Below are 49,513 nucleotides of genomic sequence, written 5' to 3'. Positions count from 1 at the left end.
GTGGGGGCTCGGGGTTGGGGAGGGGAGGGGTGGGGTGTTTTTTCAGCCTGGTCGGGTGATCTTGCACAGGAATGTTCGGCGTGGGCGGATTGGGTGGGTTCGGCCGGGTCGGGTGGTTCGTGATGACGAGCGGGGTTTGTTGGTCTGGATGGCTCGGGACTCGCCGGTGGCCCATGAGGTGACCGAGGCTGGGCTGGGCATGCGGGCGATGCCGTTCGCCCAGTGGATCTCGTCGGCGTACCGGCTGGCGCACGGGCGCTGGAACGGGCCGCCGCTGCTGAAGTTCCTGCCCACCGGTGCTGCGCACTCGGTCTGGTGGTTCCGGGACGCGCAGGACCGGTTCGTCCACTGGTACGTCAACCTGGAGGAGCCCGGTGTCCGCTGGGACGACGGCCCGGTGGCCGGGGTCGACGTGGTGGACCAGGACCTCGACGTGGTGGTGCGCCCGGACCGTAGCTGGCAGTGGAAGGACGAGGACGAGTTCGTCGAGCGCCTCGCCTTTCCGGACGACTACTGGGTGACCGACGAGAAGGCGGTCCGGGCCGAGGGTGAGCGGGTCATCGCGCTCGCGGAGGCGGGGGAGTTCCCGTTCGACGGCACCTGGTGCGACTTCGCGCCGCCGCCGGAGTGGGGCGTACCCGACGAACTTCCGCCGGGATGGGACCGCCCGCCGGTGCGCTGAGTGTGTTCCCGGTCACCGCTCGGGGTGACGGGGGCGTGGCGTCCGGGTCCGGTGTGAGGGATCGGCGCCGGATCTGGCAGAATGGGTCGCTGGTATCCGGCGCGCGTTCGGCGCCCTCTAACCCGGGCGCGTTGCCAGTCCACCGAGTAGTCTCCGGCCCAACCCCACTGTGCCGGTCGGCGCTCACCCATGCACACCGCCCGTACGGGCCGGTGAGATCGCAACAGGAGCGAAACAACTGTGGCCGTAAAGATCCGGCTCCTGCGGATGGGCAAGATCCGCAACCCGCAGTACCGCATCGTCATCGCCGACTCGCGCACCAAGCGTGACGGCCGGGCGATCGAGTTCGTCGGGGTGTACCAGCCGAAGGAGGACCCTTCGGTCATCGAGGTCAAGTCGGAGCGGGTTCAGTACTGGCTGTCCGTCGGCGCTCAGCCGAGCGAGGCGGTTCAGCGGCTGCTGGAGCTGACCGGTGACTGGCAGAAGTACAAGGGCCTGCCGGCCCCGCCGCCGCTGAAGGTCGCCCCCGAGCGGGCCGACCGCAAGGCGGCGTACGAGGCTGAGGCGAAGGCCGCCGCCGGGCTGGCCCCGGAGACCCCGGCCAAGCCCGCCAAGAAGGCCGCCAAGGCCGCCGAGGCTCCGGCCGAGGCGCCGAAGACCGAGGCTCCGGCCGAGGCTGCCCCGGCTGCCGCTGCCGACGCCGGTGAGCAGGCCTGACATGCCTCTGCGTCCGGCGTTGGAGCACCTGGTCAAGGGCATCGTCGACCACCCGGATGACGTCCGGGTGCGGATGGTCGATTCCCGTCGGGGCAAGCGGCTGGAAGTCCGCGTGCACCCCGAGGACCTCGGCACTGTGATTGGGCGGTCCGGTCGGACCGCCAAGGCGCTGCGCCAGGTGATCGGCTCCATCGGCGGGCGCGGGGTACGCGTCGACATCGTCGACTCGTACTGATGCAGCTCGTCGTCGGAAGGATCGGCAAGCCGCACGGCATCCGCGGTGAGGTCACCGTGGAAGTGCGGACCGACGAGCCCGAAGCGCGGTTCGCCCCGGGTGCGGTGCTACGCACCGAGCCCGGGGCGACGCCCCCGCCTTCGGCGGACGGGCCCGGGGTGCCGTTCCGGGTCCCGGCGGAGCTGACCATCGAGGAAGCCCGCTTCCACCAGGGGCGGATGCTGGTCGCGTTCGACGGGATCCTGGACCGCGACGGTGCCGAGGCGCTGCGCGGCACCCTGCTCCTGGTGGACAGCGCCGACGTGGCGCCACCGGAGGACCCGGAGGAGTTCCACGACCACCAGTTGGTCGGCCTGGCCGTGGTCACGCCGGCCGGCGAGCAGTTGGGTGAGGTGGCCCGGATCGACCACGCACCCTCGTCCGACCTGCTGGTCCTGCGCCGCCCCGAGGGGCGTACCGCGCTGATCCCGTTCGTCCGGGCGATCGTTCCGGAGGTCGACCTGGCCGGTGGACGCGTCATCGTCGACCCGCCGGCCGGACTGCTCGATCTCTAGCCCGCTGGAGCACCCCCGCATGCGCGTCGACGTCGTGTCGATCTTCCCGGAGTACTTCGCCCCGCTGGAGCTGTCACTGATCGGCCGGGCCCGGGCCAACGGCGTGCTCCAGCTCGGCGTACACGATTTGCGGACCTGGACCCACGACGTGCACCGCACGGTGGACGACACCCCCTACGGCGGCGGGCCGGGGATGGTGATGCGCCCGGAGCCGTGGGGCGAAGCGCTGGACGCGCTCACGCCCGCCGAGGCTCCGCCGCCCCGGTTGCTGGTGCCCTCGCCGGCCGGTGCCCCGTTCACCCAGGCCATGGCGTACGAACTGGCCGCCGAGCCGCACCTGCTCTTCGCCTGCGGGCGGTACGAGGGGATCGACCAGCGGGTGCTGGAGCACGCCGCGACCCGGATGCCGGTCACCGAGGTCTCGCTCGGCGACTACGTGCTGTTCGGCGGTGAGGTGGCGGTGCTGGTGATCCTGGAGGCGGTCACCCGGCTGCTGCCCGGGGTGCTGGGCAACGCCGGCTCGCTGGACGAGGAGTCGCACGCGCACGGGCTGCTGGAAGCGCCGATCTACACCAAGCCGCCGAGCTGGCGCGGGCACGACGTGCCGGAGGTGCTCCGCTCCGGCGACCATGGCAAGATCGCCCGCTGGCGCCGCGAGGAAGGCCTGCTGCGTACGGCCGCCCGGCGCCCGGACCTGCTCGACGCGCTGCCGGCCGATCAGCTCGACAAACGGGACATCGCGGCACTGGATCGGGCCGGATTTCAGTCGCCGCCGGTAGATGTGGCAAAGTAGAGGGGTTGCCGCATCCGTCCGCGCCCGCGGGCGGCTGCGAGGATCCCCGACCGGGGTCGGCCCGCCGACCACCACCCGGGGATCAGAATCACCCACCCGCGCACCGAGTGACGGTGCGCCGTGAGCCTCACGAGGACGCAGCGATGAACATCCTGGACGCCCTTGACGCCCAGTCGAAGCGGACCGACCTTCCCGACTTCCGGGCCGGTGACACCGTCAAGGTGCACGCCCGCGTCGTCGAGGGCAACCGGTCCCGTGTCCAGATCTTCCAGGGCGTCGTCATCCGCCGCCAGGGTGACGGACTGCGCGAGACCTTCTCGGTCCGCAAGGTCAGCTTCGGTGTCGGCGTCGAGCGGACCTACCCGCTCAACGGCCCGGGCATCGACCGGATCGAGGTCGTGACCCGCGGTGACGTGCGTCGCGCCAAGCTCTACTACCTGCGTGAGCTGCGCGGCAAGAAGGCTAAGATCAAGGAGAAGCGGGAGAAGCAGCCCAGCTGACTTCCCGCTCGCCACGCCGCCCGAGCTGCCCGTATGTCGTACCGGCCAGACCGCACTACCCTGGTCGTACGGGCGCAGCGGGGCGACATCCCCGCCCAGGTGGCGGGCAGCTGTCCACAACCGCCCGTGGGGCCTCGACGAGGCTCCCGGGCGGTTGTGTTTCTGCGGACCGGGGAGTGGCGTGGTGCAGACGCTTGACGAGGACAACGCCGTCGATCCGTGGCGCCGGCGGGTCCGCCGTGGCCGCCGGCAGATGCCCCTCTGGCAGGAGCTTCCGCTGCTGCTGGTTGTCGCGTTCTGCCTCGCGGTGCTGATCCGCACCTTCCTGCTCCAGGCGTTCTTCATCCCGTCCGGATCGATGGAGGACACCCTCCTGATCGGCGACCGGGTGCTGGTCAACAAGGTCGTCTACGACGTCCGCGACCCCGTACGCGGCGAGATCGTGGTCTTCCGCGGCACCGACCGCTGGGCGCCGCAGGTCGACGAGCAGCCGGATCCGGGCTTCGCCGGCAAGGTCGGCCGGACGGTCGGCGACCTGGTCGGGGTGAGCCGTCCCGGCGAGAAGGACTTCATCAAGCGAGTGATCGGCGTCCCCGGCGACCGGATCAAGTGCTGCGACAGCCAGGGCCGGGTCACCGTCAACGGCACGCCGCTCAACGAGCCGTACGTCCTGCGGGACTCACCACTGGACCTGCCGCCCAATCCCGGAGAGTGCCGCTCCCGGCGCTTCGACGAGGTGGTCGTGCCGCCCGGCCAGATCTTCGTGATGGGCGACCACCGGGAGGTCTCGCAGGACGCACGCTGCCAGGGCCCGGTGCCGATCGACAACGTGGTCGGCCGGGCCTTCATGGTGGTCTGGCCGTCCTCCCGGTGGGGTTCACTGCCGGTGCCGTCGACGTTCGAGGACGTGCCCGGGCCGGTCGTGGCCGCGCCGGGGGCGCTCCCGGTCCGGCCCAGCCCGCAGGGCGGTGTGCTGCTGATTCTGCCCCTGGTGGCCGCGCTGAGGGGTTCCCGCGCGTTCCGGACGGTGGCGTCCGGTCCGGCAACGTAGGCTCCTTGGCGTGATTGACGAGCAGACCGACAAGCCGCGCAGCTCCTTCTGGAAGGAACTGCCGATCCTGCTGGGTGTGGCGATCCTGGTCGCGGTGTTGGTCCGCGCCTTTGTGCTGCAGACCTTCTTCATCCCCTCCCCCTCGATGGAAAACACACTCAAGATCGATGACCGGGTGCTGGTCAACAAACTGGTGTACGACTTCCGCTCACCGCACCGCGGCGAGGTGGTCGTGTTCAAGGCGCCAATCGAGTGGAGTGGCAACCCCGACGGCGAGGACTTCATCAAGCGGGTGATCGGCGTCGGCGGGGACCACGTGGTCTGCTGCGACCCGGAGGACCGGCTGACGATCAACGGCAAGTCGCTCGACGAGCCGTACATCTTCTCCGCCGACGGGGTCCGCGACAAGCCGGCCGACCAGGAGTTCGACATCACCGTCCCGAAGGGGCGGCTGTGGGTGATGGGCGACCACCGCTCGGCCTCGGGCGACTCGCTGGAGCACTGGCAGCAGTCCGGGCAGAACATCACCGAGGCCACGATCCCCGAGGACGAGGTCGTCGGTCGGGCGTTCACCGTCTTCTGGCCGGTCAACCGGGCCACCTGGCTGACCGTGCCGGACGAGTTCGACGGGATCCCGAAGCCGTAGGTCGACGGGGGCGTGGGCGATCCTCCGCCGGTCTGGCAGGCTGGGGCGGTGACCGTCTACACCCCTCGACGCGCGGCTCGCGTGCTGCTCGTCGACGCGGCCGGCCGGGTCCTGCTGTTCGACGGCTACGACCCGGCCCGTCCCGGGCACCGCTACTGGTTCACCCCGGGCGGCGGCCTGGACCCGGCGGAGTCGCCGGCGGCGGGCGCCGCGCGTGAGTTGGCCGAGGAGACCGGGTTGCGGCTCGACCCCGCCGAGCTGGGCGAGCCGGTCTGGTCCGAGACGACCGAGTTCCCCTTCGACGGTGTGTGGTACCGCCAACAGCAGGACTTCTTCCTGGTGCGGGTGCCGTCCTGGCAGGTCGACACCGCGGGCTTCAACGACGTCGAGCGGGGCAGCATCGCGGGTCACCGCTGGTGGGCGCCGGACGAGTTGGCGGCCAGCGGTGAGCGGTACTACCCGACCGGTCTGCCCGACCTGCTGGCCGACCTGCTGCGTCCGACGGCCGGAGCCGGGCGGGACGAGGCGTCGTGCTGACCCCGCCGCGGACCGTCGTGCGCCGGGAGGCCGGACTGTACGCGCTGGAACGGGCGCTGCAGCGGCGCGGCTTCCGGCAGGTGGCCGGGGCGGACGAGGCCGGCCGTGGCGCGTGCGCCGGCCCGCTGGTGGCCGCCGCGGCGGTGCTGCCGGAGGGACGACGCGGGGAGATCGACGGGCTGGCCGATTCCAAGCTGCTCACCCCGGCCAGCCGTGAGCGGGTGTACGCGGAGGTCGTGGACCGCGCGCTGGCGTACGCCGTGGTGGTCATCCCGGCCGAGGAGGTCGACGCCCGAGGGCTGCACGTGTGCAACCTGGCCGCGATGCGCCGGGCGCTCGCCTCGCTCACCACCCGCCCGGAGTACGTGCTCACCGACGGCTTCGGCGTGGACGGCCTGGGCGTGCCGGGGCTGGCGGTGTGGAAGGGCGACCGGGTGGCCGCCTGCGTGGCGGCGGCCAGCGTGCTCGCCAAGGTCACCCGGGACCGGCTCATGGTGGAGCTGGACGGGGTGTTCCCGGCGTACGGGTTCGCCGAGCACAAGGGCTACATCACCCCGGAGCACACCGCCGCGCTGCGCGAGCACGGGCCGTGTCGGGAGCACCGGTTCTCGTACGTCAACGTCGCCGCCATCTCTGGCCGCGACGGCCGGCCGCCGCGCGCGCGGCGACCGTCCCACCCGGGCCCGGACGAGCCGATGGAGCGCTCGTGGGCGTCAGGGGGTACCGTCGGCGTGGCGTTGGGCGAGCAGCCTCGGCCTCCGGCGCCGGTGGGGGAAGATGTGGCCATGGAAGGCGGAGTGCGATGAGCGCGGAAGATCTCGAGAAGTACGAGACCGAGATGGAGCTGCAGCTCTACCGGGAGTACCGCGACATTGTCCGCCAGTTCTCCTACGTGGTGGAGACGGAGCGCCGGTTCTACCTGGCCAACCAGGTCGACCTGCACGTGCGTAACTCCGACGGCGAGGTCTACTTCGAGGTCGAGATGCACGACGCCTGGGTGTGGGACATGTACCGTCCTGCCCGCTTCGTGAAGAACGTCCGGGTAATGACCTTCAAGGACGTCAACGTCGAGGAGCTGGAGAAGCCCGACATCTCGCTGCCCGCCGACTCCGGCTTCGGCGGCTGACCGCTCCTGCGCGTCTCCGGCCGCACCGCGGCCCCCCCCGTGGCGCGGCCCGGCCGATCACTCGGCCGGCACCACGACCTCGACCCGCTGCACCAGGTTGTTGGCGAAACCGCCACGGTTCCACGGCTGCTCGACCGGCTGGGTCCGCCCGGACGCGTCGGTCGCCCGCGCAGCGAGCACGTACCGGCCCGGTGTCGCGGTCCACTCGTGGCGCCACCGCCGCCAGGCGAAATCCCCGCCGATCGGCGGGTCCAGCTCGGCCTGGACCCAGCTCGCCCCGCCATCGGTGGTCACCTCGACGGAGACCACCGGTGCGTGCCCCGACCAGGCCCGACCGTCCACGGTGCACGGTCCGGGCCGGAGCACCCGCCGGCGGGACATGAAGTCGGGGAAGCCGGGCGGACGGACCAGCGCACGGGGCTCGATCCGGGTGACCGGCACACCCGGGTCGTCGGCGTCCCGGCGCAGCCGGTAGGCCACCGCGTTCTGGTAGCCCTCGAACGGCTCGGTGCGGACGTCGATCGAGCGGACCCACTTCACGTGTGCCATGCCGTACCAGCCCGGCACGATCAGCCGCAGCGGGGCGCCGTGCTGTGGCAGCAGGGGAGCGCCGTTCATCTCGTACGCCAGGAGCACCTCGTCGCGCAGCGCGTCGACGACCGGCAGCGCCCGCTGGTAGTCCTGCTCGATCCCGCGCTCGACGCCGTGATCGGCGCCGGTGAAGACCACGTCGACCGCGTCCGGCCCGAGACCCGCCTCGCGCAGCAGCGGGGCCAGCGGGGTGCCGGTCCACTCGGCGTTGCCGACCGCCTCGACGAGCCAGGGTTGGCTGACCGGCCGCGGGTGCAGCAGGGCCCGGCCGTTGCCGGCGCACTCGAGGGTGACCTGCCGGGTGACCCGGGGGCGCTCGCGCAGCTCGGCCAGGGTCACGGTGAGCGGCCGGTCCACCGCGCCGCCGATGGTCAGCGCGTGGGTGGTCGGGTCCAGCTCCGGGATGTCGTAGTGGATGAGCAGGTAGTGCAGCCCGGCCGGCGTGACGTCGTAGCGCAGCGCCTCCAGCGGGATGCCGTGGTTGCGGGCCGCGAGCTGCAACTCCTCGGTGCTGACCGCCTCGTCGGGCTCGGCGACCCGGGACGGACCGCTCACCTCGGCCACCGTCGGCGGGCCCACGGGCCCCGGGTGGGGCGCCCGGTCGGCCTGCGCCGACCCCGGCGACCGGTCATCGACAGTGGTCATGCGGGCCTCCCCGGTCCAGGCGGCGGCGTGCCGCACCCGCCAGCCTAGGCCCTGCCCGGACGTCCGAGCGGCCGGTGCACACGGCTCCCCGGCCCGGAGCCGGGTCGCGGCCTGCGCGGTCGCCCGGCGGGCAGGCACCGGCGACCGGTCTCGACATAACAGATCATCGACAGCTCCGGGTGGTTGTCCACAGCACCTCCGGTTGTCCACAGCTCGACCGTTCGGGGTGGCTGGTGGCCCGGGCTCGGTCGCAGGCTGCCGTCATGGAACCGCCAACCACTTCGCGTACCGGCTCGATCCGCCGCACGGTGCTGCTCTGCGCCGCGTTCCCGCTCGCGCTGACCATGCAGCTCTGCGGCCTGGCAGTGCTGGTCGCGGCGGCGCCCGGCAACCCACCCGGGCCGGCCGTGCCGGTCGCGGCGGTGGCGTCCACCCATGCCGACGCCGGGCCGGGGCGGTTCCGCTGGCCGGTCGACGGGCCACCCCGTCCGGTGCGCGGGTTCGACCCGCCACCCCAGCCGTGGTTGGCCGGCCACCGCGGGGTGGACCTGGCCGCCCCCGTCGGTGCGGTCATCCGCAGCGCCGGGCCGGGCACCGTGCTCTTCGCGGGCCTGGTCGCCGGCCGGCCGGTGGTCACCGTGGGGCACGCCGACGGGCTGCGGACCACCCACGAGCCGGTGCGACCCGCGGTACGTCCCGGCCAGCCGGTCGCCGCCGGTGCGCCGCTGGGCGAGCTGCTACCCGGGCATCCGGGTTGCCCGGCCGTGGCCTGCCTGCACTGGGGCCTGCGCCGGGGCGCGGACTACCTCGACCCGCTGGCCCTGCTCGGCCTCGGGCCGGTCCGCCTGCTGCCAGCCGGCCGCTCAGCGCTGGGCGAGCAGGGCCGGCAGCCGCACGGCCAGCCGTTCGTACTCCGCGGCGGTGTTGTAGACCTGACCGGTGAGCCGCAGCCAGCCCTGGCCGTTCCAACTCATCACCGCCACTTCGGCGGCGAGCCGCGCACCGATCTGCGTCTGCAGCGCCCGCGCCGCGTCGATGGTGGTGGCGATGCCGGCCGGCAGTGGAATGAGGCGCAGGGCCACCCCCGGCCCGCCGGGGTCGGGCAGCTGAGCGGGGGGCACCCCGAGACCGTCCCCCACCACCCGCTGGCCGTACGCGGCGAGCGCCGCGTTGTGCTCCCGGACCCGGTCGACGCCGAGACTGCGCAGCGTGAACAGGCCGGCCGGGGCGGCCAGCCAGGGGGTGTAGTCGAGGGTGGCCTGCCATTCGATCCGGGCCGGGTAACCGGTGTCCTGTTCCCACGACACCACCAGCGGCTCGATCCGGTCGCGCCACGGTGCGGCCACGGCCAGCAGGGCGGTGCCGCGTGGGGCGTACCCCCACTTGTGCAGGTTGCCCGCCCAGAAGTCGGCGCCGATGCTGTCCACCGGGGTCGGCAGCATGCCCGGGGCGTGCGCGGCGTCCACCAGGACCGGCACGTCGTGTTCGTGGGCCACCCCGACGATGGCGGCGACCGGGAGGAGCTTGGCGGTGGCCGAGGTGAGCTGATCGACGACGAGCAGTCGGGTCCGCCCAGGGCGCAGGCCGGCACTGACGATCTGCACCACCTGCTCGTCGGTGGCGGCCAGCGGCACCGGCAGGACCCGGCTGACCGCACCGGTGCGGCGGCACTCCCGCTGGATGGCCAGGCTCACCGCCCCGTACCCGTGGTCGGTGCTGAGCACCTCGTCGCCCGGGCGCAGGCCCAGCGACTGGAGCACCACGGCGACGCCGGTGGTGGTGTTACCGACCAGGGCGCTGCCGTCCGGGTCGGCACCCAGGAATCCGGCAAGGTGCCGGCGGCTGTGCGCGATCCGGTCGACCAGCCCCTGGGTGAAGAAGCGCAGCGGGTTGGCCTCCATCTCGTCGCGCAGCCGCTGCTGGGCTCGCTGCACGCCGATCGGCACCGCGCCGAACGAGCCGTGGTTGAGGTGGCTGACCGCCGGGTCGAGGGAGAAGAGCAGGCGGGCGCCCGGGATCGGCTCGGGGGGCTGCGGGACGCTCACGTGGTGATCGTAACCGCTGGTTGATCACCCGCCGGACGGTCTCCGCCCGGGCTGCGGCCCGCCCTGGCTGATCGCTCGGTGCGGGGGCCGCCTGCCGGTGTCCGCCGCTCCGATGGGCCCGGCCGTGTCAAGGCGCGCGGGTGGCCTGGCGGGGTCAGGCTCGTGGGTGGGCCTGACGGTAGGCGGCGCGTAGCCGCTCCACCGAGACGTGCGTGTAGATCTGTGTGCTCGCCAGCGACGAGTGGCCGAGCAACTCCTGCACCGCGCGCAGATCCGCACCGCCCTCCAGCAGGTGGGTGGCGGCCGAGTGGCGCAGCCCGTGCGGGCTGGTCCGGGGCAGGCCGACGGCTTTGGCGTACCCGCCGATGATCTGACGCGCGGTGGTCGGGTTGAGCCGTCCACCTCGGGCGCCGAGCAGCAGCGCGTGGCCCGAGCGGGCACCGGCCAACGCCGGCCGACCTCGGCGTAGCCACGCGTCCAGTGCCCGCTGGGCGGGCACCCCGTACGGCACCGAGCGCTCGCGCCCGCCCTTGCCGAACACCCGGATCACCCGGCGGCCATGGTCGACGTCGCCGACGTCCAGTCCGCACGCTTCGCTGATCCGTACGCCGGTGGCATAGAGCAACTCCAGCAGCACCCGGTCGCGCAGCGGCACCGCCTCGGCGCCCGGATCCGGCGTCCCGGTGCTCGTGGCGCTGCCTGCCCGGTCACCCCCGTTGGGCTCGTCCTGCACGGGCAGCGCGACCCGGTCGACGTCGGCGGTGCGGCCCGGGGCCTCGACGAGTGCGGCGGCCTGATCGGCGCGGAGCACGGTGGGTAGCTCGCGGTGCGCCCGCGGACTGGCCAGCGGGGCAGCCACGTCGGTCGCCAGGAGCCCCGACCGGTGCGCCCAACTGCTGAACGTACGCGCCGAAGCCGCCCGCCGGGCCAGTGACGTTCGTGCCGCCCCGGCAGTCCGTAGCCTCGCCAGCCAACTGCGCAGCACGGTCAGATCCAGGTCCGCCGGAGCCGTGCAACCCATTCGGCTCGCGTGGTCCAGCAGCGAGACCAGGTCGGCGACGTACGCCCGGATGGTGTGTGCGGAGCGGTTCCGGACGTCGGACAGATACGCGGCGAAGTCGTCCACCGATTCACGCATCGCGGCGGGCAGTGCAGCGTGGGTGCGTCGGGTGTCGCGGTCGGTCCCGCTCATGCACACCTCGCCGTCGTCGATCCACCGACCGGAGATCGTTGTCAGGCGCGTTTCCGTCCGGCCGGAGACGGATTCAGCCTACGGGCAGCCGTGACCTTCGGCAGTACCTGCGAGGCCGTCCTCGAAAGGTGGCGCGGGCGGGCTCGTCACAGCGCGGCCGGTGCGCTGAAGCCGTATCTCGACGACGCTGATCCCGACAGCCAGGGCATCGCGGCCGACCCGGTGGTTTGTTCGCCCACCTCAGGTCCGAGCGCCCCTTTTCCTGACGGCGTCGGGCGGTGGCCCCAGGACGTACCCGCCGTCCCGGCGTACCACCATGCGCAGCTCCTCCAACATGGACAGTTTCCGCAATGCCACCCGGATGTCCACGCCGGCCCGGGCGGCCAGGGCGTCCACCCCGATCGCGCCCCGGCGGGGAAGCGTCTCCAGGATCAGGCTCGCCTCGTCGTCGAGCACGTCCGCCGGGCGGTCCGGACCTCGCGCGGGTGGCGCGAGGTCCGTGCCGATCCGACCGACCGCATCGAGGACATGCGCGATGCCGGTGACCAGACGAGCCTTCGGCTGCTCGCGGAGCATCTCGTGGGTGCCGACCGACATCGCCGAGGTGACCGGCCCGGGCACCACCAGCGCGTGCCGACCGAGGGCGATCGCCCGATTCATCGTCTGGGTCGCACCACTGCGAGCGGACGCCTCCACCAGCACGGTGCCGAGGGTGCCCGCGGCGATCACCCGATTGCGGATGAGGAACCGCGGACGCAGCGGATCGGCCCCGGGCAGCCACTCGCTGATCAGCAACCCGGTCTCGGCGATCCGATCGAAGAGCGCGGTGTTTCCCATCGGATAAGGGCGGTCGACCCCGCACGCCAGGACGCTCACCGTCACGCCGCCCCCGGTCAGCGCACCCCGGTGCGCCGCCGCGTCGATGCCGAACGCTCCACCGGAGACCACCGTCCAATCCCGGTCGGCCAACCCGTAACCGAGTTCCGTTGCCACGTGTAGGCCGTAGGGCGTTGCGGCCCGGGCACCGACCACCGCCACCGAACGTTCCAATGCCTCGTTCAGGCGCCATTCCCCGCGTATCCAGAAGCACAGCGGAGGTGCGGTCTCCAGGTCGACCCGTCGGCTGGCGTCGGGCAGCCTGAGGCGGTGCAGGTCGGCCAACTGCGTCGGCCACTCGTCGTCCTCGGGGCAGATGATCCGTGCCCCGAGCCGGCCGGCGCGGGCCAGCGCATCGGCCGCGACGGCGCGGGCGTCGCCACCCGCAGAGCGCGCCGCCACCGCGGCACGGAGCCGCTCGTCCGGTGCCCCGCCGTCGAGCAGCAGTTCCAGCGTCGCGATCGGGCCCATCCGTTCCACCAACCGGTACACCGTCCGCGTGCCCGGCTCGGCGAGCCAGCTCAGCGCCACCCTCGCGAGCAGTCGCTCCTCCCTGGTGCTCATGTCCCGTCTCCCGTCCTGAGTTGAATGGCCTCCAGGACGTCCTCCCGGTGCGGGCGATCCCGTCCGTCCAGGTCGGCGATGGTCCAGGCCAGGCGGATGATGCGGTCGAAGCCGCGGGCCGAGATGGACCCGGAGTCGAGCCGGCCGCGCAGCTCACCGGTGTCTCGGCCGGGCAGACGCCACGGCGGGTGGCGCAGGTGCGGGCCCGGTATCTCGGCGTTGAGCCGGTGCCCCGTGCCCACCCAGCGGGAGGCGGCCGCCCGTCGCGCCGCTGCCACCCGGGCGGCGACCGCCGACGACGGCTCAGCCGACCTCGCCGTCTCCAGCAGATCAGCCGCCCGCACCGGCATCAGCCGTACCTGCACGTCGATCCGGTCGAGCAACGGCCCGGAGAGCCGGGCCAGGTAGCGGCGGCGGACCAACGGCGTGCACTCGCAGTACGCGTCGCCCGCCGGCTTCGCACAGGGGCAAGGGTTCGCGGCCAACACCAACTGGGTCCGGGCCGGGTATTCGGTGCCGCCGCCACTGCGGGCCAGTTGGATGCGGCCGTGCTCCAGCGGCTGGCGCAGGGCCTCCAACGCGCCCTTGCTGAACTCCGGCGCCTCGTCCAGGAAGAGCACCCCGCGGTGGGCCAGTGACACCGCGCCGGGCCGGGCCAGCCCCGAACCGCCGCCGACCAGCGACGGCACCGTCGCCGTGTGATGTGGTGCCTGGAACGGCGGGCGGCGCAGTAACCGGCCGCCCGGTGGGAGCAGCCCGGCGACGGAGTGCAGCGCGGTCACCTCCAGCGCCGCGTCGTCGTCCAGCTCGGGCAGGATCGACGGCAGTCGTTCGGCGAGCATCGTCTTGCCGGCGCCCGGTGGACCGAGCAGCGCCAGGTGGTGACCACCGGCGGCGGCGACCTCCAGCGCCCGTCGGCCCATCTGCTGCCCGGCGACCTCGGCCAGATCCGGACCGCCGGTGACCGGTTCCGGGGTCGCCGCCGGTGGTTCGATCAGCGGGCTGCCGTCCCGGACGAAGGTGACCAGCCGGTGCAGGGTGTCCACCGCCCGGACCCGGACCCCCGGGATGACCGCGGCCTCAGCGGCGTTACCCACCGGGACGATCACCCGCTCGATGCCCTCACGGGCGGCGGCGGCGACCATCGGCAGCACCCCGCGTACCGGCCGGACCGTCCCGTCCAGCCCCAACTCGCCGAGGATCACCACGCCTTCCAGGGGCAGCAGCGGCAGTTCACCCGAACCGCCCAGCAGAGCGGCTGCGATGGCCAGGTCGAAGGCCGAGCCGAACTTCGGCAGCGTCGCCGGCAGCAGATTCAGGGTGATGCGCCGGTTCGGCCAGCGTTGGCCGGAGTTGACCACAGCGGCCCGGACCCGGTCCCGGGCCTCGTGCAGGGCCGTGTCCGGCAGCCCGGAGATCACCACAGCGGGCAGACCGGCGGCCAGGTCGGCCTCCACCTCGACCAGGTGACCGGCCACCCCGACCAGACCCACGCAGAGCACCTTGGCGTAGCTCACGGCGCGTCACCGCCGGTCGTACCCGCACCGAACGGAGCGCGCATCTCAGAACGCGCCCTTGAGGTGGTCGACCAGCGCCGGACCGGCGTCGGGCAGCCGGACCGAGAGCACGTCGAACCGCACCTCCTCGGCCGTGGTGCCGGTCTCGGCCAGCCAGCGCGCGGCGAGCGCGCGCAGGCGGCGGGCCTTCGCCGGTACGACCGCCTCGGCCGGCGTACCGAAGGTGTCGTTCCGGCGGGTCTTCACCTCGCAGAAGGCGAGCACCGGCCCGTCCCAGGCGATGATGTCGATCTCACCGGCCGGGCAGCGCCAGTTTCGGACGATCGGGCGCAGCCCCGCCCCGATCAGGTGCTGGGCGGCACACCGCTCGCCGTACGCGCCGACCGCCTGGTTCCGCTTCGTCATGGTCGGCACGGTGCCGGTCGAGGCGCGACCGCCGCGACCCCGGAGGCGGCCAGTTGTGGACAACGGGCGTCCTGTGGACAACCGGACGATCACCCCTGTCCTGTGCTAGACGGCTTCCGACGGGCGCAGGGTGGAATGGCGCGGGCGCAGCCGGTCGAATACGGTGCCGGACGTGGACGGACGACGGAGCTTTCCCGAAGATCAGGAGTCGCGCTGGTATCCCGACGAGCGGGGTCGCGGCTACGGCGAGTCGGAGTGGCGTGGCGCGGGCGAGCCGCGGTACCGGGACAGCGAGGTTCCCGAGCAGCGTGGTGCCGAGGAGAGTCGCCTCGGCGAGGACACCGGTGTCGGTCGACGCAGGGAGTCCCTCCGCTTCGGCTCGACCGGGAGTGACCAGCCGCCCTTCGGGACGCCCGAGGGTGACTCCGGCCGCTTCGCGGCGGTCCCCGACCGGCCCGGGGAACTCGACTCCGGCCGCTTCGGCGCGGTGGACTCCGGCCGCTTCGGCTCGCCCGAACCGGACTCGGGTCGCTTCAACGCCGTGGACGCCCAGGCAGGCCGCGTCGGTGCGGCAGAGCCGGATTCCGGACGGTTCGGGGCGGTCGACCCACTGGGAGGCGGTCATTCGGAGACCGACAGTTACCGGGCCGCCCGCTCGCGGCGGGCGGACCGGGACCCCTCGGAGATCTCCGGTGAGCTGCCCGGTCGCCGGGCCGCCCGGGAGTCGGCTCCGGCGAGTGCGCCGCTGACCGCGGGCCGTGAGTCGATGCCGTTGATCGGAGCCCGCGAGACCACGCCCACCGGCGATCAGGCGGCAGGTGGGCTCGCCGAGCAGACGCGTCCCGCCCCGCTCGGTGGGTACCCGATCGTCGAACCGGGCGCCCGCAGCGGCGAGACGCCGCACCCACTGGAGATGCCGACCGGCCCGATGATGCCGATCGGCCCCCGGGGTGACCTGCCGGCGGGGGAGCCGTCGACGTACCCGCCGGTTGCCGACGGCGTCTACCGGACCCGCCGGCCGGTGCTGGCCGTGCTCTTCGCCCTGCTGGTGCTGGTGTTCGAGGTCCCGGCACTGCGGGTGCTGCTGGCCGGGGTGACGGGTGACCCGGTGTCCGCCGGGAACGTGGTGGTGGGTATTTCGCTGGTCGCCGGGCTGCCGATCTTCGCAACGGGGCTGTACGGGCTACGAACCGGAGGACTGGCGCTCTCCGACGGCGGCCGGGGCTGGCTGCGCCCTCCAACGGCCTACCTGACCGTCGGACTGGCGCTCTTCGTCGCCGCAGCGCTCGCCGCCAACTGACCCGCCGCACATGCCACCCCGACCGGGGCGGCCACGCCACCCCGGCCTGGGCGGCCACGCCGCTCCCGACCTGGGCGGGCCACGCCGCTCCGGGCGAAGATCCTCGCAACATCCGGGAAAGAGTGGCTTCCCGCGACGCTGAGGCAGCAATTTCCCGGATGTTGTGCGGATCATGAACGCGGCCCGGCCCGACGCGGCCCGGCCCGGCCCGGCGCGGCCGGGCGCGGCGCGGCGCGGCCCGGCGCGGCCCGGCCCGGCACGCGGCGCAGCGCGAGGCGGCGCGGCGTGGGCGGCGGGCGCACCCGGGGGCGGTTGGGCGGGGCAGGGGCGTACACTGGCCAACTGGCGACCGCCTTGCGCGGTCGACCTCGCGTGCCCTCTCCACGAAGTCGTCGTGGAGCGACGGCCTCCCTGGTCCCGATCTTGGTCGGGAACACCATGGCCGGCGACCAGGCGCCAGGACGCCCGGCCACCGGTCGGGCGTGACAACCAGGGATCTTGAGGAGTACCCAAACCATGGCCGTCGTGACCATGCGCCAACTGCTGGAGAGCGGTGTCCACTTCGGGCACCAGACCCGGCGCTGGAACCCGAAGATGAAGCGCTTCATCATGACCGAGCGCAACGGCATCTACATCATCGACCTGCGCCAGACCCTCGACTACATCGAGAAGGCGTACGAGTTCGTGCGTGGGACCGTCGCCGAGGGTGGCAGCATCCTCTTCGTCGGCACCAAGAAGCAGGCTCAGGAGGCGATCTCCGAGCAGGCGACCCGCGTCGGCCAGCCGTACGTCAACCACCGCTGGCTCGGTGGCATGCTGACCAACTTCCAGACGGTCTACAAGCGCCTTCAGCGGATGAAGGAGCTGGAGGCCCTCGGTGACCTGAGCGGCACCGCCGCCGGGTACACCAAGAAGGAGACGCTGCAGCTCTCCCGGGAGAAGATCAAGCTGACCCGCACCCTCGGTGGCCTGCGGGACATGCAGAAGCTCCCGGCCGCGGTGTGGATCGTCGACACCAAGAAGGAGCACATCGCCGTCGACGAGGCCCGCAAGCTGGGCATCCCGGTGATCGCCGTGCTGGACACCAACTGCGACCCGGACGAGGTCGACTTCCCGATCCCGGGTAACGACGACGCGATCCGCTCGGCCGAGCTGCTGACCAAGGTCGTCGCCGCCGCCGTCGCGGACGGTCTGATCGCGCGTTCCGGCCGTCGCCGGGGCACCGACGAGAAGCCCGAGCCGGGTGTCGCGAGCGACGAGCCGCTGGCCGAGTGGGAGCGCGAGCTGCTCGAGGACCCGAAGAAGGCCGACGAGTCGACCGCCGCCCCGGCCGAGCAGCCGGCGCAGGCCGCCACCGAGCAGCCGACCGCCGAGCAGCCGACCACCGAGCAGCCGGCGGCAGCCGCCGCGGAGTGACCGCACCGTCGCTGCCCCGCCGTCCGTTTTTGCGTACGGCGGGCAGCGACGGTACGCCGGGCACGATCCGCCCGGATCCGGGTAACCGGCACGTCTGACCATCCACACGCCGTCTCAACACCGAAGAGAGAGCCATGTCCCAAATCACCGCCGCGGACGTCAAGAAGCTCCGCGACCTCACCGGCGCCGGCATGATGGACAGCAAGAAGGCGCTGACCGAGGCCGAGGGCGACTTCGACAAGGCCATCGAGATCCTGCGCGTCAAGGGTGCCAAGGACGTCGGCAAGCGGGCCGGCCGTACGGCCGCCAACGGCCTGGTCGCCCACTCCGGCAAGGCGCTGCTCGAGCTCAACTGCGAGACCGACTTCGTGGCCAAGACCGAGTCGTTCATCGAGCTGGCTCAGCAGCTGGTTGAGCACGGCGAGCGTTCCGGCGTGAACACCGCCGAGGAGCTGCTCGCCACCGAGCTGAACGGCAAGGTCATCGCGGACCTGATCCAGGAGCAGTCGGCCAAGATCGGCGAGAAGCTGGTCCTCAACCGGTTCGCCAAGGTCGAGGGCACCACCGCGGTCTACCTGCACCGCAAGGCCCAGGACCTGCCGCCGGCCGTCGGTGTGCTGGTGTCGTACACCGGCAAGACCGACGAGGCGGGCGACGCCGACGCCCGTGGCGTCGCGATGCAGATCGCCGCGATGCGGCCGAAGTACCTCAGCCGCGACGAGGTCCCGGCCGAGGTCGTCGAGTCCGAGCGTCGGATCGCCGAGCAGACCGCCCGCGAGGAGAACAAGCCCGAGGCGGCCCTGCCGAAGATCATCGAGGGTCGGGTGAACGCCTTCTTCAAGGACTACGTTTTGGTCGAGCAGGCGTCGGTCGCCGACAACAAGAAGTCCGTGAAGCAGATGCTGGCCGAGGCCGGCATCGAGGTCACCCGCTTCGTGCGGTTCGAGGTCGGCCAGGCCTGAGCCGTCACCGGGCGCCGCGTGCGCCCGTGGGCAGGAGACGTCGACGAGGAGGCCGCCGGTGTACGTGACAGGCACCGCGGCCTCCTCGTCACATAATGTCGGCAGCGGCAGGTTCGCGGTACGCGGCGCACGGGGCGTACGCGTGGGGAAGGGCGGGGCGGATGACGCAGGTTGTGAGTGATCGGACGTTGGCGGTGGACGATCCGACGGCGCCTCCGCCCGGACGGGCCCGCCGAGTGGTGCTGAAGCTCTCCGGCGAGGTGTTCGGCGGCGGCGCGATCGGCGTCGACCCGGATGTCGTCCAGGCCATCGCCCGGCAGATCGCCACCGTGGTCCGCCGCGGCGTGCAGGTCTCCGTGGTGGTCGGCGGCGGCAACTTCTTCCGCGGTGCGGAGCTGCAGAAGCGCGGAATGGACCGGGCCCGCGCCGACTACATGGGCATGCTGGGCACCGTGATGAACTGCCTCGCCCTGCAGGACTTCCTGGAGAAGGAAGGCATCGAGACCCGGGTGCAGAGCGCCATCACCATGGCCCAGGTCGCCGAGCCGTACATTCCGCTGCGCGCGATCCGGCACCTGGAGAAGGGCCGTGTGGTCATCTTCGGCGCGGGCGCGGGCATGCCGTACTTCTCCACCGACACGGTGGCCGCCCAGCGTGCGCTGGAGATCCGGGCCGACGTGGTGCTGATGAGCAAGAACGGCGTGGACGGCGTCTACACCGCCGACCCCCGGATCGACCCCACCGCCAGCAAGCTCGACTCGATCACCTTCTCCGAGGTGCTGCGCCGCAACCTGCGGGTGGCCGACGCGGCGGCGTTCAGCCTCTGCATGGAGAACGGGCTGCCGATGTTGGTCTTCGGCGCGCAGGGTGACGACACCATCATCCGCGCGGTGGGTGGCGACAAGATCGGCACCCTGATCACCGCCTGAGTCATCGCCCCACCCGGGGTGACGACAGCAGCGAGCAGAGCCCACGACGAGCACAGAAGGAGGCGAGGAGACCGGTGATCGACGACACCCTCCTCGAGGCCGAGGAAAAGATGGAGCGTGCGGTCGAGCACGCCAAGGAGGAGTTCGGCGCCATCCGCACCGGTCGCGCCAACGCCGCCATGTTCTCCAAGGTCATCATCGACTACTACGGCACCCCCACGCCGCTGACCCAGATGGCGTCCATCGCGGTCCCCGAGCCACGCATGGCGATCATCAAGCCGTACGACAACTCGCAGATCAATGCGATGGAGAAGGCGATCCGCGACTCGGACCTCGGGGTGAACCCGAACAACGAGGGCAACCAGCTGCGCATCCTGCTCCCCCAGATGACCGAGGAACGCCGCCGCGACATGATCAAGGTGGCCCGGCACAAGGGCGAGGAGGCCAAGGTGGCGATCCGCAACGTCCGCCGCCGTGGCAAGGAGGAGCTGGACCGGATCGTCAAGGACGGCGAGGCTGGCGAGGACGACGGTCGCCGCGCCGAGAAGGAGCTGGACGACCTGACCCAGCGCTACGCGGCCAGCGTCGACGACCTGGTCAAGCACAAGGAGACCGAGTTGCTGGAGGTCTGACCCCAGCGCCCGTACCACTGACACGAGGCCCGACCCCGCTGCGGGGACGGGCCTCGCGCCGTGTGGTCAGCGGGGGATCCGGACCGTACGGGTGGTCTCGGTCAGGGTCGTTCCGACGTACGCGTCGTGCAGTTCGAAGCGCACGGTGGCCCGGCCGGGGTGCAGCACCGGGTCGGTCCGGTAGAAGCCCATCGTGAGGCTCACGGTGCCACCGTCGCAGGTGACCTCTCCGGCGCCGTGTCCGCTGGTGGCCCAGACGGTCGGCAGGCCGTCCTGGGTCAGCGACGCCGACAGGAAGTACGTCCCGGCCGGGCAGCGGCGGACCTCTCCCCGCACGATGGTGGCCGGGTAGGCGAGCCCCTCCTGCTCGTAGCTCGGGTCGTACGGGTACAACGCGCTGGTGCGGTGCTCGATCCTGATCTTCGCGCCACGTGCCGACGCGGTGGCCGGTGCAGCCACCGTCAGGACGATGGCGGCGATCGTCAACACCGCCAGGCTGATTCTGCGCACGAACCGCTCCCTTCCCCGTGGAACGCGCCGGCGGGCACCGGGCGCACCGTCAGCCGACCACCGGTGTGCCCGGTGCGGCATCACCCGTTCGCCCGGTCCGTCGGTCGGATAGCCGTCGATGGATGGATAGCTGGTGGAGGCGGCGGACCGGACGGGCCGTACCCGCAGCCCAGCGCCGCCATCGCGGTGCCCGCGCCCGGGGGCGGACGGCCGCGACGCCCTCGTCCGCCTCGGCCCGGCGGCGGGTGCAGTAGGCTCGGCAGGATTCCCGACCACCGGGCGGTGAACACCGGGAATCGACCGCCCATCGGGCCGGTCAACCGGAGGAACACGTCGCGCGCGTAGGGGTTGCTTGTGGTCTTGCGTTCTGTGGTGGTACTCGTGCCGCATCGCGGTGCGTGATGTCCCACCCCGACCCCTACGGCGGCCCGGACAACTGGGACCGGCCGGAGCGACCCGGCCTGCCCTGGCCGGAGCCCGATCTCGAACCAGGGCAGTGGAGCCGACGCTCGGGCACCGCCCCTGAGCTGTACGCCGATCCGCGCACCCGCCCGCCCGCCGACCCGCACCCAGCCGACCCGTACGCCGAGCGCGGCCGACCGGTCCGCCCGGACGACCGGGACCGCTTCGACGACCGGGACCGGTACGAGGACGACCGCAACCAGCCCGACCGGTACGACGACCGGGGCCGGGCCGGCCGGTACGCCGATCGGCCGCCCACCGTCGGCGACGGCCCGGACCGCTACGACGGCCCCGAGCGCCGCGACGAGCCCGGCCGGTACAGCGGCCCGGACCGCTACGACGGTCCTGAGCGCTACGACGAGCCCGGCCGCTACGACGCGCCCGCCCGTTACGACGACCGCGACGCGCCCGCCCGTTACGACGACCGCGACGCGCCCGCCCGTTACGACGACCGCGACGCGCCCGTCCGTTACGACGACCGCGAACCGCCCGTCCGATACGACGACCGCGACGCGGCCGTTCGATACGACGACCGCGAACCGCCCGTCCGTTACGACGACGAGGCCGGGTATCCGACGGCGCAGCTGCCCCCGGTCCGGACGGACCTCGGTCCGGCTCCGGAGCCGGCGACCGAGCCGGAGCAGCCGACCGGCCGCCGCCCGAAGGGCCGTCGCCGGGCGAGCGTCGACCGGCCGCCCACCCAGCAGGCGGGCACCGGTCGGGCTGGCCGCAACCTGCCGGCGGCCATCGGGGTCGGGCTCGCCCTCGGCGTGCTGATCGTGGTGCCGCTGGTCTTCTACCCGACGGCGTTCCTGGTCGTGGTCGCCGGCGCGGTCGCCGTGGGCATCTGGGAGATGGCCAGGGCGGTCCGGCGCAGCGGCGCCCACCCGCCGCTGGTGCCGCTGGTCGCCGGTGGCGTGCTGACCGTCGGGCTGGCCTGGTTCGCCGGCCCGGACGCGCTCAGCCTGGGGCTGCTGGTCACCGTCCTGGGCACGATGATCTGGCGGTTGGGCGACGGTCCGGCCGGCTTCCAACGGGACCTCACCGCGGCCACCCTGATCGCCGTCTACGTGCCGTTCCTCGGCGGGTTCGCGGCGCTGCTGGCCGCGGCTCCCGAGGACGGTCCGCTGCGCATCCTGGCCACGCTGGTCGCGGTGGTCCTCTCCGACACCGGTGGGTACGCGGCCGGCGTCGCGTTCGGCCGCCACCCGATGGCACCGTCGGTGAGCCCGAAGAAGTCCTGGGAGGGCTTCGGCGGCTCGGTCACCGCGGCGGCGCTCGGCAGCGCACTGCTGCTCTGGCTGATGTTCGACGTGGCCCTCTGGTGGGGTGCGCTGTTCGGGCTGGCCGTCTCGGTCGCCGCGGTCCTCGGCGACCTCGCCGAGTCGATGATCAAGCGGGACCTCGGGGTCAAGGACATGAGCAACCTGCTGCCCGGCCACGGCGGCCTGATGGACCGGCTCGACTCGATCCTGTTCGCGCTGCCGACCGCGTACCTGTTGCTGGTGGTCTTCGTGCCGGTGGTGAAGTGAGGCATGGATCACGTCAACCGGGCCATCCCGATCCATCGGTCCGGGCCGGATCGGCACCTCCGGACGGGGACCTGCCGCCCTCGGCGTGACACACTGGACCAGCCATGACGAGCCTGCCCTTGATCCCCGCCACCTCGGACGCCCCCGCCGCACGCCGAGCCTCCATGCCACCCCAGCACCTCGCCGACCTGGACCTGGCCGGCCGCCAGGCGCTGGTCGCCGAGTTGGGTGAGCCGGCTTTCCGTGCCAAGCAGGTCTCCACCCACTACTTCGGGCGACTCGTCCGCGATCCGCAGGCGATGACCGACCTGCCCGCGGCGACGCGGGAGCGGCTGGCCGACCGGCTGCTGCCCAGGCTGCTCACCCCGGTCCGCGAGCTGGCCTGCGACGACGGCGCGACCCGCAAGGCGCTCTGGCGGCTGCACGACGGTTCGCTGGTGGAGAGCGTGCTGATGGGCTACCCGGACCGGGTCACCGTCTGCATCTCCAGCCAGGCGGGCTGCGGCATGGCCTGCCCGTTCTGCGCCACCGGCCAGGCCGGCCTGACCCGCAACCTGTCCACCGCCGAGATCGTCGACCAGGCGGTCTACCTGGCCGGTGTGGCGGCCTCCGGCGCGGTCGCCGGCTCCCCGCCACGGCTGTCGCACGTCGTCTTCATGGGCATGGGCGAGCCACTGGCCAACTACTCTCGGGTGATCGCGGCCATCCGTCGCCTGGTCAGCCCCGCTCCCGAAGGGCTCGGCCTGTCGCAGCGGCACATCACCGTTTCCACGGTCGGCCTGGTTCCGGCCATCCGCCGACTGGCCAGCGAAGACCTCTCAGTGACCCTTGCGTTGTCCCTGCACGCGCCCGATGATGATCTGCGCGACGAACTCGTGCCGGTAAACCAGCGCTGGAAGGTAGCCGAGGTGCTGGACGCAGCGTGGGACTACGCCGCCCGAACGGGCCGTCGCGTGTCGATCGAGTACGCGATGATCAAGGACGTGAACGACCAGCCGTGGCGAGCTGACCTGCTCGGACGGCTGCTGGCCGGCAAGTTGGCCCACGTGAACCTCATTCCGCTCAATCCGACGCCGGGCAGTCGCTGGGATGCGAGCTCGAAGCCGGTGGAGCGGGAGTTCGTCCGGCGGTTGCGCGACGCCGGGGTGTCCACCACCGTGCGGGACACCCGAGGTCGCGAGATCGACGGCGCGTGTGGCCAGCTCGCCGCCGCCGAGGACACCGACAGCGATCGCGCCGGAGAGGCACCGGCGTGACCGGGCGTGGCGCACGAAACCAGGAGACATAGTGGCGAGTCAGGGTCAGCGTTTCCGGCGCAAGGCGCTCCGCCGGGGATACAAGGTCGACGAGGTGGATGCCTTCCTCGACCGGGTGGAGGCGACGCTCGACGGCCGGCAGGTCGGCGCGCCCGTGGCCTCCCAGGAGGTCCACGACGTGGTCTTCCGGGTTCGGTTCAACGGCTACGACGAGTGGCAGGTCGACCTGCACCTGGACCGGGTCGAGCGGCAGCTGGCCGAGTTGGAGGAGCGCGGTCCCGCCGGGCGGGGCGGCGACCCGCGGATGGGTGACCGGCTGGGCCCGCCGGACCGGCTCGGCCCGCCGATGCGCGACGACCGGGGCATGGTCCCGCAGCCGATGCCGCCCCGGCCGATGCCGGCGCAGGCCGGCCCACCCGCCGACCGCTACGGCCGGTACGACGAGCCGACCGGCGCCTTCGCCGGTGGGTACGACGGTGCTCCCCGCACCGGTTACGACGGGCCACGCGGCCCGGGCGGCCCCGGCCCGATGGGCCCCGGTGGCCCGATGGGTGGGCACGGTGTCCCGCCGCGCGGTCTGCCGGCCGGCCCCAGTGGTTACGGCCCCCCGGACGACCCGCGGATGCCCGGCGGCTACGGCCCCCCGGACGACCCGCGGATGCCGGGTGGCTACGGCCAGGAGGACCAGCGCGGTCCCGGTGGCTACCCGCCGCCGCAGGAGGAGCCGCGCTTCGACGGCTTCGAGGCCGGCCGGCATGGTCGTGCCGACATGACCGCTGAGATCCGGATGCCCGAGCGGGACCTGCGCGACATGCGCCGTGGCCCCGCCGGTCCACCCCCGATGCCGCAGCAGGGCGTCGGCGGCCCACCGATGGCCGGTCCGCCCGCCCTGGCCGGCCCGCCGATGGGTGGCCCCCCGATGGCCGGTCCGCCCGGCAGCGACCTGTACCGGGTCGACCAGATCCGGCGCAGTTTCCAGGTACGCCGCTTCGGCAGCGGGTACGACCCGGACCAGGTCGACCGGTTCTTCGAGACCCTGCTCGGCGGCATGCAGGGCCGCAACCCGATGCCGGTCAACCCGAAGGACCTGGACACGCTCCGGTTCGGCCTGGTGCAGGGCGGCTACTTCGAGGCCGAGGTGGACGCCGCGCTCAAGGACGTGCAGGACATTCTCTTCGGGCGCTGACCCCGACGCGTACGAACAAGGGCCCGTCCCCTGGTGGGGGCGGGCCCTCGGCGTTGTCGGCCGGTCGTGCGGTGGCCGATCGGGTCAGGAGCGCAGACCGTTGCGCCGCAGCACGGCGTCGCCGATCACGATGACCAGCAGCAGCGCGGCCAGGCTGACCAGCCAGATCTCCTCGACCTTGCCCTCGTGGTTGCCGCAGAACGCCATCACGACCAGCGCCAGCGCGGAGAGCACCGCACCGATCCGCCCGGACTTACGGTGCCCCGGCTTGTGCTGGTCCGGTGACGTTACCGGCTCGCTTCCTGCCACTGTCGGTCCTTCCTCGCGATCGGATCTTTCGTTAGTCTGGCACGCCTCCTGCCCGGGGCGGCGCGGTGGGGGTTTCCCGGCCGTCCGGCCCCGTTTCCCGGGGCCAGATGGCACTACCGGCGTCGCGGGGCGGCGGTCAGACTCCCTCCGGTAGCGTTTGGCGTACACCTGATTGTCTGTTTGAGGGGGACTGTGCGGTGCGAGTGACCGGAACCGGGCATGCCAGCATGCGGATCGACACGGCCGCGGGCAGCATCCTGTGCGACCCGTGGGTCAATCCGGCCTATTTCGCGTCCTGGTTTCCCTTCCCGGACAATTCCCTGCTCGACTGGGACCACCTGGGTCAGGTCGACTACCTGTACGTGTCCCACCTGCACCGGGACCACTTCGACGCGGCGCACCTCAAGCGGTACGTGTCGAAGCAGGCGACCGTGCTGCTGCCGGAGTTCCCCACCTCCGAGATGGAGGACGAGCTGCGGGCGTTGGGCTTCACGAAGTTCCTGAAGACCCGCAGCGAGGAGGTCGTCGAGCTGGACGGCGGCCTCAAGGTCATGATCCAGGCGCTGACCAGCCCGACCGACGGCCCGATCGGTGACTCGTCGCTCTGGGTCGAGTACGACGGGGTGCGGCTGCTCAACCAGAACGACGCCCGCCCCACCGACCTGAGCGTGTTCGCCGAGCTGGGGCACGTGCACGCCCACCTGCTCCAGTTCTCCGGCGCGATCTGGTACCCGATGGTCTACGAGCTGCCGCAGGCCGCGAAGACCGCGTTCGGCAAGCAGAAGCGTGACCGGCAGTTCGACCGGACCTGGCGCTACATCGACGACCTGAAGGCGTCCCACGTCTTCCCGATCGCCGGCCCGCCGTGCTTCCTCGACGACGCGCTGTGGCAGTTCAACGACATCCACGGCGACGAGGGCAACATCTTCCCCGACCAGTCCGTCTTCATGGCCGAGTACGCCAAGGTCGGCGGCACCAACGGGATCGTGCTGCTGCCGGGCAGCGTCGCCGAGGTAACCACCGAGGGCGCGACCACGACCCACCCGGTGCCGGTCGAGGAGTTCTTCGCGAACAAGGTGGCCCACCTGGAGGAGATGCGGGAGCGCAAGCGCCCGATCATCGAGGCGGAGAAGGCGTCCTGGCGGCACCCCGAGGTGGACGTGCTCGGCCAGATGAAGAGCCGGATCGAGCCGCTGCTCGACGAGTCGATCTACTTGGCCAAGGGGGTCGGTGGCCCGGTCCGCTTCGACCTGGTCGGCTACGACGGCGAGAGCGTCGAGTCGATCGTGGTGGACTTCCCCGGCAAGGAGGTCCGGCCGTACGCCGACGAGAAGGTCCGCTACCGGTTCCGTACCGAGCGGTCGCTGATCGAGCACCTGCTCTTCATCGACGAGGTGGACTGGGTCAACTCGCTCTTCCTCTCCTGCCGGTTCTCGGCGGCCCGGATCGGCCAGTACAACGAGTTCGTCTACGCGTTCTTCAAGTGCCTGTCCGAGGAGCGACTCCAGTACGCCGAGGGCTGGTACGACGAGCACGAGCGGAGCACCGACGCCGAGGACATCACCCTCGGCGACTGGGTCGTGCAGCGGCGCTGCCCGCACCTGAAGGCCGACCTGACCCGGTTCGGCATCGTCGATGGCGACCAGCTCACCTGTCAGTTGCACGGCTGGCGGTTCGACCTGCCCAGCGGCCGCTGCCTGACCAGCGTGGGGCACAAGGTCCGCGCCCACCGCGTGGACGCCGAAACACCCGCCCCGGCCGGCGAAGCCCTGAGCTGACGTTGCCGGCGTTGCCGGTGCTCCGGCGTTCCCGGCGTTCCCGGCGTTGCGGCGTTCCGGCGTTCCGGCGTTCCGGCGTTAGGAAGGGACCCTTCCTCTACACGAGGCGTTAATAAGGTGCCCTTCCTTAGCGCCCGAGGTCGGCGAGGACGCGACGGGCGGCGTTGTGGCCGGCGGCGCCGATGACGCTGCCGGCCGGGTGGCAGCCGGCGCTGCCGGCGTAGACGCCGTCGATTCCGGTGGCGTAGGGCATCCGGTCGGTGAACGAGACCGTGTTGTCGACGTGGTGGATGTGCCCGCCGGTGATGCCGAAGTGCGCCTCGATGCCCGGCGGGGGCAGCGGCACCGCGTCGGCGATCAGGTCGCCGGTGCCGGGGGCGTACCGCTCGACGATCTCGATGAGTCGGTCGACGTAGCTGGGCAGCGCCGCGTCCCAGGTGGTGTTGGCCAGCTCGTAGGGGACGGACTGGACGAAGAGCGCCGACGAGTGGTGCCCCTGCGCGTCGGAGAGCGACGGGTCGACGGTGGTGTGCAGGTACCACTCGATGGTCGGTTCCGCCGGCAGACGCCCGGCCTGCACGTCCGCCCACATCGCGCGCAGCGCGGTCATCGGTGAGGTGGTTTCGCCGCCGACCAGCGACGCGGAGCCGGGCAGCAGGTGGATGGTCGAGCCGAACGGGCTCGGCGTCCCGGCCGGCAGGCAGGAGAAGTGCGGCAGCCCGGTCAGCGCCAGGTTGAGCTTGAGGGTGGTGCCGGGGCGGCGGACCGCCGCCATCCGCTGGGTGAGTGGCGCCGGCAGCGCGCCGTCGGGCACCAGGTCCATCAGGCGGTACGGGTCACAGGCGCCGAGCACCACCCGGGCGGCCACCTCTCGGCCGTCGGCGAGGACCACACCGCTGGCCGCACCGCCGTCCAGGGTCACCGCGCTCACCGGCGTACCGGTCAGGATGGTCGCGCCGGCGGCCCGCGCGGCGTCGGCGAAGGTGCGCGACACCGTGCCCATCCCGCCCTCGGCGATCATCCAGGTGCCGCCCGAGCCGGGCAATCTGCACATGTTGTGCACCAGGAAGTTATGACCCGTCCCGGGGTCGTCCGGGCCGGCGTTGAGCCCGGAGAGGCCGTCGGTGACCGCGTACATGCTGACCAGCAGTTCGGAGCGGAACTCGAACCGGGCGAGGTAGTCCGCGACCGAGCCCTGGACGAGGTCGACGAAGGTCTGTCGCAGCGCCGGACGGACGTACCGGTCGGCGGTGTCCTGGGCGGTCAGCGGCTCGGTCAGCCAGGCCGGAGCGAGGTCCTCGCGGAGCGCGGCCAGTTCGGCCTGCATGGCGTCGTCGGCGGCCACGTCGGCAGGGGAGAAGAACTCGGCCAGCTGGGCCCGGGTGGCCGCGGTGTCACTGCCGAAGAGCAGGTAGGGCGAGCCGAGGCCGCCCGGCGTGGGCAGGAAGTAGTGCGGGTCGCGGCGCAGCACCGGGATCCGTACGTCGAGGGTGGCGAGCAGTTCCGGCGGCATCAGCCCGAGCAGGTACGACCCGGTGGAGTGGCGCAGCCCGGGGACCTTCGGGAACGGGTTCTCGGTACGGGTCGCGCCGCCGAGCACGTCGGCCGCCTCCAGCACCAGGACGTCCAGCCCGGCGCGGGCCAGCATGATCGCGGAGACCAGACCGTTGTGCCCCGCCCCGACGATGACGACGTCGGCGCGGGCGGGAAGTTCGCTGCTCATGCCGCCGCAGCCTAGCCCGCACCCCCAGCCCGGCCTAGCCCCCGACCTGTTGATCAAGAGGTTCGCGTCACCGGGCCGGCATTTCCTGACGCAAATCTCTTGATCACCGCGGTAAGGGTGGGGGTGGGGGGTTAGGGGAGGTGGATCGTGAAGGTGGAGCCTTGGTTGGGGGTGCTGGTGGCCGAGACCGAGCCGCCGTGGGCTTCGGTCAGCTTGCGGACGATGGCCAGGCCCAGGCCGCTGCCGCCGGTCTGCCGACTGCGGGACTTCTCCGCCCGCCAGAAGCGGTCGAACACCCGGGGCAGATCCTCTGCGCTGATTCCGCTGCCGGTGTCGGTCACGGTGACGGTCACCCCGTCGGCCGCCGACGCGGCGCTGATCGTCACGCTCCCGCCCGCCGGGGTGTGCCGCACCGCGTTGGCGACCAGGTTGCCGATGGCCTGGCGCAGCCGTACCGGATCGGCGTCCAACACCGGGTCGGCCTCGGTCCGCGCCGAGAGCGTGACACCGGCGTGGTCCGCCTGGACCCGGTGCGCCTCCACCACCTGGGCGAGCAGATCCGCGAGGTAGACCTGTTCGCGGTGCAGGCGCAGCTCCCCGGCGTCGGCCGCGGCCAGGTCCTGCAGGTCGGTGATCACGTGCTGGAGCAGCGTCGCCTCCTCCAGCAGCGAGGAGAAGAGCCGCCGGTCGGGGGCGGCGACGCCGTCCTCGACGGCCTCCAGCCAGCCGCGGATGTTGCTGACCGGGGTACGCATCTCGTGCGCGATGTCGCTGACCATCGCCTTGCGCAGCAGCTCCAGGCGTTCGCGCCGCTCGGACATGTCGTTGAAGACCTCGGCCAGCCGGGCGATCTCGTCCCGACCGGTGACCCGGACGCGGGCGGAGCCGTCGCCGTCGCGCATCCGTTGTGCCGCCCCGATCAGGGCGTGCAGCGGCCGGGTCAGTCGGATGCCGGCGAGAACGGTGAACCCGACCGTGATCAGCAGGACGAGACCGGCGACCGCGACGATGCGGGCCTGGTTGGCGCGGGACAGGTCGAACGCGGTCGGGGGGCGACCGCCCTGGTCGGCGACGAAGAGCGTGGCCGCCGGGGCGACGTACGGGAGGAGTTGTTCGCGCCGGCTGGTGCCGATGCAGGCGCCGACCGCGCGGTTGTGGTCCTGGTCGGGCTCGACGGTGCCCCGCGTCTCGGGGACCGGGCCGGGTTGCCTCGTCCAGGTCCAGTCCAGGTCGACCCGCACGTCGGGCAGGTGGCGACGGGCCAGGCAGGTGTTCACCTGCGCGTTGAGTTGGGCCAGCGCCCGGCGTTCGGTGGCACTGGGGGTGCGCAGGGCCGCGCGGGCATCGAGGCAGAGGATGCTGTCGGCGAGGTTGGTGCCGGGGGTCTCGATGCGTGGACGGCCGCTGGGGCCGTACGCGATGGTGGCCTCGATCCCCCCGCGTCCCTGCAGGCAGCGGATCGCCTCGGCCGCCTCGGCCTTCAGTGCCGTGCGCTCGTCCGCCGGCAGCAGGTACGGGCCGGTGCTGCGCGGATCGATGCGGGCGCTGGCCTGGTCACCGTCACCCACCGGGGTGAGTCCGGCGGTCAGGGCGGTGTCGACGGAGAGCGCGTCGACGGTGGCGGATGGCTTCGTCGGGAGTTGACCCGCCCCGGGCGACGAGTCGGCGATCGGCGTACCGGATTCGGTGGTCAGGGCGATCCGCCGGCCGACCTGGCGGGCGAGCGGTCGCAGGGTCCCGTCGACGTCGTTCCAGTTCGGGTGGGTCGCCGCGTAACCGAGCAATGTGTCGTAGACGCGGGCGTCGTCGGCGAGCGCCTGCCCCTGCTCCTGGCGGATCGCACCGGTGGTGGTGCGGACAGCCAGCCAGGTGGTAGCCGCGATCGAGCCGATGGCGACGAGTACGGCCAGCGTCAGCAGCCGGAGCAGCAGGCTACGGCGCAGCGGGACCTCACGGGACACGGTGGGTCTCCTCGACCAGCTTGTACCCGATCCCGTAGACGGTGACGAGTCGCGCCGGCTTACGCGGGTTGGGCTCGATCTTCCGGCGGAGGTTCATCACGTGGACGTCGACCGTCCGGTTGGTGATGTACCGGTCGAAGCCGTGCAGGTGCGTGAGGAGCTGGTCCCGGGTGAAGGTACGGCCGGGCTGCGCGGCCATCGCCTGGAGTAGTTGGAACTCGCCCGGAGTGCAGTCGACGACCCGTCCGTCGCTGCGTACCTCGTGGCGGACCGGGTCGACGTGCAGGGTGCCGACCCGCAGCACCGGGTCGGCCTGCGGCGCCGTCCGCTGCGCCCGACGCAGCAGGGTACGCACCCGGGCGACCAATTCGCGTGGGCTGTACGGCTTCGTCATGTAGTCGTCGGCACCCAGGTCGAGGCCGAGCAGCAGGTCGTCCTCGGTCGACCGGGCGGTCAGCATGAGTACCGGTAGGTCGGACTCCTGGCGCAGGATGCGACAGACGTCCAGGCCGTCGACCTTCGGCATCATCACGTCGAGGAGCAGCAGGTCCGGCGGTCGCTGACGGATCTGCTCCAGTGCGGCCCGCCCGTCGGAGACGACGACCACCTCGTGCCCCTCGCGTTCCAGGTAGCGGCGGGCCAGTTCGGCCTGCTTCTCGTCGTCCTCGGCAACCAGCACGTGCGCGCACACGGCAGCGACTGTACGTCGCTGCGACCTCGAACGATCGGCCCCGAGGGTGCCGCCGACCTGCGGACCACCGGATGACGACCGGTTCCTGACAGGTCTCTGACAAGTTCACGTGAGGCTCCCCGGCATGACGAACGCAACCACCCGGGTGGCGGCCGGACCGGCTCGACGGAGCCACCGGATCACCCTCGCCGCGGTCACCCTCCTCGCCACCGCCCTCACCGGCTGCGGCGGCGAAGCGCCCGCCGCCGGCGGGACGGCGCCCGGCGGTACGGGCGATGTCGCCTCGCTCGCCACCGCGTCCGCCGGACCGAGCGCGACCACCGCGGGCGGTACCGCCACCGGCCGGCCGCAACTGCGTCTGGACATGACGGACGAGGAGGAGCAGAACCTCTGGGAGACGTACAAGATCTGCCTGCACGACCACGGGGTGCAGGAGAACAAGGGCCGGTCCGCCGCAGCGGCGGGGTCCGGCAAGGGACTCTCCCTCGACGACAGCGGGGAGCCGAAGGCGGCGTACGTCGCGTGCGCCAACAAGCTGCCGCTCCAGCCGCCGGAGCTGGACCGGGACAAGAACCCGAACTACGTGAGCCAGTGGAACGACTACGTGCAGTGCCTGCGCGGGCGTGGTCTGAAGATCCACTCGCTCCCGGACGGTTCCGGCTGGACCTACGACGACGGGGTGGCCAACCCGACCGGTGGCCTCTCGGCCGAGGCCCAGGCCAAGGCCGACAAGGACTGCACGATGGAGATCTTCGGTGGCAAGAAGTAGCCGGGTGACTCGCCGTACCGCGATCGTCCTGGCGCTGGTGACCCTGGTGGTCGCCGTCGGCGCCGGTGTCGGCGTGCTGGTCCTGCGGGGTGACCCGGCGGGGGGCACGGCGAGCGCCCCGCCACCGGTCACCACGACGAAGGTGACCCGGACCGACCTGTCGGACAGCCGGTCGCTCGACGGAACGCTCGGCTTCGGCCCGGAACGCGTGGTGAAGGGCGCCGGGGCCGGCGTCGTCACCCGGCTGCCGAAGGTCGGTGACACGGTGGTCCGGGGAACGGCGCTCTACTGGGTCAACGACCGGCCCGTTCCGGCGCTGTTCGGCGGGACCCCGATGTTCCGTACGCTCGACAAGCCGGGCCTGGTGGGCAGCGACGTGCGGATCCTGTGGGACAACCTGCGGGCGCTGGGCTACCACACCGGCTCGCAGCCCACCCGGAGCAAGGACGGCACGAAGCTCCCCGCGGGTCAGGCCGTACTCACCGCCAGCCTGGTCGCCGCGGTCAAGAAGTGGCAGCAGGCGCTCGGCACCGAGCCCACCGGCACGATCGCGGTCGGGCAGGTCGCGGTGCTGACCGGGCCGGTCCGGATCAGCGCGGTGAAGGCGCTGCCCGGTGACCCGGTCGCCGGTGAGCTGCTGGCCGTCACCGAGAAGGTCAAACTGGTCACCGTGCCGGTCGGAGCCACCGAGGTCGGCAGCATCAAGGTCGGCGCGGCGGTGGCGGTGACCCTGCCCGACGGTGCCGAGATCCCGGCCAAGGTCGCCTCGATCTCGCACACCGTCACCGGCGGCGGGCCGGACGCCGGGGCCGGTCAGGGCAGCCTGCCGACGGTGAACGTGCTCGTGACGCCGGTCAAGGCGGCGGACGTGGCGAAGCTGGACGCCGCCGCGGTGCAGGTCCTGTTCACCACCACCGTGCACCGGAACGTGCTCGCGGTGCCGGTCGGCGCGCTGGTCGCGCTGCGCGAGGGCGGGCACGCACTCCAGCTCACCGACGGCGCGCTGGTGGCGGTGGAGACCGGGATGTTCGCCCGAGGGCTCGTGGAGGTCAGCGGCGCCGGTGTCACCGAGGGCCTCGACGTGGTGACGGCCGCGTGACCGCCGTGGCCCGCGACGCACAAACCGAGGTGCTCCCGACGTACGCGGAACCGGTGCTCAGCGTCGAGCACGCGAGCAAGACGTACCCGGGCGGAGTGACCGCGCTGGACGACGTCTCGCTCCGGGTCCATGCCGGCGAGCTGCTCGCCATCGTCGGGCCGTCCGGGTCCGGCAAGTCCACGCTGCTCAACATCATGGGCACCCTCGACCTGCCGACCAGCGGTCGGGTACGCGTCGCCGGGCAGGAGGTCACCACCCTGCCCGACCGCCGGCTCTCGGCGCTGCGGGGCCGCTGGCTCGGCTTCGTCTTCCAACAGTTCCACCTCACCGACGGGCTCGACGCGGCCGAGAACGTCGCCACCGGGCTGCTCTACGCCGGAGTGCCCCGCCGTCGCCGCCGACGGATGGCGATCGAGGCGCTGGCCCGGGTTGGTCTGGCGCACCGGGTCGACCACCTGCCGCAGCAGCTCTCCGGCGGGGAACGGCAGCGCGTGGCGATCGCCCGGGCACTGGTCAACGAGCCGGCACTGGTCCTGGCGGACGAGCCGACGGGTGCCCTGGACACCGTCAACGGCGCGGCGGTCCTCGCGCTGCTGCTGGAGTTGCACGCCCAGGGGACCACCATCGCCGTCATCACCCACGACCGGGATCTCGCCGCCCGGATGCCCCGACAGGTGGAGATCAGGGACGGTCGGATCGTCTCGGACACCGGTGACAGGAGCCGAGGATGAACATGCCTACCTCGTCGTCGGGCGATGGTCGGCCCACGCGGCTCGCCCCGACCGACGTACTCCGGCTCGGTCTGCTCGGGATCACCACCCGCCGGATGCGGGCCGTCCTCTCCGCCCTGGGCATCTCCATCGGCATCGCCACGATGATCGTCGTGGTGGGCATTCCCGCGTCCAGCCAGCGCGACCTGATGAACCAGCTCTCCGCCCTCGGCACCAACGTGCTGCGCGCCGAGCCCGTACCCGATCAGAAGCCGCCCGTGCTCCTGCCCGAGGACTCCGCCGCCATGGCGGCCCGGATCGGGCCGGTCACGAAGGCGAGCGCCGTGGCGAACACGCACACCGCCGTACGCCGCAACGACCTGCTGGACAGGTACGACACCTCGGGGCTCAGCGTCCTGGCCGCCCGGTCCGACCTGCTCGACACGGTCAACGGCCGGGTCCGCACGGGCCGGTTCCTCGACGAAGGGACGGCGCGGCTCCCGACCGCGGTCCTCGGCTACGTCGCCGCGAGCCGGCTCGGATTCGCGACGGTCGATCCGCGCCAGCCGGCCCAGGTGATCATCGGTACGCGCTGGTTCACCGTGGTCGGCGTCCTGGATCCGATGCCGCTCTCCCCGGACCTGGACCGGTCGGTGCTGGTCGGTTGGGACGCCGCCCGGGACATGCTCGGCTTCGACGGCCATCCCACGGTCGTCTACCTGCAGGCTCGGGAGGACTCGCTGGAGGACGTCCGCGCGGTGCTGCCGGCGACCCTCAACCCGCAGCTACCCGGCCTGGTCCAGGTCAGTCGCCCCTCCGACGCGTTGGCCGCGAAACGGGCCACCCAGAACACCTTCTCCGCGCTATTCCTCGGGCTGGCCGCGGTGGCCCTGCTGGTCGGTGGGATCGGGGTGGCCAACACGATGGTCATCTCGGTGCTGGAACGGCGTCGGGAGATCGGCCTGCGCCGCGCGCTCGGCGCGAACCGCGGCCAGATCCGGGTGCAGTTCCTCACCGAGTCGGTGCTGCTCTCGGTGCTCGGCGGTGCCGCCGGCACGGCCATCGGGGTGCTGGCGACGATCGGGTACGCCGGCTATCAGGACTGGCCGCCGACCATCCCGGCGATGGCGGTGGCCGGCGGCATCGGCGGAGCCCTCCTGGTGGGCGTGGTCGCCGGCGTCTACCCGTCTATCCGCGCATCCCGGCTGACCCCGACGGAGGCGCTCGCCACCCCTTGATCAACTCGGCAGGCGGGCGCGCCAGCGGGAGAGGGCCAGGGTGGCCGAGTAGCCGGCCAGGACGATCACGTGGAACAGGTAGAGCCAGAGCAGCACGGCCACACCGGCGCCGATCTCGTCGAAGCCGCCGAACGGCACGCCCAGGTCCAGGGGGAGCGAGGTGAAGAGCACGAAGCCGTGCATGAACCCGGACAGGTTCGCCGCCGTGAACGAACCGATCCCGACCGTGGAGAGCCAGTCCGGTGACGCCGGCCCGACCACCCGGAACACCCACACCAGCACCGGTGTGAGCACCAGCCAGACCGCCAGGAACGACAGCACCACCCCGAGCGCGCCGACCCAGCCGCCCTGCCGTACCAGGCGGGTGGTGAGTGGCAGCGCCAGCAGGATCGACAGCAGCAGCGCGGGAGCCGGCGCGAGCAGTGGCAGCAGCAGCACCCGACCCCGCCAGCCGACCAGGTGTTCGTCGGTGCGGGGCGCGGCCACCGAGACGAATGCCCGGCGCAGGCCCTCGCCGTACAGCGACGCGGGCAGCAGCGAGGCCAGCGCCAGCAGCGGGGTCAACTCCACCCCGGCGTCGACCAGGGCGGCCACCGCCCGAGGCGCACCGATCGCGGTGGGCAGCGCCTCGATGGCGTACGAGGTGAGTCGGCGTACCCGAGCAGCCCCGGCGACCAGCGCGGTCAACCAGATCGCCAGCAGGGCCACCGGCACCACGGCGATCGCCCCGTAGAACGTGATGGCGGCAGCGTGCAGCGACAGGTCCCGCCCGCGCAACGGGCGGAACGCGGCACTGGTGATCCGCCTCGCCCGCTGCCATCCACCGCCCACCGCGCTCTCTTTCCCTGTCGTCGGGTACGCCACTCCTTAAGATCGCCGTCTATGACGGTTTACACCACGGAACGCCTGATCCTGCGTGACTGGACCGCAGATCCCGCCGACCTGGCCCGGATCTACGACATCTACTCCCGTCCCGAGATCGCCCGTTGGCTGGGCGTCGCGTCCGGGCTGCCGATGACCGACCCGGCGCAGGCCGCCGAGCGGCTGCGCTTCTGGCAGGAACGGCACGCCACCGACCAGGGCCGGTACGGCACCTGGGCGATCGAACTGCGGGACACCGGCCTGGTCGTGGGCACGATGATGCTCAAGCCTCTGCCGGGGCGGGACGAGTCGCGGCGTACCGGGGACATCGAGGTGGGCTGGCACCTGCACCCGGACTGCTGGGGTCACGGCTATGCCACCGAGGCGGCCAGCGGAGCGCTCGCCCGGGAGTTCGCGACCGGGACCCGGGAGATCTATGCGGTCGTCTCGCCGGGCAACGAGGCGTCGATGGCGGTCTGTCGGCGCCTCGGAATGACCCACGTGGGCCGGCGCAGCGACTGGTACGGCGGCCAGGAGCTGGAGACCTTCCTCCTGACCGCGCCGGGCGGGGAGCCTTCGTCGGGTCAGCCGGCCAGCTAGCGGGTGGCGAGTTGGGGGCGGCGGGGCATCATCGAGCTCGGTGCCGGGCCGCTGAAGGCGATCATGCCGGCCACGTTGATGATGGCGCCGGCACCGCGCTCCTGCATGCCCCCGACCGCAGCGCGGCTGAGCAGGGTCGGGGCGACGACCTTGACGTGCACGAGCTCCCTTGGCCTTGTCGGCGGGTAGCTCGGCGAGCGGCATGTAGTGGGACACGCCCGCGTTGTTGACCAGCATGGTCAGGGGCTGCGACGCGCACACCTCGGCGACCATGTCCACACCCGCGTCGGTGGCCAGGTCGGCGGCCAGGCGTTCGGCGAAAGCGTGGCCGATGCCGGCCGTGGCGCCGGTGACGAGTGCGAGCCTGCTCATGGTGCTGTCCCCTCGGTTGTGCGTCGGCCTGGTATCCCATCGACCCGGACACCGCGGCTTCAGCGATCCGGAGTGGATCACCGACGTGCAAGGCCATCAATAGTCAAGGTGGTCGAAGTGTTGACGCCCTCGTAGCACGTCAGTAATCTTTGGTCAACGCCATGCAAGATCTCGACAAAGGCGTGCTTGATTCGATGCATGGCCTCGAAAAATCCGATCGGCCGTCTCTTTTGGCGGAGTTCATCCTCATCCCCCGAAGCGGTGCCCCCGCGCCGCCAGCACCTCGTCTCCTCGGCACCCCCGACACCGGCCCGCGCGCGTCCACGCGCGGGCCGGCGCTGCACCGACGCACACCCCACCCCTTGGTCGAGCCGCCCGCGGCAACCGTCCCCCAACGACAAGGACAGTGATGAGACGAACGAGTCTGTTCAGGATGGTGGCCGCGACAGTCGCGACCGCCATGATCGCGACGGTGGGGTCCGCCTCCGTCGCGAACGCGGCCGGTGCCCCCCGCCCGGTCGACGAGGCAGCCCCGGCGAGCACGGCCAACGCCGTACCGGCGGCCGTCAACCTCGCGCAGGGCCGCCCGACCCAGGAGAGCGGCCACGCCGACGTCTACGACTCGTCGAAGGTCGTCGACGGCAATGCCGGCAGCTACTGGGAGAGCGTCAACAACGCCTTTCCCCAGTGGGTGCAGGTCGATCTCGGCTCATCGCAGGCCGTGAACCAGGTCGTGCTGAAGCTGCCCACCTCCGGCTGGGGGACCCGTACGCAGACCCTGAGCGTGCAGGGCAGCACCAACGGCTCGTCGTTCGGCACCCTGGTCGGGTCACAGACCTACACGTTCAACCCGGCCAGCGGCAGCACGGTCACGATCAACTTCACCCAGGCCTCCACCCGGTACGTGCGGATCACCATCACGGCCAACAGCGGCTGGCCGGCCGGACAGCTCTCCGAGCTGGAGGTGTACGGCAGCGGCGGCGGCACCCCGGACACGACCGCGCCGAGTGCTCCGAGCAACCTCTCGTACACCCAGTCGGGCACCACGATCACCCTCAACTGGGTCGCGTCGACCGACAACCCGGGCGGCAGCGGCATCGCCGGGTACGACGTCTACCGCAACGGCTCGTTCCTGCAGTCCATCGGCAACGTGCTGACCTTCAACGACACGCAGCCGGCCACGGCGACCGTGTCGTACTACGTCCGGGCGCGTGACGTCGCGGGCAACCTCTCCGGCAACAGCAACACGGTGACGCGTACCGGCAGTGGTGACACCACCGCGCCGAGCGTCCCGGGGACGCTGTCGCACAGCACGTCGGGCTCCACGATCACGCTCAACTGGGGTGCCTCCACCGACTCCGGTGGCAGCGGCCTGGCCGGCTACAACGTCTACCGCAACGGCAGCCTGATCGCGACGCTCGGCACGGTCCTGACGTACCAGGACAGCCAGCCCGCGACGGCGACGGTGTCCTACTACGTCCGGGCGCGCGACGGCGCGGGCAACCTGTCCGGCAACAGCAACACCGTCACCCGGACCGGCAGCAACCCCCCTGCCTGCACCAACGTGGCGCAGGGCAAGGCCATGTCGGCCAGCGGTTCCACCTTCAGCTTCACCCCGGACAAGGCGAACGACGGGCAGCTCGGGACGTACTGGGAGGGTGCGCCGAGTTACCCGCAGAACCTGACCGTGGCGCTGGGCGCGAACCACTCCATCTCCTCGGTCACCGTCAAGCTCAACCCGGACCTGGCCTGGGGCACCCGTACGCAGACCATCCAGGTCCTCGGCCGCGACCAGGCCTCGTCCACGTACACCAGTCTGGTGTCGGCGGCGAGCTACCAGTTCGTCCAGGGCAACAACGTGGTGAGCATCCCGGTCACCGCGACCACCGCGGACGTCCAGCTCCGGTTCACCGCCAACTCCGGTGCCCCGTCGGGCCAGGTGGCCGAGCTTGAGGTGTGCGGCACGCCGGCACCCAACCCCGACCTGGTCATCAGCTCGGCGACCTGGTCGCCGGCGTCGCCCAGCGAGGCCACCGCGGTCACCCTCTCGGCCGTGGTGCAGAACATCGGATCGGCAGCCGCCGGCGCGACCACGGTGAACTTCAGCCTGGCCGGTGCGGTCGTCGGCAGCGCGGCGGTCGGTGCGCTGGCCGCCGGTGGCTCGACCACGGTCTCGTTCAATGCCGGCACCCGGCCGATGGGCAGCTACAGCGTCACGGCGGTGGTCGACCCGGCGAACACGATCGTCGAGCAGAACAACGGCAACAACAGCTACACCGCGCCGTCGCCGCTGGTGGTCACCCAGGCTCCGGGCCCGGACCTACAGGTCCTCGGCATCACCTCCAACCCGCCGAACCCGGCCGTCGGGGCGCCCGTCACGTTCACCGTCTCGGTCCGCAACCGGGGCACCGCCGCGACCGGCGCGACCACCGTCACCCGGGTGGCGGTCGGCAGCACCACGCTCAACACCAACACCGCCTCCATCGCCGCCGGCGCGACGGTCAACGTGGCCATCTCCGGTAGCTGGACCGCCACCAGCGGCGGGGCCACCATCACCGCCACCGCCGATGCGACCAACACGGTTGCCGAGACCAACGAGTCCAACAACACGTTCACCCAGTCGATCGTGGTCGGGCGTGGGGCGGCCGTCCCGTACGTCTCGTACGAGGCGGAGGCCGGCCAGTACCAGGGCACGCTGTTGGAGACCGACCCGCTGCGTACCTTCGGCCACACCAACTTCGCCAGCGAGTCCTCGGGCCGCAAGTCGGTACGGCTGAACAGCACCGGCCAGTACGTCCAGTTCACCTCGGCCAGTGCCGCCAACTCCATCGTGGTGCGTAACTCCATCCCGGACGCTCCGGGTGGCGGTGGCATCGAGGCGACGATCAGCCTCTACATCAACGACGTCTTCTCCCGGAAGCTGACGCTCTCCTCGAAGCACAGCTGGCTTTACGGCAACACCGACGGGCCGGAGGCGCTGACCAACACCCCGCAGGCCGACGCGCGGCGGCTGTTCGACGAGTCGAACGCGCTGCTGGCGCAGTCCTACCCGGCCGGTACGCGCTTCAAGTTGCAGCGCGACTCCGGCGACTCGGCCTCGTTCTACGTCATCGACATGATCGACCTGGAGCAGGTGGCGCCACCGCTGAGCCAGCCGGCCGGCTGCACCTCGATCACGTCGTACGGTGCGGTTCCGAACGACGGGCTCGACGACACCGCCGCCATCCAGCGGGCCGTGACCGACGACCAGAACGGCGTCATCAGCTGCGTCTGGATCCCGGCCGGTCAGTGGCGGCAGGAGCAGAAGATCCTCACCGACGACCCGCTGAACCGGGGTCAGTGGAACCAGGTCGGCATCAGCAACGTCACGATCCGGGGCGCCGGTATGTGGCACTCCCAGCTCTACACGCTGACCGAGCCGCAGAACGTGGTGGGCGGCATCAACCACCCGCACGAGGGCAACTTCGGCTTCGACATCGACAAGAACACCCAGATCTCCGACATCGCCATCTTCGGTTCCGGCCGGATCCGTGGCGGTGACGGCAACGCCGAGGGTGGCGTGGGTCTGAACGGTCGGTTCGGCACCGGCACCAAGATCAGCAACGTCTGGATCGAGCACGCCAACGTGGGTGTCTGGGTGGGTCGCGACTACGACAACATCCCCGACCTCTGGGGCCCGGCCGACGGGCTGGAGTTCACCGGCATGCGGATCCGCGACACCTACGCCGACGGCATCAACTTCAGTAACGGCACGCGCAACTCGCGGGTGTTCAACTCGTCCTTCCGTACCACCGGTGACGACGCCCTCGCCGTCTGGGCCAACCCGTACGTCAAGGACCGCAACGTCGACATCGCCCACGACAACCACTTCGTCAACAACACCATCCAGCTGCCCTGGCGGGCGAACGGCATCGCCATCTACGGCGGCTACGACAACTCGATCGAGAACAACCTGGTCTACGACACCGCGAACTACCCGGGGATCATGCTGGCGACTGACCACGACCCGCTGCCGTTCTCCGGGACGACGCTGATCGCCAACAACGGGCTCTACCGGACCGGCGGCGCCTTCTGGAACGAGGACCAGGAGTTCGGGGCCATCACCCTCTTCCCGTCCACCAGGGACATCGTCGGGGTCACGATCCGGGACACCGACATCTCCGACTCGACGTACGACGGCATCCAGTTCAAGAACGGCGGCGGCAACATGCCGAACGTCGCGATCACCAACGTACGGATCGACAAGTCCAACAACGGTGCCGGCATCCTCGCGATGAGCGGTGCCCGAGGCAATGCCAACCTGACCAACGTGACCATCACCAACTCGGCCGACGGCAACATCGTCATCCAGCCGGGGTCGCAGTTCGTGATCAACGGCGGCTGATCCCAGCGTCGCGGACGTGACGGCGGGCCTGAGCAGTCACCTGCTCAGGCCCGTCGTCGTCGCGCGGGAGCCCGTCGAGCCTGCGTCGCAGAAGAGCCAGCGAGTCGTGCAGCGCCACGGCCAGGGCGGCAACATCTCGTCGAGCCGTATACCTCAGCGGTATAAAAATGACTCTCAGGTATATCGCTCACGAATGCTTCCGCCCCCGGGCTGACTGCCCGCCCAGGATGGTCGTTGCGGGGCTGGCTGAGCGGGGCGCCGCCGCGGTGATCGGCGGGCTCACCGTGCTGCGGGCAGCCTGCCCGCCGTCGACTGGGTGCGCCACCACCACGCGGATCCGGATGGACGCCGCCGCGTGTGGCGCGGTACGCGCTGACGGACACCCGGTGCGACCTGCGTGTTGTGGGGGCTGCGCGGCTAGGCTGAGCCGAGCAGGATGGTCCGCTGAGGGGGTGAGCCCGGATGGCCCAGGCAGCGTTCGCGCCGGAGCCGGCGCCGCAGCACACCGAGCCGTCGTTCGACGTGCTGCGGTGGCACGACGAGCCGTGGACGGCCCAGCTCGCCCTCGACCTGTTGCCGGAGACCAACGGCCCCAAGGTTGAGGTCCTGAGCGGAAGCGTGATCGTGACACCACATGCGGGAATCGACCATCAATCGGTCGAGCGAGAGTTGCCATATGTGCTGCACCGCGCCGCGCGGAAAGCCGGTTTCTGGGTCTACCCCGAAATCAACGTTCTTTCCGGAGATGACCTCTTCATCCCGGACATCGCGGTACTTCGCAACTCAGGTGGCGGCCGCACCACGGTCTCCATTGCCGAAGCGATTCTGCTGGGAGAGATCGTTTCGCCGGGTAACCGACGTAAGGACGTGATCGACCGGCCCAGGGAGTACGCCTTCGCCGGAGTGCCGTTCTTCCTCCGGGTGGATCTGCGCAACCGGGTACCGACCATCGCGCTGTTCGAACTGACTGACGGCGAGTACCGGCCGTTGGCCGCCGCGGCGGCGGGAAGCGCCTTCGTCATGCGGGAGCCGTTCGAGTTCACCATCGACCCGGCGGAACTGTTGGACGAGGAAGCGGTGCCGGAGGAACCGGACGGCGACGGGTAAGTTCTCCAGCCCCTGAGCAGATCTTGGACAGTTGGCGTTCCGGCGGCACGGTAACTGTCCAAGATCTCCGCCGGAACGCCTCGGTGGGCCGGCGGGGTGGGCGTCGGGAGGTGGCTGTCGATCCGCAGGTGGGCGGCGCGAGGCTGAGGCTCCCAGCGGGCGTACAGCGGAGGTGGGGAAGAATGGTCCGGTGACTTCCCCCCGCGACCTCGTTCTGCTCGGGTCCACCGGCTCGATCGGCACCCAGGCCATCGACATCGTGCGGCGCAACCCGGACCGGTTCCGGGTGGTCGCCGTGGGCGCCGGTGGCGGCAACGTCGGGCTGCTGGCCGCGCAGGCGCTCGAACTGGGTGTCGACGTGGTCGGGGTGGCCAAGGCGTCCGCCGCGCAGGACCTCCAACTGGCGTTCTACGCCGAGGCGAGCCGGCGCGGCTGGTCCACCGGTGACTTCAAGCTTCCCAAGATCGTTGCCGGGCCGGACGCCATGACCGAGCTGGCCCAGTGGCCGTGCGACATCGTGCTCAACGGGGTGGTCGGCTCGCTGGGCCTCGCTCCTACGCTGGCCGCGCTGCGCGGTGGTCGTACCCTCGCGCTGGCCAACAAGGAGTCGCTCGTGGCCGGCGGCCCGCTGGTCAAGGCCGCGGTGACGCGGCCGGGGCAGATCATTCCGGTCGACTCGGAGCACACCGCGCTGGCCCAGTGCCTGCGCTCCGGCTCACGCCCCGAGGTACGCCGGTTGATCGTCACCGCCAGCGGCGGGCCCTTCCGGGGTAAGCGGCGCGACGAGTTGACGCAGGTCACGCCCGAGCAGGCGTTGGCGCACCCGACCTGGAACATGGGCAAGGTCATCACGATCAACTCGGCCACCATGGTCAACAAGGCGCTTGAGGTGATCGAGGCGCACGAACTGTTCGACGTGCCGTACGCCGACATCACCGTGACGGTCCACCCGACGTCGGTGATCCACTCCATGGTCGAGTTCGTCGACGGCTCGACGATCGCGCAGGCCAGCCCACCGGACATGCGGCTGCCGATCGCGGTCGCGCTGGGCTGGCCGGACCGGGTGCCGGAGGCGGCCGCTCCGGTCGACTGGACCGCCGCGCACACCTGGGAGTTCGCGCCGCTCGACGACGAGGCTTTCCCGGCCGTCGCCCTGGCCAAGGCCGCCGGGGAGGCCGGGCGCTGCCGTCCGGCGATCTACAACGCGGCGAACGAGGAGTGCGTCGAGGCGTTCGTGGCTGGTCGGCTGCCGTTCCTGGGCATCGTCGATACCCTCGCGCGGGTCTTGGAGGAGGCACCGGACTTCACCGAACCAGGTACCGTCGAGGACGTGCTCGCGGCCGAGTCGTGGGCACGCGCGCACGCGCAGGAGATCATCGCGGGTTCGGTGGAAGGAGCTTGATGTCGTACCTGCTCGGGGTGGTTCTCTTCGCCCTCGCGATCCTCATCTCGGTGAGCCTGCACGAGGCGGGGCACCTGCTGACCGCCAAGGCGTTCGGGATGAAGGTCACCAAGTTCTTCGTCGGCTTCGGTCCCACCGTCTGGTCGTTCAAGAAGGGCGAGACCGAGTACGGCCTCAAGGGCATCCCGCTCGGCGGCTTCTGCAAGATCGTCGGGATGACCCCGCAGGACGACGACGTGGAGCCGGGCGACGAGTCGCGGGTGATGTGGCGCTACCCGGTCTGGAAGCGGACGATCGTGATGGCCGCCGGCTCGATCACGCACTTCGCCCTTGCCCTGATCACGATCTGGATCCTCGCCGTCTCCGCCGGCCTGCCCAACCCGGACTTCCCGACCACCGACGTGCAGGCCCGCCAGGAGCCGGCGGTCATCCAGCTCAGCCCCTGCGTGGTCCCGGAGAACGCGGTCCGCGCGTGCACACCGGCCGACGCGGCCAGCCCGGCCGCCCAGGCGCAACTGCGCAACGGTGACCGGATCACCTCGGTCAACGGCACCCCGATCGGCTCCTACGGCGACCTGCTCACCACGCTGCGCGGCCTCAAGCCGGGCGAGACCGCGAAGATCGAGTACGTCCGCGACGGGCAGCCGGGCAGCACCAGCACGGTGCTCGCGCAGACCCTGCGCCCGCCGCTGGACAACCCGAGCGGCACCGCCGCCCCGGTGGCCGCGCTCGGCGTCGGCCTGCGTCCCAGCACGCCCACCCGAGTGACGTACGGGCCGGTCGGTGCCTTCGGCGCGACCGCCGACTTCACCGGCCAACTCGCGGTCGGCACCGTCCAGGCCCTGCAGCGCATCCCACAGAAGATCCCCGCCCTGTGGACCGCCCTCACCGGCGGCGAGCGGGACGTGGACACCCCGATCAGCGTGGTCGGCGCCAGCCGGCTCGGCGGCGAGGCGGTACAGAACAACGCCTGGCTGGTCTTCTTCATGCTCTTCATCTCGCTGAACTTCTTCATCGGCGTGTTCAACCTGCTGCCGCTGCTCCCGGTGGACGGCGGGCACATCGCCATCGCCTGGTTCGAGCGGGCCCGCTCCTGGATCTACGCGCGGATCGGTCGGGCCGACCCCGGCCGGGTCGACTATCTCAAGCTGATGCCCTTCACGTACGTGGTGATCCTGATCGGTGGCGCCTTCACGCTGCTTACCATTGCCGCGGACGTCGTCAACCCGATCACGCTCTTCTCAAGGTGAGTGCCTGAAGTGACCGCAATCAGTCTCGGTATCCCCACGATGCCGCCCCCGCCGCTCGCCCCTCGCCGGGCCAGCCGTCAGATCATGGTCGGCTCGGTGCCGGTCGGCGGTGGTGCGCCGGTGTCCGTGCAGTCGATGACCACCACGCTCACCTCCGACGTCAACGCCACCCTCCAGCAGATCGCCGAGCTGACCGCGTCCGGCTGTCAGATCGTCCGGGTGGCGGTGCCGTCCCAGGATGACGTCGAGGCGCTGCCGGCGATCGCCAAGAAGTCCCAGATCCCGGTGATCGCCGACATCCACTTCCAGCCCAAGTACGTCTTCGCCGCGATCGACGCGGGCTGCGCGGCGGTCCGGGTCAACCCGGGCAACATCCGCCAGTTCGACGACAAGGTCAAGGAGATCGCGGCAGCGGCCTCCGCCACCGGTACGCCGATCCGGATCGGCGTCAACGCCGGCTCGCTCGACAAGCGGCTGCTCAGCAAGTACGGCAAGGCCACCGCCGAGGCGCTGGTCGAGTCGGCGCTGTGGGAGTGCTCGCTGTTCGAGGAGCACGGTTTCCGGGACATCAAGATCTCGGTCAAGCACAACGACCCGGTCGTGATGATCCGGGCGTACCGGCAGTTGGCCGAGCAGTGCGACTACCCGCTGCACCTGGGCGTCACCGAGGCCGGCCCGGCCTTCCAGGGCACCATCAAGTCGGCGGTCGCCTTCGGCGCCCTGCTCGCCGAGGGCATCGGTGACACCATCCGGGTGTCGCTCTCCGCCCCGCCGGTGGAGGAGATCAAGGTCGGCAACCAGATCCTTGAGTCGCTGGGGCTGCGCGAGCGGGGCTTGGAGATCGTCTCCTGCCCGTCCTGCGGGCGGGCCCAGGTGGACGTCTACAAGCTCGCCGAGGAGGTCACCGCCGGTCTGGAGGGGCTGCCGGTGCCGCTGCGGGTGGCCGTCATGGGCTGCGTCGTCAACGGCCCGGGCGAGGCCCGCGAGGCCGACCTCGGTGTCGCCTCCGGCAACGGCAAGGGCCAGATCTTCGTCAAGGGCAAGGTCGTGAAGACCGTTCCCGAGGGCCAGATCGTGGAGACGCTGATCGAGGAGGCGCTGCGAATCGCCGACGAGATGGGCGCCGAACTGCCCGAGGAGCTGCGCGGCCTGGTCACCGGCCCGACCGTCACCGTGCACTGATCGGTCCGCGTACCCCGTAACGCAGAGAGCGGCCGTCTCCCCTCGGGGAGACGGCCGCTCTCGTTGGCGCTGCTGGTGGCGCGGGCTTGGGTCACTCGGATTCGGCGAGGATCGCGTACAGCTTGCGTCGCGTCTCGTCGAGCACCTGGGCGGCCCGCTCGCGCTGGTCGTCGTTGCCGTTCATCATCACCTGGCGCAGTGCGCTCATGGCCTGCGTACCGGCGTCGCGGATGTCGTGCCAGCTGTTCACCGTGTCCTGGGCGAAGTCCGCCCACGGCGGGGTCTGTGCCGCCTCGGTGGCCTCGGCCTGACCGGCCTCGGTGACCGTGAACCGCTTGCGCCCGCCGCTGGGCTCCTCGGTGCTGGCGACGATCATCCCCTCGTCCTCCAGCAGCTGGAGCGTGGGGTAGATCGAGCCGGGGCTCGGCCGCCAGGCACCGCCGGTGCGGGAGTCGATCTCCTGGATCATCTCGTAGCCGTGCATCGGCCGCTCGGTGAGCAGGGCCAGCACCGCGCCGCGGACGTTGGGCCGTCGGCCCCGACCTCGTCCGCGCCCACGGCCGCCCCAGCCACCGCCGGGTCCCGGGTGCCCGTGCCCGTGCGGGCCGGGCGGGATCGGCGGGAAGCCGAAGCCGCGCCGACGGGACTCGTGCCTCTCGTGCCCTTGGTGTTGCTCGCGATGGAACCTCATCAGGTTCTCCCTTTCTGGACTATCGCTGATGCATCGACGATATATCGGCAACGCATCGGCGACAAGTATCAATTTTAAAAACCGTACGTACGTCTTGCTAGGATCGCGGCCATGCGCCTGCTTCCCCCGTCCGGCCCGGCCCGGATCCTCACCCTCGGCACCCTGGTCAAGACCGTCGGACGGGGCCTCTGGCTGGTCGCCAGCGCGCTCTTCCTCACCCGGTCGGTCGGCCTCTCGCCCACCCAGGTGGGCGTCGGTCTAACCATCTCGGCGCTGGTCGGCGTCCTGGCCAGCACGCCCAGCGGCTTCTCGCCGACCGCGTTGGCCCACGAGGAGTACAGGTCGGCGCGCTACTCGCGGCCGGCACCCTGACCGCGGGCCTGATCGCCGTCCGGTCGTTCCCCGCCTTCCTGCTGGTGGGAGCCGCCACGGCACTCGCCGACGCGGTCGAGCGCGGTGCCCGGGGCGCGCTGATAGCCGGCGCGATCCCCGCCGACCAGCGCGTGCACACCCGCGCCTACCTCCGCGCCACCACCAACGTCGGTATCTCCGTCGGCGCCGTCCTCGGCGGGTTCGCCATCGCCGCCGACACCCGCACCGGGTACGTCGCGCTGATCCTGGCCGCAGCGGTGGCGTCGCTGGCCGCGGCGGTCGTCCTGATCCGGCTGCCCCGCATCGCTCCGGTCGCCGCCCCGACGCACGGACCCCGGCTGATCGCACTGCGGGACCGCCCGTTCCTCGCCTTCACCCTGCTCGACGGGCTGATGTCCATGCACTTCAGCCTGCTCAACATCGCCCTGCCGCTGTGGATCGCCGGGCACACCCGGGCGCCGGCCTGGATGATCTCCGCGTTGATGTTGATCAACACCGTGCTGGTGGTGCTCCTTCAGGTACGCGCCGCGCGCGGCGCCGCCACCGTGCCCGGAGCCGCCCGAGCCGCCCGCCGTGCCGGCGTCGCCATCGCGCTGGCCTGCGTACTCTTCGCTGTCAGCGGCGCACTGCCTCCGGTGGGCGCGATCGGTCTGCTCGCCTGCGGTTCGCTGGCACACGTGACCGGAGAGCTGTGGCACTCGGCGGCCGGGTGGGGGATCTCCTTCGGGCTGGCGCCGGCCGACGCGCAGGGCCAGTACCAGGGGGCGTACGGCATGGGCTACGAGCTGGGCAAGATGCTCGCGCCGGTGGTGGTGACCAGCCTCGCGCTCGGTTGGGGCGTACCGGGCTGGTTGCTCCTCGGTGGGCTGTTCCTCCTACTCGGTGCCCTGGTGCCTCCGGTCGTACGGTGGGCCGCCCGGACCCGGCCGACCACCCCGGCCGCAGAGCCGGTGAACGTCTGAGAGCGGGCTGGTCACTCGGCCGGCGGGGCCGGGTGCCGATCTGGCAGGCTGGTACCCGTGCTGACGGTGCCGGTACGGCAACTGGGGGAATCGGAGCGCCGCGCGGTCGAGCGACTGCTCGACCAGGACCCGTTCGCGGGCGCGCAGGTCGCCGAGCGGATCGCCGCGCGCGGACTGTCCTGGTGGCGGGCCGAGGGCAGAATTCTGGGGTACGGCGCACGGCGCAACCTGGAATCGCTCTGCTGGCTGGGTGGCAACCTGACCCCGGTGCTGGCCTCCGACGCCGCCGTGTCGGCCTTCGCCGACCTGCTCGCCGGTGAGGAACGGCTCTGCTCCTCCATCGTCGGTCGGGCAGACGCGGTCCTCGGTCTCTGGGACCGGCTCTCCGACACGTGGGGGCCAGCTCGGGACGTCCGCCCGAACCAGCCGCTGCTGGCCACCGACACGCTTCCGGCCGTAGCGGCCGATCCGCGGGTACGCCGGGTCCGCACCGCCGAGATCGACCGGCTCTTCCCGGCGGCGGTGTCCATGTACACCGAGGAGGTCGGCGTCTCACCGCTGGCCGAGGACGCCGGCCGCAGCTACCGCCGCCGGGTCACCGACCTGGTCCGGGCGGGTCGGGCGTACGCCCGGATCGTCGACGGCAAGGTCGTGTTCAAGGCCGAGCTGGCAGTGGTGACCAAGCGGACCGCCCAGGTTCAGGGCGTCTGGGTGGCGCCGGAGTGGCGAGGCCGAGGGATCGCCACCGCAGCGATGGCCGCCGTGGTCCGCGACGCGTTGCTGCGGGTCGCCCCCACCGTCAGCCTGTACGTCAACGACTTCAACCTTCCGGCCCGCCGGGTGTACGAGCGCTGCGGCTTCCAGCCGATCGGCACCCTCGCCACGGTCCTCTTCTGACCCTTGACCTGTTGACCTGTTGACCTGTTGACCTGTTGGCCTGTTGGCCTGTTGGCCTGTTGGCCTGTGGCTGGTCCGGCGTGTGTCGTTCGGCTCCCTGCCGCACCGGAACGGACCGAACCACAGATCTTGGACAGTTACCGTTAACGCGGAACGGTAACTGTCCAAGATCTCCTCGTACGGTGCCTGGGTACGCCGCTGGCCGGCACCCCGGTGCGGGGTGCCGGCCAGCGTTCGGTGCTGGATGGGTCAGCTGTTCCAGTGCTGGGCGACGAGGTCGGCGGCCTGCTGTTC

Annotated in this window: 46 protein-coding genes and 2 pseudogenes; 34 read left to right on the top strand and 14 right to left on the bottom strand. The window is 71.5% G+C overall.

What is annotated here, in order from left to right; all coding sequences use genetic code 11:
- The first annotated feature begins 34 nt into the window (after positions 1-34).
- The 11 genes from ACFQGL_RS29810 to ACFQGL_RS29760 all read left to right on the top strand — a co-directional run bounded on the left by ACFQGL_RS29810 (position 35) and on the right by ACFQGL_RS29760 (position 6,841).
- The gene (locus ACFQGL_RS29810) at positions 35-682 is read left to right on the top strand and encodes a ribonuclease FAU-1 family protein (protein WP_377515954.1); all 648 of its coding nucleotides are present in this window, start codon (positions 35-37) and stop codon (positions 680-682) included.
- 240 nt (positions 683-922) lie between these two features.
- Positions 923-1,399 (top strand): 30S ribosomal protein S16, encoded by a 477-nt coding sequence (gene rpsP, locus ACFQGL_RS29805; protein ID WP_377515953.1) that lies wholly within the window; start codon positions 923-925, stop codon positions 1,397-1,399.
- Positions 1,374-1,634: an RNA-binding protein gene (locus ACFQGL_RS29800; protein ID WP_172862164.1), complete on the top strand. Its 261-nt coding sequence runs from the start codon at positions 1,374-1,376 to the stop codon at positions 1,632-1,634. The genes rpsP and ACFQGL_RS29800 overlap by 26 nt, the downstream gene beginning before the upstream one ends.
- Positions 1,634-2,188, top strand: coding sequence for a ribosome maturation factor RimM (gene rimM / locus ACFQGL_RS29795; RefSeq protein ID WP_377515951.1), 555 nt, complete (start codon positions 1,634-1,636; stop codon positions 2,186-2,188). The genes ACFQGL_RS29800 and rimM overlap by 1 nt, the downstream gene beginning before the upstream one ends.
- Before the next feature lie 19 nt (positions 2,189-2,207).
- Positions 2,208-2,981 (top strand): tRNA (guanosine(37)-N1)-methyltransferase TrmD, encoded by a 774-nt coding sequence (gene trmD / locus ACFQGL_RS29790; RefSeq protein ID WP_377515950.1) that lies wholly within the window; start codon positions 2,208-2,210, stop codon positions 2,979-2,981.
- 143 nt (positions 2,982-3,124) lie between these two features.
- Positions 3,125-3,481 carry a 50S ribosomal protein L19 gene (gene rplS / locus ACFQGL_RS29785; protein ID WP_030335223.1) on the top strand — a complete coding sequence of 119 codons (357 nt, stop codon included), beginning with the start codon at positions 3,125-3,127 and terminating at the stop codon, positions 3,479-3,481.
- A gap of 181 nt (positions 3,482-3,662) precedes the next feature.
- Positions 3,663-4,532 carry a signal peptidase I gene (gene lepB / locus ACFQGL_RS29780; RefSeq protein ID WP_377515949.1) on the top strand — a complete coding sequence of 290 codons (870 nt, stop codon included), beginning with the start codon at positions 3,663-3,665 and terminating at the stop codon, positions 4,530-4,532.
- A gap of 10 nt (positions 4,533-4,542) precedes the next feature.
- A complete protein-coding gene (lepB, locus tag ACFQGL_RS29775) occupies positions 4,543-5,178 on the top strand; it encodes a signal peptidase I (RefSeq protein ID WP_377515948.1) in 636 nt (211 codons plus the stop codon).
- A gap of 48 nt (positions 5,179-5,226) precedes the next feature.
- The gene (locus tag ACFQGL_RS29770; protein WP_377515947.1) at positions 5,227-5,715 is read left to right on the top strand and encodes an NUDIX hydrolase; all 489 of its coding nucleotides are present in this window, start codon (positions 5,227-5,229) and stop codon (positions 5,713-5,715) included.
- On the top strand, positions 5,709-6,521 hold the full coding sequence (locus ACFQGL_RS29765) for a ribonuclease HII (RefSeq protein ID WP_377515946.1): 813 nt from the start codon (positions 5,709-5,711) through the stop codon (positions 6,519-6,521). Before ACFQGL_RS29770 ends, ACFQGL_RS29765 begins: the two co-directional genes overlap by 7 nt.
- Positions 6,518-6,841, top strand: coding sequence for a DUF2469 domain-containing protein (locus ACFQGL_RS29760; RefSeq protein WP_007075222.1), 324 nt, complete (start codon positions 6,518-6,520; stop codon positions 6,839-6,841). The genes ACFQGL_RS29765 and ACFQGL_RS29760 overlap by 4 nt, the downstream gene beginning before the upstream one ends.
- Positions 6,842-6,898: 57 nt before the next feature.
- On the opposite strand, the gene ACFQGL_RS29755 is transcribed toward ACFQGL_RS29760, so the two are convergent.
- Positions 6,899-8,077 carry a sulfite oxidase gene (locus ACFQGL_RS29755; protein WP_377515945.1) on the bottom strand — a complete coding sequence of 393 codons (1,179 nt, stop codon included), beginning with the start codon at positions 8,075-8,077 and terminating at the stop codon, positions 6,899-6,901.
- Between the two features lie 263 nt (positions 8,078-8,340).
- On the opposite strand from ACFQGL_RS29755, the pseudogene ACFQGL_RS29750 reads away from it, so the two are divergent.
- Positions 8,341-8,931: pseudogene (locus ACFQGL_RS29750) on the top strand (murein hydrolase activator EnvC family protein); the annotation flags it as partial.
- 9 nt (positions 8,932-8,940) lie between these two features.
- Here the strand turns inward: ACFQGL_RS29750 and ACFQGL_RS29745 are convergent.
- The 5 genes from ACFQGL_RS29745 to ACFQGL_RS29725 form a co-directional block, all read right to left on the bottom strand.
- Positions 8,941-10,122: an aminotransferase class V-fold PLP-dependent enzyme gene (locus tag ACFQGL_RS29745; RefSeq protein WP_377515944.1), complete on the bottom strand. Its 1,182-nt coding sequence runs from the start codon at positions 10,120-10,122 to the stop codon at positions 8,941-8,943.
- Between the two features lie 154 nt (positions 10,123-10,276).
- Complete coding sequence (locus tag ACFQGL_RS29740; protein WP_377515943.1) at positions 10,277-11,314, bottom strand: tyrosine recombinase XerC; 1,038 nt, start codon at positions 11,312-11,314, stop codon at positions 10,277-10,279.
- A 240-nt stretch (positions 11,315-11,554) separates the two neighbouring features.
- Positions 11,555-12,754 carry a DNA-processing protein DprA gene (locus ACFQGL_RS29735; RefSeq protein WP_377515942.1) on the bottom strand — a complete coding sequence of 400 codons (1,200 nt, stop codon included), beginning with the start codon at positions 12,752-12,754 and terminating at the stop codon, positions 11,555-11,557.
- Positions 12,751-14,271 (bottom strand): YifB family Mg chelatase-like AAA ATPase, encoded by a 1,521-nt coding sequence (locus tag ACFQGL_RS29730; protein WP_377515941.1) that lies wholly within the window; start codon positions 14,269-14,271, stop codon positions 12,751-12,753. The genes ACFQGL_RS29735 and ACFQGL_RS29730 overlap by 4 nt, the downstream gene beginning before the upstream one ends.
- A gap of 45 nt (positions 14,272-14,316) precedes the next feature.
- Positions 14,317-14,676 (bottom strand): YraN family protein, encoded by a 360-nt coding sequence (locus ACFQGL_RS29725; protein WP_377515940.1) that lies wholly within the window; start codon positions 14,674-14,676, stop codon positions 14,317-14,319.
- 172 nt (positions 14,677-14,848) lie between these two features.
- On the opposite strand from ACFQGL_RS29725, the gene ACFQGL_RS29720 reads away from it, so the two are divergent.
- The 5 genes from ACFQGL_RS29720 (at position 14,849) to frr (ending at position 19,915) form a co-directional block, all read left to right on the top strand.
- Positions 14,849-15,976: a hypothetical protein gene (locus ACFQGL_RS29720; RefSeq protein ID WP_377515939.1), complete on the top strand. Its 1,128-nt coding sequence runs from the start codon at positions 14,849-14,851 to the stop codon at positions 15,974-15,976.
- A 516-nt stretch (positions 15,977-16,492) separates the two neighbouring features.
- Complete coding sequence (gene rpsB, locus ACFQGL_RS29715) at positions 16,493-17,392, top strand: 30S ribosomal protein S2 (protein WP_377515938.1); 900 nt, start codon at positions 16,493-16,495, stop codon at positions 17,390-17,392.
- 134 nt (positions 17,393-17,526) lie between these two features.
- Positions 17,527-18,354, top strand: coding sequence for a translation elongation factor Ts (gene tsf / locus ACFQGL_RS29710; protein WP_377515937.1), 828 nt, complete (start codon positions 17,527-17,529; stop codon positions 18,352-18,354).
- A gap of 161 nt (positions 18,355-18,515) precedes the next feature.
- On the top strand, positions 18,516-19,283 hold the full coding sequence (gene pyrH, locus ACFQGL_RS29705; protein WP_151490294.1) for a UMP kinase: 768 nt from the start codon (positions 18,516-18,518) through the stop codon (positions 19,281-19,283).
- Positions 19,284-19,357: 74 nt separating this feature from the next.
- Positions 19,358-19,915 (top strand): ribosome recycling factor, encoded by a 558-nt coding sequence (frr, locus tag ACFQGL_RS29700; protein WP_377515936.1) that lies wholly within the window; start codon positions 19,358-19,360, stop codon positions 19,913-19,915.
- Between the two features lie 66 nt (positions 19,916-19,981).
- Here the strand turns inward: frr and ACFQGL_RS29695 are convergent, their stop codons facing one another.
- The gene (locus ACFQGL_RS29695) at positions 19,982-20,425 is read right to left on the bottom strand and encodes a hypothetical protein (RefSeq protein WP_377515935.1); all 444 of its coding nucleotides are present in this window, start codon (positions 20,423-20,425) and stop codon (positions 19,982-19,984) included.
- Positions 20,426-21,387: 962 nt separating this feature from the next.
- On the opposite strand from ACFQGL_RS29695, the pseudogene ACFQGL_RS32185 reads away from it, so the two are divergent.
- The 3 genes and pseudogenes from ACFQGL_RS32185 to ACFQGL_RS29680 all read left to right on the top strand — a co-directional run.
- A pseudogene (locus ACFQGL_RS32185) lies at positions 21,388-22,419 on the top strand (phosphatidate cytidylyltransferase); the annotation flags it as partial.
- 104 nt (positions 22,420-22,523) lie between these two features.
- The gene (rlmN, locus tag ACFQGL_RS29685; RefSeq protein WP_377515933.1) at positions 22,524-23,675 is read left to right on the top strand and encodes a dual-specificity RNA methyltransferase RlmN; all 1,152 of its coding nucleotides are present in this window, start codon (positions 22,524-22,526) and stop codon (positions 23,673-23,675) included.
- A gap of 31 nt (positions 23,676-23,706) precedes the next feature.
- Complete coding sequence (locus ACFQGL_RS29680; RefSeq protein ID WP_377515932.1) at positions 23,707-24,861, top strand: DivIVA domain-containing protein; 1,155 nt, start codon at positions 23,707-23,709, stop codon at positions 24,859-24,861.
- 84 nt (positions 24,862-24,945) lie between these two features.
- Here ACFQGL_RS29680 and ACFQGL_RS29675 read toward each other — a convergent pair whose 3' ends face one another.
- Positions 24,946-25,170, bottom strand: a complete 225-nt coding sequence (locus ACFQGL_RS29675) for a DUF2631 domain-containing protein (RefSeq protein ID WP_377515931.1) — start codon at positions 25,168-25,170, stop codon at positions 24,946-24,948.
- 197 nt (positions 25,171-25,367) lie between these two features.
- On the opposite strand from ACFQGL_RS29675, the gene ACFQGL_RS29670 reads away from it, so the two are divergent.
- Positions 25,368-26,948 carry a Rieske 2Fe-2S domain-containing protein gene (locus tag ACFQGL_RS29670; RefSeq protein ID WP_377515930.1) on the top strand — a complete coding sequence of 527 codons (1,581 nt, stop codon included), beginning with the start codon at positions 25,368-25,370 and terminating at the stop codon, positions 26,946-26,948.
- Between the two features lie 127 nt (positions 26,949-27,075).
- Here ACFQGL_RS29670 and ACFQGL_RS29665 read toward each other — a convergent pair whose 3' ends face one another.
- From ACFQGL_RS29665 to ACFQGL_RS29655, 3 genes are all read right to left on the bottom strand, one after another.
- Positions 27,076-28,671 carry a phytoene desaturase family protein gene (locus ACFQGL_RS29665; protein WP_377515929.1) on the bottom strand — a complete coding sequence of 532 codons (1,596 nt, stop codon included), beginning with the start codon at positions 28,669-28,671 and terminating at the stop codon, positions 27,076-27,078.
- A gap of 131 nt (positions 28,672-28,802) precedes the next feature.
- Complete coding sequence (locus ACFQGL_RS29660) at positions 28,803-30,632, bottom strand: HAMP domain-containing sensor histidine kinase (protein WP_377515928.1); 1,830 nt, start codon at positions 30,630-30,632, stop codon at positions 28,803-28,805.
- On the bottom strand, positions 30,622-31,323 hold the full coding sequence (locus ACFQGL_RS29655; protein WP_377515926.1) for a response regulator transcription factor: 702 nt from the start codon (positions 31,321-31,323) through the stop codon (positions 30,622-30,624). Before ACFQGL_RS29655 ends, ACFQGL_RS29660 begins: the two co-directional genes overlap by 11 nt.
- A gap of 124 nt (positions 31,324-31,447) precedes the next feature.
- Between ACFQGL_RS29655 and ACFQGL_RS29650 the strand changes: the two genes are divergently transcribed.
- Genes ACFQGL_RS29650 through ACFQGL_RS29635 form a run of 4 tightly spaced genes read left to right on the top strand, consistent with a single transcriptional unit; the run spans position 31,448 to position 35,139 of the window.
- Entirely contained in the window at positions 31,448-32,092 is a 645-nt protein-coding gene (locus ACFQGL_RS29650; RefSeq protein WP_377515925.1) for a hypothetical protein, read from the top strand.
- A 4-nt stretch (positions 32,093-32,096) separates the two neighbouring features.
- On the top strand, positions 32,097-33,191 hold the full coding sequence (locus ACFQGL_RS29645; protein ID WP_377515924.1) for an efflux RND transporter periplasmic adaptor subunit: 1,095 nt from the start codon (positions 32,097-32,099) through the stop codon (positions 33,189-33,191).
- 53 nt (positions 33,192-33,244) lie between these two features.
- Positions 33,245-33,922, top strand: coding sequence for an ABC transporter ATP-binding protein (locus ACFQGL_RS29640; protein ID WP_377515957.1), 678 nt, complete (start codon positions 33,245-33,247; stop codon positions 33,920-33,922).
- A complete protein-coding gene (locus ACFQGL_RS29635; protein WP_377515923.1) occupies positions 33,919-35,139 on the top strand; it encodes an ABC transporter permease in 1,221 nt (406 codons plus the stop codon). Before ACFQGL_RS29640 ends, ACFQGL_RS29635 begins: the two co-directional genes overlap by 4 nt.
- On the opposite strand, the gene ACFQGL_RS29630 is transcribed toward ACFQGL_RS29635, so the two are convergent.
- Positions 35,140-35,970 carry a YhjD/YihY/BrkB family envelope integrity protein gene (locus ACFQGL_RS29630; protein ID WP_377515922.1) on the bottom strand — a complete coding sequence of 277 codons (831 nt, stop codon included), beginning with the start codon at positions 35,968-35,970 and terminating at the stop codon, positions 35,140-35,142.
- A 51-nt stretch (positions 35,971-36,021) separates the two neighbouring features.
- On the opposite strand from ACFQGL_RS29630, the gene ACFQGL_RS29625 reads away from it, so the two are divergent.
- A complete protein-coding gene (locus ACFQGL_RS29625; RefSeq protein WP_377515921.1) occupies positions 36,022-36,600 on the top strand; it encodes a GNAT family N-acetyltransferase in 579 nt (192 codons plus the stop codon).
- On the opposite strand, the gene ACFQGL_RS29620 is transcribed toward ACFQGL_RS29625, so the two are convergent.
- Positions 36,597-36,761: a hypothetical protein gene (locus ACFQGL_RS29620; protein ID WP_377515920.1), complete on the bottom strand. Its 165-nt coding sequence runs from the start codon at positions 36,759-36,761 to the stop codon at positions 36,597-36,599. The genes ACFQGL_RS29625 and ACFQGL_RS29620 overlap by 4 nt on opposite strands.
- 620 nt (positions 36,762-37,381) lie before the next feature.
- Here ACFQGL_RS29620 and ACFQGL_RS29615 point away from each other — a divergent pair.
- The 5 genes from ACFQGL_RS29615 to ispG all read left to right on the top strand — a co-directional run bounded on the left by ACFQGL_RS29615 (position 37,382) and on the right by ispG (position 46,297).
- On the top strand, positions 37,382-41,356 hold the full coding sequence (locus ACFQGL_RS29615; protein ID WP_377515919.1) for a CARDB domain-containing protein: 3,975 nt from the start codon (positions 37,382-37,384) through the stop codon (positions 41,354-41,356).
- 462 nt (positions 41,357-41,818) lie between these two features.
- A complete protein-coding gene (locus tag ACFQGL_RS29610; protein WP_377515918.1) occupies positions 41,819-42,463 on the top strand; it encodes a Uma2 family endonuclease in 645 nt (214 codons plus the stop codon).
- Between the two features lie 190 nt (positions 42,464-42,653).
- A complete protein-coding gene (gene dxr / locus ACFQGL_RS29605; RefSeq protein ID WP_377515917.1) occupies positions 42,654-43,865 on the top strand; it encodes a 1-deoxy-D-xylulose-5-phosphate reductoisomerase in 1,212 nt (403 codons plus the stop codon).
- Entirely contained in the window at positions 43,865-45,115 is a 1,251-nt protein-coding gene (locus tag ACFQGL_RS29600; protein ID WP_377515916.1) for a M50 family metallopeptidase, read from the top strand. The genes dxr and ACFQGL_RS29600 overlap by 1 nt, the downstream gene beginning before the upstream one ends.
- A gap of 9 nt (positions 45,116-45,124) precedes the next feature.
- Positions 45,125-46,297: a flavodoxin-dependent (E)-4-hydroxy-3-methylbut-2-enyl-diphosphate synthase gene (gene ispG / locus ACFQGL_RS29595; protein ID WP_377515915.1), complete on the top strand. Its 1,173-nt coding sequence runs from the start codon at positions 45,125-45,127 to the stop codon at positions 46,295-46,297.
- Between the two features lie 91 nt (positions 46,298-46,388).
- Here ispG and ACFQGL_RS29590 read toward each other — a convergent pair whose 3' ends face one another.
- Entirely contained in the window at positions 46,389-46,988 is a 600-nt protein-coding gene (locus ACFQGL_RS29590; RefSeq protein WP_377515914.1) for a PadR family transcriptional regulator, read from the bottom strand.
- 111 nt (positions 46,989-47,099) lie between these two features.
- On the opposite strand from ACFQGL_RS29590, the gene ACFQGL_RS29585 reads away from it, so the two are divergent.
- The 3 genes from ACFQGL_RS29585 to ACFQGL_RS29575 are packed head-to-tail and all read left to right on the top strand — an operon-like array spanning position 47,100 to position 49,219.
- Positions 47,100-47,360 (top strand): hypothetical protein, encoded by a 261-nt coding sequence (locus ACFQGL_RS29585; protein WP_377515913.1) that lies wholly within the window; start codon positions 47,100-47,102, stop codon positions 47,358-47,360.
- Positions 47,357-48,322: an MFS transporter gene (locus ACFQGL_RS29580; RefSeq protein ID WP_377515955.1), complete on the top strand. Its 966-nt coding sequence runs from the start codon at positions 47,357-47,359 to the stop codon at positions 48,320-48,322. The genes ACFQGL_RS29585 and ACFQGL_RS29580 overlap by 4 nt, the downstream gene beginning before the upstream one ends.
- Before the next feature lie 57 nt (positions 48,323-48,379).
- Positions 48,380-49,219: a GNAT family N-acetyltransferase gene (locus ACFQGL_RS29575; RefSeq protein ID WP_377515912.1), complete on the top strand. Its 840-nt coding sequence runs from the start codon at positions 48,380-48,382 to the stop codon at positions 49,217-49,219.
- Positions 49,220-49,513 lie beyond the last annotated feature (294 nt).

It is taken from the genome of Micromonospora vulcania (genome assembly GCF_042658605.1).
GTDB lineage: Bacteria > Actinomycetota > Actinomycetes > Mycobacteriales > Micromonosporaceae > Micromonospora > Micromonospora vulcania.
The sequence above is the reverse complement of the archived record's forward strand: the minus strand, read 5'-3'. Positions and strand labels throughout refer to the sequence as shown.

What these genes read in the sequence shown, in the direction of transcription:
- rimM (WP_377515951.1), top strand. Translation starts at nt 1,634, where the DNA reads ATGCAGCTCGTCGTCGGAAGGATCGGCAAGCCGCACGGCATCCGCGGT.
- trmD (WP_377515950.1), top strand. Translation starts at nt 2,208, where the DNA reads ATGCGCGTCGACGTCGTGTCGATCTTCCCGGAGTACTTCGCCCCGCTG.
- rplS (WP_030335223.1), top strand. Translation starts at nt 3,125, where the DNA reads ATGAACATCCTGGACGCCCTTGACGCCCAGTCGAAGCGGACCGACCTT.
- ACFQGL_RS29760 (WP_007075222.1), top strand. Translation starts at nt 6,518, where the DNA reads ATGAGCGCGGAAGATCTCGAGAAGTACGAGACCGAGATGGAGCTGCAG.
- ACFQGL_RS29755 (WP_377515945.1), bottom strand. Translation starts at nt 8,077, where the DNA reads ATGACCACTGTCGATGACCGGTCGCCGGGGTCGGCGCAGGCCGACCGG.
- ACFQGL_RS29740 (WP_377515943.1), bottom strand. Translation starts at nt 11,314, where the DNA reads ATGAGCGGGACCGACCGCGACACCCGACGCACCCACGCTGCACTGCCC.
- ACFQGL_RS29735 (WP_377515942.1), bottom strand. Translation starts at nt 12,754, where the DNA reads ATGAGCACCAGGGAGGAGCGACTGCTCGCGAGGGTGGCGCTGAGCTGG.
- ACFQGL_RS29725 (WP_377515940.1), bottom strand. Translation starts at nt 14,676, where the DNA reads ATGACGAAGCGGAACCAGGCGGTCGGCGCGTACGGCGAGCGGTGTGCC.
- rpsB (WP_377515938.1), top strand. Translation starts at nt 16,493, where the DNA reads ATGGCCGTCGTGACCATGCGCCAACTGCTGGAGAGCGGTGTCCACTTC.
- tsf (WP_377515937.1), top strand. Translation starts at nt 17,527, where the DNA reads ATGTCCCAAATCACCGCCGCGGACGTCAAGAAGCTCCGCGACCTCACC.
- pyrH (WP_151490294.1), top strand. Translation starts at nt 18,516, where the DNA reads ATGACGCAGGTTGTGAGTGATCGGACGTTGGCGGTGGACGATCCGACG.
- rlmN (WP_377515933.1), top strand. Translation starts at nt 22,524, where the DNA reads ATGACGAGCCTGCCCTTGATCCCCGCCACCTCGGACGCCCCCGCCGCA.
- ACFQGL_RS29665 (WP_377515929.1), bottom strand. Translation starts at nt 28,671, where the DNA reads ATGAGCAGCGAACTTCCCGCCCGCGCCGACGTCGTCATCGTCGGGGCG.
- ACFQGL_RS29650 (WP_377515925.1), top strand. Translation starts at nt 31,448, where the DNA reads ATGACGAACGCAACCACCCGGGTGGCGGCCGGACCGGCTCGACGGAGC.
- ACFQGL_RS29635 (WP_377515923.1), top strand. Translation starts at nt 33,919, where the DNA reads ATGAACATGCCTACCTCGTCGTCGGGCGATGGTCGGCCCACGCGGCTC.
- ACFQGL_RS29625 (WP_377515921.1), top strand. Translation starts at nt 36,022, where the DNA reads ATGACGGTTTACACCACGGAACGCCTGATCCTGCGTGACTGGACCGCA.
- ACFQGL_RS29615 (WP_377515919.1), top strand. Translation starts at nt 37,382, where the DNA reads ATGAGACGAACGAGTCTGTTCAGGATGGTGGCCGCGACAGTCGCGACC.
- ACFQGL_RS29610 (WP_377515918.1), top strand. Translation starts at nt 41,819, where the DNA reads ATGGCCCAGGCAGCGTTCGCGCCGGAGCCGGCGCCGCAGCACACCGAG.
- ACFQGL_RS29600 (WP_377515916.1), top strand. Translation starts at nt 43,865, where the DNA reads ATGTCGTACCTGCTCGGGGTGGTTCTCTTCGCCCTCGCGATCCTCATC.
- ACFQGL_RS29590 (WP_377515914.1), bottom strand. Translation starts at nt 46,988, where the DNA reads ATGAGGTTCCATCGCGAGCAACACCAAGGGCACGAGAGGCACGAGTCC.
- ACFQGL_RS29585 (WP_377515913.1), top strand. Translation starts at nt 47,100, where the DNA reads ATGCGCCTGCTTCCCCCGTCCGGCCCGGCCCGGATCCTCACCCTCGGC.